The following is a 57,671-nucleotide window of genomic DNA, read 5'->3' as shown; positions in this document are numbered from 1 at the left end:
GCTGGAACAGCAGATTCTGCAAACCAGCAGCCTGCTGCTGGAACAGGCGCGCCTGCTGCAGCAAGAGCAGGATCGCACGCGGGAAATCAGCGATTCGCTCGGCCAGCTGCCGCAGCAGCAGACCGACGCCCGCCGCGCGCTGACCGAAGTGCAGCGCCGTCTGCAGGCGCAGCCCGCCAACCCGACCACCCCGTACGCGCAGGCCGCCCTGGCCCTGCTGCAGACCGAAGCCGCGGCGCGCAAAGCCAAAGTAGACGAGCTGGAGCTGGCGCAGCTGTCGGCCAACAACCGTCAGGAGCTGGCGCGCATGCGCGCCGAGGTCTATAAAAAGCGCCACGAGAAAATAGACATTCAGCTGCAGGCGCTGCGCAACAACCTCAACGCCCAGCGCCAACGCGAAGCGGAACTGGCGCTGGAAAAAACCGAGCAGCTGGCCGAGCAGAACGGCGATTTGCCAAAAAGCCTCAGCCAACAGCTGCAGATCAACCGCGAACTGTCCGCCGCGCTGAACAGCCAGGCGCAGCGCATGGATCTGATTTCATCGCAGCAGCGGCAGGCGGCGGCGCAGACGCTGCAGGTGCGCCAGGCGCTGAGCACCATCATCGAACAGGCCCAGTGGCTCGGCTCGTCGTCGGCGTTAGGGGAAACCCTGCGCGCCCAGGTGGCAACGCTGCCGGAAATGCCCAAGCCGCAACAGCTGGACGGCGACATGGCCCAGCTGCGCGTGCAGCGCCTGCAGTTTGAAAATCAACTGGAAAAACTGTCGCAGCGCGAATTCAAACGCGACGACGGCAGCGCGCTGACCAACCAAGAGCAGCGCATCGTCGATGCTCAGCTGCGCACCCAGCGCGAACTGCTCAACTCGTTGCTGTCCGGTTGCGACACCCAAATCCTCGAGCTGACCAAGCTGAAGGTGGCCAACACCCAGCTGATCGAAGCGTTGAACGAGATCCGCGACGCCACCCACCGCTATCTGTTCTGGGTGCCGGACGTTAATCCGATCAACTTTTCCTACCCGCTCAACGTGGCGCACGATCTGACCCGCGTCCTGTCGCTGGACACGCTGTCGCAGCTCGGCGGCGCCTTCATGATGATGGTGACCAGCCGCGAAACGCTGATCCCGATCTTCGGCGCCCTGCTGCTGGTGATTTTCAGCATCAGTTCGCGCAAGCACTATCACGCCTTCCTCGAGCGCGCCAGCAGCCGCGTCGGCAAGGTGACGCAGGACGAATTCTTCCTGACGGTGCGCACCGTATTCTGGTCGATTCTGGTGGCGATGCCGCTGCCAGTGCTGTGGGCCGCGCTCGGTTACGGCCTGCAGAGCGCCTGGAACTACCCGGTGGCGGAAGCGATCGGCAAAGGGGTGACCGCCACGCTGCCGATCCTGTGGATCTGCATGATCTGCGCCGCCTTCGCCCACCCTCAGGGGCTGTTCATCGTGCACTTCCGCTGGCCGGCGAAGCAGGTTTCGCGCGCCATGCGCTACTACAAGATGTCGATCTGGCTGATCGTGCCGCTGATCATGGCGCTGATCACTTTCGATAGCCTGAAAGAACGCGAGTTCGCCAACACGCTGGGACGGCTGTGCTTCATCCTGCTGTGTCTGGCGCTGGCGCTGGTCACCCACAGCCTGAAGCGCGCCGGTATCCCGCTGTATCTGGATAAAAACGGCTCCGGCGACAACATGCTCAACAGCGCCTTCTGGGGGCTGCTGCTGTCGGCGCCGCTATTGGCAGCACTGGCCTCGACCGTCGGTTACCTCACCACCGCGCAGGCGCTGTTGGCGCGCCTGGAAACCTCGGTAGCGATCTGGTTCCTGCTGCTGGTCATCTACCACATCATCCGCCGCTGGATGCTGATCCAACGGCGGCGCATCGCCTTCGATCGCGCCAAACAGCGCCGCGCCGACATCCTGGCCCAGCGCGCCCGCGGCGAAGACGAAACCTCGCACACCCCGAACAGCACTGAAGGCGCCATCGATCCGGACGATTCGGACTTCGATCTGGACACCATCAGCGCCCAGTCGCTGCGGCTGGTGCGCTCGATCCTGACGCTGATCGCGCTGGTGTCGGTGATCGTGCTGTGGTCGGAGATCCACTCCGCGTTCGCCTTCCTGGAAAACATCTCGCTGTGGGACGTGACCTCGACGGTGAACGGCGTGGAAACCGCCCATCCAATCACTCTCGGCGCGGTTCTGATCGCCATTCTGGTGTTGATCATCACCATGCAGCTGGTGCGCAACCTGCCGGCGCTGCTGGAGTTGGCAGTGCTGCAGCACCTGGATCTGACGCCGGGCACCGGCTACGCCATTACCACCATCACCAAGTACCTGTTGCTGGTGTTCGGCGCGGTGCTCAGCTTCGCCTGGATCGGCATCGAATGGTCGAAACTGCAGTGGGTGGTTACCGCGCTCAGTCTGGGGTTGGGCTTCGGCATGCAGGAGATCTTCTCCAACTTCATCTCCGGCCTGATCATCCTGTTCGAGAAACCGATCCGCATCGGCGACACCGTGACGATCCGCAACCTGACCGGTACCGTCACCAAGATCAACACCCGCGCCACCACCATCTCGGACTGGGACCGCAAAGAGATCATCGTGCCGAACAAAGCCTTCATCACCGAACAGTTCGTCAACTGGTCGCTGTCCGACACCCTGACCCGTGTGGTGCTGACCGTACCGGCGCCGGGCGAAGCCAACAGCGAAGAAGTGACCAAGATCCTGATGAACGCCGCCGAGCGCTGCTCGCTGGTGCTGGATAACCCGGCGCCGGAGGTTTACCTGGTCGATCTGCAACAGGGCATCCAGATCTTCGAGATGCGTATTTACGCCGCCGAGATGGGCCACCGTATGCCGCTGCGTCACGAGATCCACCAGTTGATCTTGGCGGGCTACCGCGAGCACGGCATCACGCTGCCGTACCCGCCGTTCCAGGTGCGCACCGAGACGCTGTCGCGGTTGACCAACAACGGCCGTACGCCGCCGTCCACGCCGGCGCCGAACACCAAGCGCGACGCCGGGGGGCTGTAAGCGTTTCTCGCGATAAAAAAAGGGCCGGCAAATGCCGGCCTTTTTTGCTTTTCTTACCGCCTGAAACTCAGGCGATCCCGACTGGGAAGGCTAAAACTTCGCTCAGGCTCTCGGCGCCCAGCGCCAGCATCACCAGGCGATCCACGCCCAGCGCCACGCCGGAGCATTCCGGCATGCCGTGCTGCAACGCCGCCAACAGGTTGTAGTCGATCGGCTGCTGCGGCAGGCCGCGCTCCGCACGTTTGCGGTTGTCCTGCTCGAAGCGCTGCTGTTGTTCACGGCCGTCGGTCAGCTCGCGGAAACCGTTCGCCAGCTCAATGCCCTTGAAATACACCTCGAAACGCTCCGCCACGCGGTGGTCTTCGGTGCTGATCTCCGCCAGCGCCGCCTGGCTGGCCGGGAAGTGGTACACGAACGCCGGTTTTTCACGGCCGATATGCGGCTCCACGCCCACGGTGAACAGCAGCTGCAACAACGTATCACGGTCTTCTTCGGTATCGGCGATGTTGCTCAGATCGAGTTTGGCTGCCGCTTCACGCAGCTGCGCCTTCTCCGCCGACAGCGGATCGATGTCCAGATGGCGCAGGAACGCCTGCTGATAGGACAGGGTCTCCGCGCTCTCGCAGTCCAGCACCTGTTGCAGCAGATCGTCCACCTCGTTCATCAGGCGGTACATGTCGTAGTGCGGACGGTACCACTCCAGCATGGTGAATTCCGGGTTGTGATGCCGCCCGGCTTCTTCATTGCGGAAGCTGCGCCCCATTTGGTAGATCGGGCCGCTGCCCGCCGCCAACAGGCGCTTCATGTGATATTCCGGGCTGGTCATCATGTATAGCGTCAGGCCCTCTGCCGCCCCCGGCCCGACGAAACGCGTCTCGAACGGGAACAGGTGAACGTCGGTGACCGTCGCCTGGCTCATGGTGGGCGTCTCAACTTCCAGCACGCCACGATCGGCGAAGAAACGCCGGATCTCAGCCAGAATCGCTGCGCGTTTCAACAAATTGGCGATGGGTGCACTAGGCTGCCAGCTTGCCGTTTCGCTCATGGTAATTAACTCCGAAATCAAACAGGGGATGCAGTCTACTCGCATCCTTGCAGCCAAACAAATTCTTCACGATGCACAACCGTCCATAACGCCAATTTCCGATAAATGGGCGGCAAAAGCGCGTTAAAAAGGGTAAAGCAGGCCAAACGCGCAAAAAAACAGGCAAGCCTGTTGGTCGAGCGTTAATCGACAAAACAATCGATCACATCAAATTTCGACTACTTAACTTTAGGTATAGTTAATTCCCCATTATTGGTGGGAGATATCTATCCTTAACCTTTAAGCAACATTAATCGGTTCAATTAGTTAGCACCCGAAGAGTTCGCTAAATTTTAAGCATAGATATTTAACTTGCCGTTCTTAACAAGAACATTGGAGGAATGCAGTGCAAACCTTTAACGCCGATCTTGCCATTATTGGGGCCGGGGGCGCTGGTTTACGTGCAGCAATAGCCGCAGCGGAAGCCAATCCCCAACTGAAAATCGCGCTGATCTCTAAGGTCTATCCGATGCGCAGCCACACGGTCGCCGCCGAGGGGGGCTCCGCCGCCGTCACCCAGGATCACGATACCTTCGACTACCACTTCAACGACACCGTCGCCGGCGGCGACTGGTTGTGCGAGCAGGACGTGGTCGATCACTTCGTGCATCAGTGCCCGCGCGAGATGACCCAGCTTGAGCAATGGGGCTGCCCGTGGAGCCGCAAACCGGACGGGTCGGTCAACGTGCGGCGCTTCGGCGGCATGAAGATCGAACGCACCTGGTTCGCCGCCGACAAGACCGGCTTCCACATGCTGCACACCCTGTTCCAAACCTCGCTGAAATACCCGCAGATCCAACGCTTCGACGAGCACTTCGTGCTGGATATCCTGGTGGATGACGGCCAGGCGCGCGGCCTGGTGGCGCTCAACATGATGGAAGGCACCCGCGTGCAGATCCGCGCCAACGCGGTGGTGATGGCCACCGGCGGCGCCGGGCGCGTTTATCGCTACAACACCAACGGGGGCATCGTTACCGGCGACGGCATGGGCATGGCGTTCCACCACGGCGTACCGCTGCGCGACATGGAGTTCGTGCAGTATCATCCGACCGGCCTGCCCGGTTCCGGCATCCTGATGACCGAGGGCTGTCGCGGCGAAGGTGGCATCCTGGTGAACAAAGACGGCTACCGTTACCTGCAAGACTACGGCATGGGCCCGGAAACCCCGCTGGGCGAGCCGAAGAACAAATACATGGAGCTGGGCCCGCGCGATAAAGTGTCCCAGGCCTTCTGGCATGAATGGCGCGCCGGCCGCACCATCGCCACCCCACGCGGCGACGTGGTCTACCTCGATCTGCGCCACCTGGGCGAGAAAAAGCTGCTGGAGCGGCTGCCGTTCATCTGCGAACTGGCCAAGGCCTACGTCGGCGTCGATCCGGTGAAAGATCCGATCCCGGTGCGCCCTACCGCGCACTACACTATGGGCGGCATTGAAACCGACCAGAACTGTGAAACCCGCATCAAGGGGCTGTTCGCGGTCGGCGAGTGCTCCTCCGTCGGCCTGCACGGCGCCAACCGCCTCGGCTCCAACTCGCTGGCGGAACTGGTAGTGTTCGGCCGCGTCGCCGGTGAACACGCCGCGCGCCGCGCGCTCGAGACCGCGCCGGCCAACGGCAGCGCGCTGGATGCGCAAACCCGCGACGTCGAAACCCGCCTGAGCAACCTGATGAAGCAGGAAGGCAACGAAAACTGGGCGAAGATCCGCGACGAAATGGGGCTGTCGATGGAAGAAGGCTGCGGCATCTACCGCACGCCGGAGCTGATGCAAAAAACCATCGATAAGCTGGCCGAGCTGAAAGAGCGTTTCAAGCGCGTCAACATCACCGACAACACCAGCGTCTTCAATACCGATCTGCTGTACACCATCGAGCTGGGCTATGGCCTGGACGTCGCCGAATGCATGGCGCACTCCGCGTTTAACCGCAAAGAGTCGCGCGGCGCCCACCAGCGCCTGGACGAAGGCTGCACCGAGCGTGACGACGTCAACTTCCTCAAGCATACGCTGGCGTTCCATAACCCGCAGGGCGCGCCGCGTCTCGAATACAGCGACGTGAAAATTACCAAGCTGCCGCCGGCCAAACGCGTCTACGGCGCAGAAGCCGAAGCGCAGGAGAAAAAGAATAAGGAGCAGGCAAATGGCTGAGATGCAAACCCTGAAGATCGACGTCATGCGCTATAACCCGGAAAGCGACGCCGAGCCGCATTTCGTCACTTACGCCGTGCCTTACGACGAACAGACCTCGTTGCTCGATGCGCTGGGCTACATCAAGGATAACCTGGCGCCGGACCTCTCCTACCGCTGGTCTTGCCGCATGGCGATCTGCGGCTCCTGCGGCATGATGGTCAACCGCGTGCCGAAGTTGGCGTGCAAAACCTTCCTGCGCGACTACGTCGGCGGCATGAAGGTTGAAGCGCTGGGCAACTTCCCGATCGAGCGCGATCTGGTGGTCGACATGACCCACTTCATCGAAAGCCTGGAGGCGATCAAACCGTACATCATCGGCAACGATCGCAAACCGGAGGATGGCCCAAACGTGCAGACTCCGGCGCAGATGGCCAAATACCACCAGTTCTCCGGCTGCATCAACTGCGGCCTGTGCTACGCGGCATGCCCGCAGTTCGGCCTCAACCCCGAGTTTATCGGCCCGGCGGCGATCACGCTGGCGCACCGCTATAACCTGGACAACCGCGACCACGGCAAGAAACAGCGCATGCCGCAGCTCAACGGCCAAAACGGCGTCTGGAGCTGCACCTTCGTCGGCTATTGCTCCGAAGTCTGTCCGAAACACGTCGATCCCGCCGCCGCCATCCAGCAGGGCAAGGTGGAGAGCGCCAAAGACTTCATGATCGCCATGTTGAAGCCGCAATAAGGGAGAAAATTGCCATGACAACTCAACGTAAGCCCTATGTGCGCACCATGACGCCCACCTGGTGGCAAAAGCTCGGCTTCTACCGTTTCTACATGCTGCGCGAAGGCACCTCGGTGCTGGCGGTCTGGTTCAGCATCGTGCTGCTCTACGGCGTGTTCGCGCTGAAGGGCGGCGCCGAGAGCTGGGCCGGCTTCGTCGGTTTCTTGCAGAATCCGCTGGTGCTGTTAATCAACGTCGTCGCATTGCTGGCGGCGGCGCTGCACACCAAAACCTGGTTCGATCTGGCGCCGAAGGCCGCCAATATCGTGGTCAACAGCGAGAAAATGGGACCGGGCCCCATCGTGAAAGGGCTGTGGGCCGTCACGATCGTCGTCAGCGTGGTCATCCTGGCCGTGGCCCTGTTCTAATCCGGAGGAAACATGATAAATCAAGCACCTAAACGCTCCGATGAGCCGGTTTTCTGGGGATTGTTCGGCGCTGGCGGCATGTGGGGCGCGATCGTCGCGCCGGCTATCGTGCTGCTGGTCGGCATTCTGCTGCCGCTGGGGCTGTTCCCCGGTGAAGCGCTGGGTTACGAGCGCGTGCTGGCGTTCTGCCAGAGCCTGATCGGCCGCCTGTTCCTGCTGCTGATGATCATTCTGCCGCTGTGGTGCGGCCTGCACCGCATCCACCATGCGATGCACGATCTGAAGATCCACGTGCCGGCCGGCAAGTGGGTGTTCTACGGTCTGGCGGCAATCCTCAGCGTCGTCACCGTCATCGGCGTCGTCACTCTGTAAACCGCTCGGGTGGCCAACGCCCGTTGGCCGCCCTTTTCTCATCGGCTACACTGTTTACTCGCCCCCGGTAAACAGGAGTCACCGATGCGTTTATGGTCAAAGCTTAGCGTCATGCTTTCCGCCCTGCTCTCCGTCGCCTGCAGCGTCTCCCCGCCTAAAGACATCAAGGTCGTGACCCCCTTTGACAGCCAGCGCTATCTCGGTACCTGGTATGAGATCGCTCGTCTGGATCATCGTTTTGAACGCGGTTTGCAGCAGGTGACCGCCCATTACAGCCCGCGCGCCGACGGCGGGCTGAACGTCATCAATCGCGGCTTCAATGCGCAAAAACAGCAATGGCAAGAAAGCGAAGGCAAAGCCTACTTTATCGGTTCACCACAAGTCGCGGCGCTGAAAGTGTCGTTCTTCGGCCCTTTCTATGGCGGCTACAACGTGATTGCCCTGGATCCGGCGTATCGCTACGCGCTGGTTTGCGGCCCGAACCGCGACTATCTGTGGATCCTGTCGCGCACGCCGACGCTTGACGCCGCCGTGCGCGATCGTTTATTGCAGACAGCCAAAGGCTACGGTTTCGCCACCGACAAGCTGATCTGGGTGCAGCAGTCCGCCGATCAGTGACTGCTGAACTTCAGCCCGAGTATGCCGACCACGATCAGGCACAGGCTGATGATGCGCGCGATATTGGTCGATTCGCCCAACAGCACCATGCCCATGATGGCCGCGCCCACCGCGCCGATGCCGGTCCACACCGCGTAGGCGGTGCCGGCGGGCAGCGTTTTCATGGCGTTGGCCAACAGCAACATGCTGACCACCATCGCGGCGATGGTGATGATGCTCGGCGTCAGCCGGGTAAAACCGTGGGTGTATTTCAGACCGATAGCCCAAACCACTTCGAGCAAACCGGCGATAAGCAGAATAATCCAGGCCATGAGACGGCCTCCCTACCACTGGGGTCGTCCCCGATAAAATGACGCGTAAACGGGTCGTCCCGTTTAGCGAGGTGATGCATGACGGGTAACCTCACCCGCACTGCGGCAGGATAGCAGCAGCGTTAACGCTCAGGCAAGGGATAGAAATGTGGCGGCTCTCCGCAGCCGGAACGCCGCCGGGTGGAATGCGGATTATTCCGCGCTGCGCTGAATAGCCTTGCCGCCGGCCTGAATGTCTTCACCCACACCGCGGGTGGTATTGCAGGCGGTCAGCGAGCTCAAAATCATCAAAGAGAAGATCGCGATAATACTTTTCTTCAGCATAAGAAAGTCCTTATTTGTCGTTGATGAAAAAGTACGGCTTTCTAAGCGTAGTCAAAATTGACGGAGGGTGTGGGATCGTGACCGGCTTTGTGGCGCAAATACATCGGGTTAAAGACGGGGATCAGCTGGCCGTGCGGGAGATGGCGCCGCCGAGATGCTGAACGTCTTCGCCGAAGCCGCGAAACGTATTGCAACTGCTGAGGGAGAAAAGGAACAACAGGGAGAGCACGGCCAACAACGTTTTCTTGAACATGCGGATTTTCTGCCAACGAACGGGGATGGGATAAAACAGAGGAACCGCGGGGGTTCCTCTGTTTTGAAACTTATTTAACGCGAGAGACGTATTCGCCAGAGCGAGTGTCAACCTTGATCACTTCGCCGATCTGGACGAACAACGGCACTTTCACCACGGCGCCGGTGCTCAGGGTTGCCGGCTTGCCGCCAGTCCCTGCGGTATCGCCTTTCAGGCCAGGATCGGTATCGGTGATTTCCGCTTCGATGAAGTTCGGCGGCTGAACGGCGATTGGACGGCCATCCCACAGGGTGATGATGCACTCTGCGTTATCCTGCAGCCATTTGGCCGCGTCGCCGACGGTTTTGCCGTCAACCTGATGCTGTTCGAAAGACTCAGGGTGCATGAAGTGGTAGAACTCACCGTCGCTGTACAGGTAGTTCATGTTGGTGTCCATCACGTCTGCGCCTTCGCAAGAATCGGTAGACTTGAAGGTTTTTTCCACGCGGGTGCCGGTCAGCAGACGGCGCATTTTCACGCGCGCAAACGCCTGGCCTTTGCCCGGCTTAACGAACTCACTGGCTTCGACGGCGTAAGGTTCGCCCTCGAACATGATTTTAAGACCCGGACGGAAATCGTTGCTAGAATAAGTCGCCATGATGGCCCTCTGAATATTTGAACTGGTAGCTTAGCCAAAAAAATGGCACACATTATAACCCAAAGTACGGCACATAGAGAAGATTGGTTGCATCAACTCGCCGATGTTATTACCGATCCCGATGAATTACTGCAGCTTTTGTCACTGAATACGCACCCGGAACTGCCGCAGGGGCGCGATGCCCGCCGGCTGTTTGCCCTGCGCGTGCCGCGCGCCTTCGCTGCGCGCATGCGCCCCGGCGATGCCAACGACCCGCTGCTGCGCCAGGTGCTGACCGCCAGAGAGGAGTTCATCAACGCCCCAGGGTTCACCACCGATCCGCTGGATGAACAGCGCAGCGTGGTGCCGGGCCTGCTGCACAAATACCGCAATCGCGCGCTGCTGCTGGTCAAAGGCGGCTGTGCGGTCAACTGCCGTTACTGTTTCCGCCGTCACTTCCCCTATCAGGATAATCAGGGCAACAAGAACAACTGGCGGCAGGCGCTGGATTATATCCGCCAACACCCGGAACTGGACGAGATCATTTTTTCCGGCGGCGATCCGCTGATGGCCAAAGACAGCGAGCTGGAGTGGCTGGTCGGCGAGCTGGAGGCCATTTCGCACCTGAAACGCCTGCGCATTCACACCCGTCTGCCGGTGGTGATCCCGGCGCGCATTACGCCGGCGCTGTGCCGCCTGCTGTCGGCCTCGCGCCTGCAGGTGCTGATGGTCACGCACATCAACCACGCCAACGAAATCGACCGCGAGCTGCAGAGCGCCATGGCCCAGCTGCGCCTCGCCGGCGTCACGCTGCTCAACCAGAGCGTGCTGCTGCGCGACGTCAACGACCATGCCGATACGCTGGCGGCACTCAGCAACGCGCTGTTCGACGCCGGCATCCTGCCCTATTACATCCACGTGCTGGACAAGGTGCAGGGCGCGGCGCACTTCATGGTCAGCGACGATGAAGCGCGCGCCATCATGCAGGCGCTGCTGAGCAAGGTGTCCGGTTATCTGGTACCGCGCCTGACGCGTGAAGTGGGCGGCGAACCGAGCAAAACGCCGATCGACCTGCGCCTGATGCAGGAGTGACGCGCGCCACATGGCCCGATGGAACGAAAAGAGGAATGCCGTGGCATTCCTCTTTTTTATCTCTTTGCGGCTGCGGCCTCAGCGCCTTACGGGCACTTGTAAACCTGGCCGACCATTTTGCTGTCCAGCGGCGCGAAGCTGGAGAGCAGGTTCTGGCTTGGGCTGTTGGCGCCGTAAATGACGTTGCCGCCCATGGCCGCTGCCTTGTTGCGCAGATCGTTGGCCGCACCGCGCATGGAGCTGCCTTCACCGCCGTTGCCGGACAGCCAGTTGCTCTGGGTGCCGGTCACTTCCCCCAGCAGCTGGCATTCCGCCGCCGGCTTGCTGTCGGTGAACTTGATCTGCTGACCCGCAGCGGTCAGTTCATGAGTGGTGCTGCAACCCGCCAGCAGCATCGCTGCCGAAAGACCCAGTAAGGCTTTAATCCGCATCTTGTTCCCCATTCGATGTTGAGAATTACGCAAAATCTTCTACCCGTCGCCTTTCAAGCTGTAGCGTTGTTGACTGCGCTCGCTCACCCCAGTTACTTACTCAAGTAAGCGCCTGGGGACTCACGAGCTGGCCGCCTAGCTACAACTTGAAATTCATAGGGTATATCAGAAAGCGATGCCATCTCTTAAGCATCCGTTGCCGCGCGAGCGGGCCAACGTCTTGAGCGACAGCTGATGACTTACCAGTTTACCAGCTAAATCGCCCCGGGCGGCAAAAATATCATCAAATACAGTGCGGCGGCGTTATACCCAACCGGCAACGGCCGCCGATGCCTGCGCCTCCACGTCGCCCTGGCGCGGTTCCCCCTCCGCCAGTTTGAATACCGCCACCGCCTGCGCCAGCAGGGCCGCCTGTTCCTCCACGCCGACGGCGGTGGTCGCCACCTCCTCCACCAGCGCGGCGTTCTGCTGGGTCACCTGATCCATCTGGGTCACCGCCACCCCGACCTGCTCGACGCCTTTGCTTTGCTCTTCCGACGCATAGGAGATGTTATCCATCAGCGACGTCACCTGGTTCACCGAGCCGACGATGGCATTCATCGTCTCGCCCGCCTGTTCCACCAGCCGCACGCCGGCGGCGATATCGCCGGTTACGCCGTCGACCAGACCGCTGATCTCCTTGGCCGACGTCGCGCAGCGCTGCGCCAGATTGCGCACTTCGCCGGCTACCACCGCAAAACCCCGCCCCTGCTCCCCGGCACGTGCGGCCTCGACGGCGGCGTTCAGCGCCAGAATGTTGGTCTGGAAGGCGATGCCGTCGATCACGCTGGTAATATCCCCCACCTGACGCGCGCTGTCGTTGATCGCCCGCATCTTGTCGATCGCGCTGGCCATCAGCGTTTCGCCGTTGCGGGCAATGCCGGCGGTCTGATTGACCATGCCGGCGGCCTGAGTGGCGTTATCGGCGTTTTGCCGCACCGTGGCGGTAATCTGCTCCATGCTGGCGGCGGTTTCCGTCAGCGCGCTGGCTTGTTCTTCGGTGCGGCTGGAGAGATCGGCGTTGCCGACGGCGATCTCGTGCGTACCGTGGTTGATCGACTCCACACCGTCACGCACCTGCTGCACGGTCGCACTCAGCTCCTGCTGCATCGTCCGTAGGCTGGCGAACAGCATGCCGATCTCATTGTTGTTGCGTACCGCGATCTCGCTGCGTAGATCGCCGCGCCCAACCTTTTGCAAGTGTTCGGCGATCTGGCGCAGCGGCAGAATCAAGCGCCGGCGGAAATCACGCTGCACGGCGACCAGCAGCAGCAGGATCGCCGCCAGGGTGCCGCTCAGCAGGCGGGCGAAGACTTTTTGGGTCTGCTCCGCCTCTTCCACTGCCAGACGGTGGGCGGCCACCGTGGCCCGCATGTAGTCGGCAAACTGGTTATCCAGCCGCTGGCGCACCTGGCGCTTCTCTGTCGCCATGGCGTGCAGCCGCTCGATCAGCGCCGTCTGTGGCGTGTCGGCCAACAGCGTCAGTTCTTGCTTCAGCACCGCCTGCTGCGCCAGGTAAACCTTTTTCATCGCCTCGCCCAGATCCGGGCGCGATACCGTCAGGCCCGGCGTCTCCCAAAACAGGTTGAACGCGACGTCGGCGCTGCGCAGCTCACCGCGCGCCTCATCGATTCCCTGCTGAATATCGGCTCTGCTGGTCTGCGCCCAGCGCTCGAACGCCATGTTGTCGATCAGCGTCTGCGTTTGCAGCAAAGCACGCCAACTGCGGTTAAGCGCCGCTTCCTCGTCGGAGAACGTGCTCATCCTGCCGATGCTGTTGCCGTTTTGCTGCATGAAATAGAAGGCGATGGCGCCGGTTCCCATGGGCATCAAGCCCAGCAGCAACAGCATCATCATCAGCCAGGTGGCTATTTTCATATTTTTCAGCATAAGTCGTCTCCGTTGACAGTCACACCGGCGAGGGGAAATTCCCCGCTCGGTAAGGGCTATATCGGTACGAAACGACAACGGTTTAGGGTAAAAACAAAATAATGCAATTATTCATTCAGTGAACTAATAACAAGCTAAATAAACATTCTTTTTATTGATTTTTAAGCTAAAAAAAACCCCGGTCAGTTGACCGGGGTTCTCAGCACACAAGCGTGTGGGGGATGATTACATCATGCCGCCCATACCGCCCATGCCACCCATACCGCCTGCTGCGCCCAGATCCGGTGCGTCAGCCTTCGGCAGGTCGGTGACCATGCATTCGGTGGTGATCATCAGGCCAGCCACGGAAGCCGCGTACTGCAGAGCAGAACGGGTCACTTTGGTCGGATCCAGGATACCCATCGCGATCATGTCGCCGTATTCTTCAGAGTAAGCGTTGTAGCCGTAGCTGCCTTCGCCCGCTTTCACCTGGTTGGCGATAACGGAAGCTTCTTCACCGGCGTTGACCACGATCTGACGCAGAGGGGCTTCCATTGCGCGCAGCGCAACTTTGATACCCACGTTCTGGTCTTCGTTGTCGCCTTTCAGCGCGGCGATTTTGCCTGCAACGCGGATCAGCGCGACGCCGCCGCCGGCAACCACGCCTTCTTCCACTGCGGCGCGGGTTGCGTGCAGGGCGTCTTCAACGCGGGCTTTCTTCTCTTTCATTTCAACTTCAGTGGCTGCGCCAACCTTGATAACGGCAACGCCGCCGGCCAGTTTCGCTACGCGCTCCTGCAGTTTTTCACGATCGTAGTCAGAGGTCGCTTCTTCGATCTGCTGACGAATTTGAGCAACGCGGCCCTGGATGGTCGCTTCGTCGCCCACGCCATCGATGATGATGGTGGTGTCTTTGTTGATGACAACGCGTTTCGCCTGACCCAGATCTTCCAGGGTGGCTTTTTCCAGTTCCAGACCGATCTCTTCAGAGATAACGGTACCGGCAGTCAGGGTAGCGATGTCCTGCAGCATGGCTTTACGACGGTCGCCGAAGCCAGGCGCCTTAACGGCAGCCACTTTCACGATGCCGCGCATGGTGTTGACCACCAGGGTCGCCAGCGCTTCGCCTTCTACGTCTTCAGCGATGATCAGCAGCGGTTTGCCTGCTTTGGCAACGGCTTCCAGCACCGGCAGCATTTCGCGGATGTTGGAGATCTTCTTGTCGGCCAGCAGGATGAACGGGCTTTCCAGCTCAACAGAACCGGTTTCCGGCTTGTTGATGAAGTATGGAGACAGGTAACCGCGGTCGAACTGCATACCTTCAACCACGTCCAGCTCGTCTTGCAGGCCGGTGCCTTCTTCAACGGTGATAACGCCTTCTTTGCCCACTTTCTCCATCGCTTCCGCGATCAGTTTACCCACGGTTTCGTCGGAGTTGGCGGAGATGGTGCCGACCTGAGCGATAGCTTTGGAATCGGAGCAAGGTACGGACAGTTTTTTCAGTTCTTCAACCGCAGCGACAACCGCTTTGTCGATGCCGCGCTTCAGATCCATCGGGTTCATGCCTGCAGCAACCGCTTTCAGGCCTTCGGTGATGATGGATTGAGCCAGTACGGTTGCAGTGGTGGTGCCGTCGCCCGCCGCGTCGTTCGCTTTGGAGGCCACTTCTTTCACCATCTGTGCGCCCATGTTCTCGAACTTGTCTTCCAGTTCGATTTCACGCGCAACGGAAACGCCGTCTTTGGTGATGGTCGGTGCGCCGAAAGATTTATCCAGCACTACGTTGCGGCCTTTCGGGCCCAGGGTCACTTTTACTGCATCAGCGAGAACATTCACGCCGCGGAGCATTTTCACGCGAGCGTCATTGCCGAATTTTACGTCTTTAGCTGCCATTGGTATTTCCCTTCAACTCGTTCAGTTCAGAAGATAAAGCGCAATTACGCTTCAACAATTGCCAGAATGTCGCTTTCGGACATGATCAACACTTCTTCATTGTCGATCTTCTCTGCTTTCACGCCGTAGCCGTCGTTGAAAATCACGATATCGCCAACTTTCACATCCAGCGGTTGGATGTTGCCGTTTTCCAGCACACGCCCTTTACCCACTGCAACCACTTCACCGCGAGTGGATTTACCCGCAGCAGAGCCAGTCAGGACGATGCCGCCAGCAGATTTTGATTCAACTTCTTTGCGCTTGACGATAACGCGGTCATGCAATGGACGAATACTCATTGAACGCTCTCCTGTAAGAAGGTCTCTATCAGATTTAGGGTTGTACACCGGATGGTTGTTATTACCGGCCTCGTGGCATTTGAGATGGGGGCGTTCCAGCCCCCTTCAAGGGGGCGAACAAAAAAAATTTCGCATTTTTGGTCCGACGAGTGCCGCAGAGATGAAAAACGCGGCCTGAGCCGCGTTTGCTTAACGATCGTGAGGTTTGCGATCCTCGTCCGGGCGGTGTTCCAGCACCGGGCGATCGTCGTCCTTGCGCTGGAATTCGCCGTCGAAGGTATTGCCGTTGGCGGCGTCGCCTCCGGTCCAACCGCCGGGGCGATACACCGACAGGTGCGGCATCAGCTTCAGCGTCAGCGATTTTTGCACCGGCGGCAGCAGCAGCAACAGGCCGAGGAAGTCGGTGAAGAAGCCCGGTATCAGCAGCAGGAAGCCCGCCAGCACCAGCGAAACGCTTTTCACCATTTCCGCCGCCGGGCTTTCGCCGGCCGCCAGTTTTTGCTGCATCTGCACGAAGGTTTTCATGCCCTGATTGCGCACCAGCGAAATGCCGACGCAGGAGCTGAACACCACCAGCAGCAGGGTGACAGCCACGCCGAGCACGGCGGCGACTTTGATAAAGATGGATATTTCTATGTAAGCCAGCAGAAATATCAGCAGTAGCGGTAACCAGCGCACCTGGTTCTCCTATCGGTAGGTAAGGCACGGCCGCCACGGGGCGACGGCGCGAAAAAAGAGGCCGTAAACGGCCGACACCATTACAATGAGGGCATCCCCCCACCATTTCAACCGAGAGCCGGTTTTTATTGCTAAAGTTCACAAACGTGAAAGAAGTCACAGAACCGGAAAAGGGCATATCCTTAAACACCATAAGGTGATCTGGATTCAGTCATTTCTTATCAACCAGCATATGATCTGGGCAGCAACGGGCGATTTGGTTAATCGTTTCACGCCCCAAGCCTTCGGCAACATTAATTTAGGCTGTGCCCTTACTAGCCTTGACCTGACAAATTATTAATTCGGCAGCAACACATAGAGAAGGTTCTCATGTCAAACAACATTCGTATCGAAGAAGACCTGTTAGGAACACGTGAAGTCCCCGCAGACGCTTACTACGGAGTTCACACTCTGCGTGCGATTGAAAACTTCTACATCAGCAACAGCAAAATCAGCGATGTCCCCGAGTTCGTTCGCGGCATGGTGATGGTGAAAAAGGCCGCGGCGATGGCCAACAAAGAACTCAAAACCATCCCACGCAAAATCGCCGACGTGATCATCCAGGCCTGCGACGAGGTGCTGGATAAAGGCAAGTGCATGGATCAGTTCCCGGTGGACGTGTTCCAGGGCGGCGCAGGCACCTCGCTGAACATGAACACCAACGAAGTGCTGGCGAACATCGGCCTGGAGCTGATGGGCCATCAAAAAGGCGAATACCAGTACCTGAACCCGAACGATCACCTCAATAAGTGCCAGTCCACCAACGACGCCTACCCGACCGGGTTCCGCATCGCGGTGTACGCCTCCAACCAGAAACTGATCGACGCCATCAACCAGCTGCGTGAAGGCTTCGATCGCAAGGCGAAAGAGTTCGAAACCATCCTGAAAATGGGCCGCACCCAGCTGCAGGACGCGGTGCCGATGACCCTCGGCCAGGAATTCCACGCCTTCAGCGTGCTGCTGAACGAAGAGACCCGCAACCTGCACCGCACCGCGGAGCTGCTGCTGGAAGTTAACCTGGGCGCCACCGCCATCGGCACCGCGCTCAACACCCCGGAAGGCTATCAGCCGCTGGCGGTGCAAAAACTGGCGGAAGTCAGCGGCCTGCCGGTGGTGCCGGCGGAAGACCTGATCGAAGCCACCTCCGACTGCGGCGCCTACGTGATGGTGCACAGCGCACTCAAACGCCTGGCGGTGAAACTGTCCAAAATCTGTAACGATCTGCGCCTGCTCTCCTCCGGCCCGCGCGCCGGCCTGAACGAAATCAACCTGCCGGAGCTGCAGGCGGGGTCGTCCATCATGCCGGCCAAAGTGAACCCGGTGGTGCCGGAAGTGGTCAATCAGGTGTGTTTCAAGGTGATTGGCAACGACACTTGCGTTACCATGGCGGCCGAAGCGGGCCAGCTGCAGCTGAACGTGATGGAGCCGGTGATCGGCCAGGCGATGTTCGAGTCGATCCACATCCTGACCAACGCCTGCTACAACCTGCTGGAAAAATGCATTAACGGCATCACCGCGAATAAAGAAGTCTGCGAACACTACGTCTTCAACTCGATCGGTATCGTCACCTATCTGAACCCGTTCATCGGCCACCACAACGGTGACATCGTCGGGAAGATCTGCGCCGAAACCGGCAAGAGCGTGCGCGAAGTGGTGCTGGAACGCGGCCTGCTGACCGAAGCCGAGCTGGATGACATCTTCTCCGTGGAGAACCTGATGCACCCGGCCTATAAAGCCAAACGCTATACGGATGAAAATGAACAATAACAGACCTACCCGGTAGCCCTGAAAGGCACGCTAAATCCTCTGGATAGCGTGCCTTTTTACTTTCCGGCGCCCACAAAATTTTAACGTTTGATTTTCAATTTCTCTCATTTTAAGGAGTAAATACTATGCTAGCCGTAGAATTGGTTATCGTTCTGCTGGCCATCTTTTTAGGGGCCAGGTTGGGCGGTATCGGTATCGGGTTCGCGGGGGGGTTGGGCGTTCTGGTCCTGGCGCTGATCGGCGTCAAGCCGGGCAGCATTCCCTTCGACGTGATTTCCATCATCATGGCGGTGATCGCGGCGATCTCCGCGATGCAGGTCGCCGGAGGGATGGATTACCTGGTGCAGCAGACCGAAAAGCTGCTGCGCAAGAACCCCAAGCACATCACCATTCTCGCCCCTATCGTCACCTACTTCCTGACCATCTTCGCCGGCACCGGCAACATCTCGCTCTCGGCGCTGCCGGTGATCGCCGAAGTGGCGAAAGAACAGGGCATCAAGCCTTGCCGCCCGCTGTCGACCGCCGTGGTGTCCGCCCAGATCGCCATCACCGCCTCGCCGATCTCCGCCGCGGTGGTGTACATGTCTTCGGTGATGGAAGGCCACGGCGTCAGCTACCTGCACCTGCTGATGGTGGTGATCCCGTCCACCTTCTGCGCCGTGCTGGTGATGTCGCTGCTGGTGACCTGGCTGTTCGACTCCAAGCTGTCTAACGACCCGGTGTACCTGAAACGCCTGGAAGAGGGTCTGATCACCCTGCGCGGCAACAACGCGCTGGCGATCAAACCGCGCGCCAAAACCTCGGTGCTGCTGTTCCTGCTGGGCGTGCTGTGCGTAGTGGCTTACGCCATCATCAACAGCCCGGGCCTGGGCCTGGTGGCCAAGCCGCTAATGAACACTACCAACGCCATCCTGATCATCATGCTGAGCGTCGCCACGCTGACCACCCTGCTGTGCCGCGTCGACACCGACATGGTGCTGAACTCCAGCACCTTCAAGGCCGGCATGAGCGCCTGTATCTGTATCCTCGGCGTCGCCTGGCTGGGCGATACCTTCGTGCAGGCCAACATCGACTGGATCAAAGAGACGGCCGGCAGCGTCATTCAGGCGCACCCGTGGCTACTGGCGGTGATCTTCTTCTTCTGCTCGGCGCTGCTGTACTCGCAGGCCGCCACCGCCAAGGCGCTGATGCCGATGGCGCTGGCGCTGAACGTGTCGCCGCTGACCGCCGTCGCCTCCTTCGCCGCCGTTTCCGGCCTGTTCATCCTGCCGACCTACCCGACGCTGGTCGCCGCGGTGCAGATGGACGACACCGGCACCACGCGCATCGGCCGCTTCGTGTTCAACCATCCGTTCTTCATTCCCGGCACCATGGGCGTGATCTTCGCGGTGGTATTCGGCTTCCTGCTCGGCAGCGTCATGCTGTAAGGCTTCGACCGGGGCTGCGGCCCCGGTTTTCCTTTTGGCGATAAACTCGCCTTCTAGCCAATCCGCCTTCAGGGTATAGTGCCCATTCGAATCGATGAGAGGGCTGAAGATGTCTGATTGCGAAGCTGTCGTCATACTCTGTACCGCACCCGATGAAGCCAGCGCCCAGGAACTGGCGGCGCGGGTCTTGGGCGATAAGCTGGCGGCCTGCGCCACACTGCTGCCCGGCGCCACCTCGCTGTATTACTGGGAAGGGAAACTGGAACAGGAATACGAAGTGCAGATGCTGTTCAAAAGCGATCGCCGCCGTCAGCAGGCCCTGCTCGACACCCTGAAACAACATCACCCCTACCAGACGCCCGAGTTGCTGGTGCTGCCGGTGATGGCCGGAGATAAAGACTACCTGTTATGGATCAACGCTTCCTTAAACTGATTTTGCTGCTGTGCAGCCTGTTCTTCCTGCCACAGGCGGCGCAGGCTTCGCTGTTCGCGCCGAAAGGCGGCAGCCAGTTCGTGCCTGTCGATCAGGCCTTCGCCTTCGATTTCAAACAGCAGGGCAGCCAGGTAACGCTGAACTGGCAGATCCGCCCCGGCTACTACCTGTATCGCCAGCAGATCAAACTGGTGCCGCAGCAGGCGACGCTCGGCGCGTTTACCCTGCCCGAAGGGGTGAGCCACAAGGACGAGTTCTTCGGCGAAGTGGCGATTTTCAAACAGCAGCTGAATCTGCAGGTGCCGCTGCAACAGGCGGCGGCCAACGCCAGCCTCAGTGTCACCTATCAGGGCTGTGCCGAGGCCGGCTTCTGCTATCCGCCGGAAACCCGAACCATCCCGCTGGATGCGGTCAGCGCCACCGCAGCCGCGCCGCTCTCGGCCGCTGCACCAGTTGAGGCCCCCGCCACACCGGCCAACCTGCCGTTCTCGCCGCTGTGGGCATTGCTGATCGGCATCGGTATCGCCTTCACCCCGTGCGTACTGCCGATGTACCCGCTGATCTCCGGCATCATCCTCGGCCGCGACCGGCCGCAAAGCAGCGGCCGCATTCTGGCGCTGGCGGTGGTTTACGTGCAGGGCATGGCGCTCACCTACACCCTGCTGGGCTTGGTGGTGGCCGCCGCCGGATTGCAGTTCCAGGCGGCGCTGCAGCATCCTTACGTTCTGATTGGCCTGTCGGCGCTGTTCATCGCGCTGGCGCTGTCGATGTTCGGCCTCTATTCCCTGCAGTTGCCCTCGGCGCTGCAAACCCGGCTGGCAAACTGGAGCAACACCCAGCGCGGCGGCTCACTGACCGGCGTGTTCCTGATGGGCGCCCTGGCCGGGCTGATCTGTTCCCCCTGCACCACCGCGCCACTCAGCGCCATCCTGCTGTATATCGCCCAGAGCGGTAATCTGTGGGCCGGCGGCGGCACGCTGTACCTGTACGCGCTGGGAATGGGCATTCCGCTGGTGATCGTCACCCTGTTCGGCAACCGCCTGCTGCCGCGCAGCGGCCCGTGGATGCAGTACGTGAAAGAGGCCTTCGGCTTCGTCATTCTGGCGCTACCGGTGTTCCTGCTGGAGCGGGTGATCGGCGACCTGTGGGGCATGCGCCTATGGAGCCTGCTCGGCCTGGCGTTCTTCAGCTGGGCCTTCGCCCTGAGCCTAAGAAGCGCACGCGGCTGGGCGCGTGCCCTGCAATTGCTGTTGCTGGCGGTGGCGGTGATCGCCGCGCGGCCGCTGCAGGACTGGGCTTTCGGCACCGACCAGGCGCAGCAGGCGGCTCAACCGCATCTGGCCTTTACCCGCATCAACAACGTCGAACAGCTCGATCTCGCGCTGCAACAGGCGCGGGGCAAACCGGTGATGCTGGATCTGTACGCCGACTGGTGCGTAGCTTGCAAAGAGTTCGAGAAATACACCTTCAGCGACGCCGCGGTGCAGGCGAGCCTGGCCAACGCGGTGCTGCTGCAGGCGGACGTCACCGCTAACAGTGCGGAACAGGCGGCGCTGCTGAAGCATCTGCAGGTGCTGGGGCTGCCGACGATCCTGTTCTTCGATCCGGCGGGCCAGGAACTGACAGTACAGCGGGTCACCGGTTTTATGAAGGCGGCAGCCTTCAACGCGCATTTGCAGAAAGTGATGTGATAAATAACACTGAGGTTCTGAACCGAAGAGGAGGAAGCACAAGTGCAACGTGAACACGTCCTTGATACCGCGCTGGGCCTGTTGGAACAACAGGGCCTGGCGACCGCCACATTAGAGATGCTGGCGGAAAAACTCGACGTTCAGCCCGGCGATCTCAAGCGGTTCTGGCCAGATCGCGAAGCGCTGCTGTACGACTGCCTGCGCTACCACGGCCAACAGATCGACACCTGGCGCCGCCAGCTGCTGCTGGACGAGAGCCTGAGCCCGCAGCAAAAGCTGCTGGCGCGCTATGACGTGCTGGCGGAATACGTGCAGCAAGACCGCTACCCCGGCTGCCTGTTTATCGCCGCCTGCAGCTTCTTCCCGGAAACGGATCATCCGATCCACCAACTGGCGGAGCAGCAAAAGCTGACCTCACTGGAGCTGACCCGCGAACTGCTGCGCGACATGGACGCCGACGACGCCGACATGGTGGCACAGCAAATGGAGCTGATTCAGGAAGGCTGCCTGAGCAAACTGCTGGTAAAACGCCAGCTCCAGGACGTATCGGTCGCCAAACGGCTGGCGGAAGACATCTTGCAGGTGGCGCAGTGCCGCCGCAACGGGGCGTTGAGCTGAATCGGCAGGGTTGGCGGCACAGCCAACCCAAGGTGATAGCCAGAACAGGCGCATTTTTTGCGCCCTTTGCCTGAAAAGCCAGCAACCGGAGGTATTTTAACGTCTTTAACGCATAAAGCCGTTGACGGCTTTCGGCCAATACGGTTTAATGCTGCGCGTTGCCCGGATAGCTCAGTCGGTAGAGCAGGGGATTGAAAATCCCCGTGTCCTTGGTTCGATTCCGAGTCCGGGCACCATATTCAGAAGAACCCGCCTATGGCGGGTTTTTCGCTTTCTGGGGTACGGACTCTCCATCGAACTGCGTTCGATTATTCGGCCAAAGGCCTCACCCTACGGGCCAGCGCCGGTTGTCCGAGTCCGGTCGCCCTATTCAGAAGAACCCGCTTATGGCGGTTTTTCGCTTTCTGGGGGTACGGACTCTCCATCGAACTGCGTTCGATTATTCGGCCAAGGGCCTCACCCTGCGGGCCAGCGCTAAAGCGCTATTCAACACGGCACCAGCGCCGGTTGTCCGAGTCCGGTCGCCCTATTTAGAAGAACCCGCCTATGTCGGGTTTTTCGCTTTCTGGGGTACGGACTCTCCATCGAACTGCGTTCGATTATTCGGCCAAAGGAGCTTACACTGCGGGCCAGCGGCATAGGCGAATGCTCCCTTCTCTACTTGCATCCCCCAAAAACGTTGGCGCCAAGGGTAAGCGAATTGCCGCATTCTCGGCATTAGGTGTGAAAGTGGCGACGCTAGACGAGCAATGCCCAATTTCGTTGAGGCGGATACTTACTCTCTGGTAAAAAACGCTACGTCATGCAATGCGTAGCAGCGTCAATGATGACGTCGCAATGCCAACCAACGGGAAGAATGGCCAAGTTCTTGAATAGATAACTGCCTTTTCTTCATCCGCTGCGCATGTTTATAGAATGAATAGATGCTTAAACAGAACAAGAATATCGCGAAATAAAACAAATCCACTTCACCTTTCCCTTGGTGTAGATAATACCCAACGTAAATTACGTACAGCTACCATCACTGCCAACGATAATAATTCACCTAACTTATGATCTGATTCGGAACAACAGGATATTTAATCAACAGTCACAAAAAAAGCAGGGAGGATAACCCTGCTTGTCATTCAAAAATAAATATTACTGGCATAGCGGCGAGTATTTTTTCATAAACGGCGATTCACATATCGCATTCATGACTTCGCCTTTATCTTTTTCTTTAGGCTTGGCGCCTGTGTTGGTGTTGCCCGCACATTGCCCGCCATTTTTCCCTTGACCATTGATGCATTGGCCAAAATCGCTATTGCCGGCGCCGCTGGCGTTGCCATTATTGCCCTGCACGTTCTGATTGCCGTTAAAACCGGCATGTGCATAAGATGCCATCATGATGCAAGCGCCAATAAGTAAAGCCGCTGTCTTTTTCATAATTTTCCCTTTTTGTTATTTAATAAATGAATAAATCGAGAATTAACATTTCCCTGATGGATTTTAATCAGAATCAACTATCCTTTAGCGTTCTAAAGATAACAGACGAGAATAATTATAATTATTCCCCATCACGGTTAGGAATACTCTGCCTCTGGAGATAGTAACCAATACATAAAATCATGGCTGCGGTTTAACATTAGCTTACCCATTACCGAACGCTTATGGCTGTGCACCGTTTTAACGCTCACCCCCATTATTCTGGCGGTTTGCGATTGATCCAACCCGCGCCGCATATAGCCGATAACCTGCCGCTCACGAGGGGTCAGCACCAGTCCGGAAAAATGGCATGCCGGGCCGGGATTGGCCAGGGCATCGGTCAATAGCGTAAACAGCCGTTGTTGATCGTCGGTTCGATAAAGCACTCGCTTCGCTCGCCTAGCAACAAGGGTCTGTCTTTCTTCAATGGTGACGACGTGTGCCCTTGAATAGGCAGTCCAACGCCGGGCGTGCCGGAGCTGCGAGGTCAACACGATGTCGGGCCGCTCATCGCTGCCTGGCCGCAGGAAATGCGCGACTTTATTATACTGCTGCGCATATTTCGCAATGCTTAACCGCAAGCCGGTAGCGAAATAGCGATTTTCGTCATCAATCACAATATTGATCGGTTTCATTCCCTGAGCCTCCTGTAGGCATAGTATTAATTCGTACCGGCGATAACCTTCCGCCGCCCCTTTGTCTCTCGCTTTTACAGTGTATGACTGAAAATAGCGGGTCGTTCAGGCTCACTCCATGACATCGCCAGGTAAGAGAATGCGTATATCACATATGTTCTTTTCGCATTTACCAAATAAGCAGCGACACGGCAATAATCTCATTCACTTGCTCATTGACTAATGACTTATTTAATACACGCGATAGCACATTACTTTATGCCACCTCTACGATGAGCACCACCGAGGCAGAAAACGGGCCCGTATGTGAGGTATTATTATTTTTAAGATCGCCATCGATAAATATCTCTTGCGTACCGGCCCGCACGTTAACAAAACTTTCCAAACTGTTCGCACCCGGGGTTGAATTCCTCACTTTCAGGCTGGCCGTCAGCTTTCCATCCTGGCTGAGTGACATATTCGTCACATTGGAGGCAAACTTGACCCGCACGCTGCTGTCACCGGAGCAGTCAATTTTAAATGAACCACTGGCCTGCCGGCTTACCACGTCGTTGCCGAACGTTCCAAAATTGACCAGGGCATCAGTATCCAGAATATCGCAGCTTGTCGTCAGAGGGATAAGTGGGCTGCAATCGAATCGCCCCGAAGACCCATTCCCAACCGCTGAAGAATTAGAAAAATACAAACATGATCTGAAACCCTCAAGTTCAAAATAGGGACGAATCAGTTCCGTCTTGGCTATGCCAAAGCCGCCACGGTACTTCATCAATGGCACCAGTTCCCCAATAGTTTTGGCTGTTGCTATATTTGTCTTGCAAGTACTGGTCGAACACTGGTTAGGGGGGCGTCGGTCAACCAAGTCAGTGATCAACCTGGCAGTAGCCACAGATCCGTTCGAGGCAATTGGGTAGATAGCGAAAGTGTAACCACATGGGTACGCAGTACTAGTTATCGTGCCATTGCATATATTACTATCGGGTATCGGCCCAATGTCATTTAGCGTGGTGGTGACAAGGAAAGACCCCGGGATCTCCCCTTTTCGTATGATGGTGGTGGCGTTGTGGTATGCGGCATTCGCCGTGCTGACGCTGCAAAAAAACACGATTAAAAATAAAAGAGCACTTTTCATCGAATGACCTTTCATATTATCTCAACAATAGCCACCACAGGCACAGAAAACGGGCCGGTATGCGAGGTATTGTTATTCCTGAGATCACCATCGATAAAGATTTCTCTATTGCCGCCTGGCACTTTGACATAATTCTCGCCCACGCCAGCGATCAGGTCCCTAAACTTCAGGCTGGCGGTCATTCGCCCGTCCTGGCTTAACGGCATATTGGTGACATTGGAATTAAACTTAACGCGTAAGTAAGCCTCGCTGGCACAATTTATCTTGATGGTTCCCGTGGCCTGCCGGGCCGTAAAGTCGCTGCTGAATGAACCAAAGTCAACGATGGCGTTAGTGTCAAGAATATCGCAACTGTTCGTCTTGGGTATTTCGGGGCCACAGCCGAAAGCGCCACTCCATCTACCGTTAATTGCCACACCGAAGCAGAGTCGAAGAGGCCAGCTGCCAACCTGGTTTATATCTCTCGTCGAGTTCGTCCCATTGCGCCCTAAATACCTGACTAACGGCGCGAGCTCCCCCATGGTTTTGGCCGTGCTCGTGCTGGTCTTGCAATCCGCCGTGTTACAGCTGCTGTTGGCCTCAGCCAACGCCACAGAGGCACGTGGTGAGCTCGATAAGGTCATCACCACAGATAACATGCAGTCTCTTTGTCCATAACATGGGTTGGGTTCCTGCGACTCCGGTAAAATACGGAGAAACGTAAAAGAGAGAAAAGCATAGGATCCACTGGTAGGCTCTATACGAGGAATGGCCTCAAAATTAGCGGCGCGGGCCGCATTCATGCCGCCGAAAAATACGATTAGCAATAATAAAAAAATCTTTTTCATCTGGTTACCCTGCCGGAAAAATAGCTTATCCGACCATCGCCAATGGCGAAAATATTCCGCCGGTTAAGTGCCGTCGGTGCGCCTCTTTCCACCGCGTTTATAACGCGGCGGCTTTAATTGCTGCCGCAGCCCGGCACCGGAGCAGTGCAGCTTCGGTGCCGGTCTAACGTTTTACTCATATATGGCGGTCATGGTTGCCGACGCGTTGAAACTCGCCGTAGGTAAACCCGAGTTCGGCTTGCCGATCGGCACGGCGTAAAACTTAGGCGGGTTATTCACATCGGTAACCGCCACCTTGCTCTTAGGCACATAGGTTTTATCCCCGTCCCCCTCGATGATACGCAACCCGAGATTATTAAATGCCGGGATGGGTAGGGCCTGGATCGCGTTGTAGTCGCCCCATGGGACGGTCGTATATTCCAACATCACCTTAAGCTGGCCGCTGCCTGGTGAACCGCCCTCACATCTGATGCCGTAGGGGATCGGCATTTTCTTATAGTCTTTACCATCAATCTTGTTGATCACCACTTCCGCAAAATTAACGCTGACATCGTTACCCTCGTTGAGGGTGCAGTCTGGCGCCGCCACCAGCGTACCGGTAAAGTTCACCTTTATCGCCTGCGCCGCGCCGCTGGCCAGCAATCCCATGCAGGCCAAGGCGGCCAGCCCTGGAATATATTTCATCTTCATCTCCTTATTGAACCTCGACTAATAATGTGGCGGAACTGGAAAAGTTCCCGCCACTCAACTTGGCGCCGCCGCGCTTGACCGGTACGGCATAGAGCAGTGGATAATTGGGATAAAAAAAGTTATGCCACTCGTTCAGCTTTAGCTGCTGGCCATTTTCGAACAGCAGCTTGATCGCCAAATCGTCCTTCTCGCGGGTGCGCAGCAAACCGACGCCAAAATTCGGGCTATCGCCCTGCAATGACACTTTCATATTTCCGTTCGAGCCGGAGGTATCGCCGCTGCAGCTCACGCTATAGGGGATCTTTTTCTTGCCGTAGTCGACGCCGTCAATGTCTGCGATATTCAGTTCGCCGAAGGGCACATCGATATCATTGCCGCCGTTGATTTCACACTTTGGTTTCGCGAGCACTTCACCTTTCACCGTGACATTCACCGTGGCGGCCTGCGCCAGCTGGCCAAAACTCAGCACCGCCAGCAGGGTGAGCGCCGAAGCGGCAGCGGTGCTGGCCGCCAGCGCACGGCCCAGAAGGAGATATTCGCCGCCGATGGCCAGCGTGCGTCGCCCTGTATCGCCCATACCGTCCACCTCAGTCATAGTTCAGCCGGAAATCGATCGCCGCGCGGTAGGCGCCCGCCAACAGCGGCGCACGCGTGCGCTCCGCCATCACATAAAACTGCAGCCCGTTATCGCCCAGCGCCAGCAGCTGCGGCCGGCTGCGGCTGCCCAGCCGCACATCGCGGTTATCCGCATCCAACAGCCGCAGCCCCAGGCCTTCGGCGCCCTGCACCTGCACCAGCTGCGGGTTATCCACATCGGCCGGGGCGGTGAAGCTCACCGTTACTGCCGGCTGGTAGGCATCCCACAACCGGTAACCCAGGCGAGTGTCTCTGATGGCCGCCCCCATGCGCGTGCAGTCACGCAAGCGCAGTTGGAAGGCCACCGGCTGCGTGCGGTTGCCGGGCACTGCCAGGCTGCTCGTGGTGGTTTCACCCAGCCAGATATCCTGGTAGGCCGAAGACATCTCCAGCCGGCAGGCGCCTTCGGTCAGCGCGCCATGCACAAACAGCATGCCGTGGTTACCTGACTCTGCCCGATTCGTCAGCAAAACCAGCGCCAATAACGCCGCCTGGCCTGCCCGTCGCGTTAAAGCGCCTCTCTCCTGGCTGTTGCAGCCGCTATCGATTATTTGCATTAGTTTCCCTGCCGCTTCAACTGATGGAGCGCCGCTGCCGGCGCCGATTATCCTTGCTTCTCAGGCACCACCTGACAATCACCGGTGCCACACTTGAAGGTCAGATCCGGGCGGCCGCCATAGTCATTGACATAAGTCAGCACCGGTGCATTGCCCAGGCCAGTGGCGCCTAACGCCACGCTGCCTTTCGGCGGCACCATCAGCGGTTCAAAACCGGCGGCGGTTTTACCGCTCTTGCTGCTGCGGGCATCGACCAGCGTGATGTAATACGGGGTCGGGTTATTGGCCCTAAAGCCCGCGCCCTGGCGGGTCAGCGTCAACTGCTCTTGCCACGGGCTGTACGCGGCATTTTTGTTCGGCACGATCGCCGCCGGGCGGTAGAACAGCTTGATGCGGGTCTGCAGCGCGATCTGCAGCGTGTTGGCCTTGTTGCTCTTCGGCGGGATCTCGCGCAGGTTGAAGTAGAACAGGCTCTCGCGATCCTGCGGCAGCGCCTTGGCGGCCGGCAGCGCCTGTACCTTGACCTGGCTTTGCGCGCCCGGCTCCACCCGCTGCACCGGCGGCAACACGATCAGCGGGCTGTTGATTTTTTCACCCTGCTCATTCTCCAGCCAGCCCTGAGCCAGATAAGGCAGTTGGGTGTTTTTATTGGTGATGCTCATGCTGGCCGAGTTATCGCCGCCGTTTAAAATCACGCGAGTGCGATCCAGCGCGATAGCGGCCTGCGCCTGGCCGCTCAGCAAGGTGGTGGTTAGCAGGCCGGCTACCGACAGCGTTTTTACAGTGTTGTTTCGCATAATAAGCTTCCATTTGGTCAAAAATTGCATTTACGGGTTTTCCGGGGCATCTGCCTGGCCTTCACTGCCTGCGGCCACGCGCCGGCACGGCAGCAGCAGATCGCTCAGAGCAACATCCGTGCGCAACGCCGGCAGATCGATTTCGCATTGCGCCTTCCCTTCCCAATGCACCGTCATTTGTTCACCGGCTCGGATACCGCTGAGGTAAACGCTGCCGCCGTCATTCACAATCCCGGTCTGCTGCCTGCGGCGGTTGAACACCTCGGCGCCAAACGGCGGCGTGCTGCCGTCCGCCAGGCGGATCACCGCCATCGCTTTCTGGCCGGAAATCACGTTGAAGCGCCGGTAGCCAATGGCCCCTTCGGTGAGCGTCGCCTGCACCACCGACTGCGTCGCTTCAGCCTCGTCCGATAAGTTGGTCAGATCGATGCTCGCCCGGCTGCGGTAAAAGTTGCCGACGTCCGTCACCACCGCTTTGCCAAACATGTTGGTGCGGCTCGTGGCGCCATAGCCACGTACCGGCACCCCGGCCACGCCATCGGTGTCCAGCATCAGGCGGGTACCACCGAAGCTTCCGCTACGGTGCAGCGCCGCCCCCTGGGCGGTAAGCGTGGCCCCGCCCAGCAGGCTCATGCCGAACGCGGAGTACTGGCCCCCCTGATAACTCGCGTTGGCGTCGATACGCGCCGCGTCGCCGTCGTGACTGTAAAACGCGCTGGCGGAGCCGCCGTTGCGCGAGCTGCCGGCGGTCAGCTGATAGTTGTTGTGTTCATCCAACCGTTGGTAGTAGCCCACCCGCTGGTTGTTATTGTTACGGTTCCACGAACTGCTGTAGCTGAGGTTGGTATCTTCTCCCCACGGCACCGTCAGGCTCAGATACATGCCGTCGTCGTTGGTCCCTCTGGACTTGTTGCGATAAGCCGAGAGTGAGGCGCTCAGGTTTTTCCACGATCCCAGGTTGAAATAGCGCGACAGCGCCAGGCTGTAGCGTTCGTCGGTCGGCTTATCCCAGTAAGTCTGGTGGTCGTAGTTGAGATAGGTACTGACCCCCAGATCGCGGAACTGCTTGTTAAAGGTGATGGTGTACATTTCTCGGCTTTTGCCGTTCCGCAAGCCGTGATAACGCGCGTCCAGGTATTCGCTCATGGTCATAAAATTTTCTTCCGAGAAGCGATAACCGGCGAAGGTGATCTGACTGTCGTATTCATCAAAGCTTTTCGAATAGCTCAAACGGTACGAGCCGCCTTTTTTGGTGCCGTCGTCAATCGGCAATCTGGCCCGCGAATATGTGGTATCAAACGACAGCGCGCCGAGCACCAGCAGATCGCGCCCCAGCCCCAGCGACAGCGCGTTATAATCGCCACCGGCGATAGCCCCGCCGTACAGCGACCAACCGTTGCTGACCCCCCAGGAGAATTCACCGGTGGCAAAGGTTGGCCCCTGCACCTGGTGCTCCCAGTTCGACGGCCGACCACCGGCGAACTTGAAGCGCACCATGCCAGGGCGCGTCAGATAAGGAATGCTGGCTGTGTCCACCTGAAACTGCTGCACGCTGCCGTCTTGTTCCTCAACCTTGACGTCCAGCTTGCCCATCACCGAATCGCTCAGATCCTGGATGCGGAACGGCCCGGCGGCGACCTGCGCCTCATACAGCACGCGCCCCTGCTGGCTGATGGTGACTTTGGCGTTGGTTTTGGCGATGCCGGTCACCTCCGGCGCATAGCCGCGCAGGTTGGGCGGCAGCATGTTGTCGTCCGACATCAGGCTGAAGCCGGTAAAGCGGAAGCTGTCGAAGAGGTTGCTCTGCAGCGAATCCTCTCCCAACGCCAGGCGCGCGCCCCACTGCGGCAACGCGCGGAAAGCGTAATAGCGGCTCCAGTCAAACGTTCTCTGGCTCGATTCCCCCGAGCCGGTCTGGTGATTGAGACTGGTCTGCCAATCGGCCCGCAGCCGCCAGGCGCCCAGGTTGGCGCCCACCGCACCATTACCGCCCAGGCGCTGCGTCTGGCCGCCGCCGTTGCTATTCTGCTGCACCTGGCCGTTCAGGTTGTAGTCCAGCAGCAGGCCGGGAATGCCGTTATCCCAGCGCGCCGGCGGATCCCAATCCGGCGAGGAGTACTCTAAATAGGCCTGGGGAATGTTCAGATACAGCGCCGACACCGCCAGATCGCCCCTGGCCTCGATGCCCTTGAGGCTGCTCAGATCCAGGCACTGCTCGTTATGCCACCAGCGCAGCTGCTTGAGAAACTCGGTTTTAAGGCCCAGTTTTTCAACCAGCTCCGGCGAGACGCAGGCCGCACTGCCATCGGGATCGTTTTCCGGCGGATAGAAAACCACCGGCTGCTCATCCAATGGCTGCTTGTTCACCACTACCGTCATGCTGTACTTGCCCGGCATAATAAAGGCGCCTTTGGCAAAGCGGCCGAGATCGATATTTTTACGATCGTTGATATCCAGGATGTCAGTGTTGAACTGAATTGCATCATCCGCCCGTCCCGGCAACGCCAGGCCGCAGAGAGCCAGAGAAATACATATCCCTAATAAACTTAACGGGAGCGCCCCCGATTTAAATTTTCTCGCATCCATGATCCCGCCAACCTTTAACTTATTTATAATCAGTAGTAATCCAATTTAAAACGAATGGCGGAGCGGTAATCCCCTGCGCGCAATACCTGGCTGTTAGCCACCAGCTGCATTGAATAATTCAATCGATAATCTTTTGTTAGGGTATTTTCTATTGACATCGGCACCCCAGGGTAAATATCTGTGCCGATGCTATCGACAATGCGTAACGCCACGCCACGGGCATCGCCGATGACGCCGAAGTTTTTTCCTTCCGCATTACCGTCAAATATCATGCGGAAATGCTGGCGCCCGGTATTGGTACTGTTTTCCCCTGCCAGCCCGCAGTTCACCAGCTTCAGCGTAAAGGGGCGGGTCAGCCCGTGCCCATCACGGGTAATTTGTTCCACCGGCAAAATTTTCATATCGATGGTTTGATCACGGCTGGCCGCTTCAAGGGCGCAGGCCGCGTTGACAATAGCGCCTTCCATATTGACTCTTCCCCAGCCAATAACCGAAGCCGTTGCCGGCATCGTCTGGGCCGTAAAAATCGCGACCAATAGGGAAGGCGCCACTACATTTTTGCCAATAAGGGCCATAGAGATTATCCCTTGCAAACAGGAATCCATTCGGGGAAAAAGCATACGGGCTAGTCCCGCATGCTATAATTATTCAACCTGTCGTAAATCGATTAGTTATAATTTACAATGAAGTTAGCAGTACTGAAGAAGGTACCGGCTTGAATTGGTTTATTTTTATCGTCTCCATTACCACGCAGGTGAGAGGTGAAATTCAGAGTATATTCAGTATCTGCGCCCGCTTTCAGTACACCAATGTTAATTGGCGTACCCAGCTTAACAGTGTCCGCGCCATGAGAGATAACGACACCGGCGTTTTTAGCGGTGCTCATTGGACCGAATTGCAGCATATCGTCTTTAACACCTTTAAGACCGTTGAAAGTGATCGTCATCGCCGTCTCAGTAGGAGCGTCAGGCAAAATACAGTCTCTCAGCACAATATCGAACGGAGTCTTAACAGCGGAATCACGGCCATTCAGCAGGCTGGAGTCGCCGATTTGGCCCATTTTTACAGTTTGCTCAACGCTCTTCTGATCCATTGAACATGCAGCTTTCGCAATAGAACCTTCAAAGTGAACCTTACCGGTGTTAGCTGCCTGGGCCATCAAAGAAGAAGCGCCGAAGGCCAATACCGCTGCAATCATAATTTTGTTCAGTTTCATAGAGATTCCTTACATTCCTTAGTAAGTAGTGGAGAAGAATTAAATCCTTAAAGTCACGCATGCAATGCAGCAGCTTTATTCCTGAGATTCCTGCGCATTGTCTCCGTGGCTAATACGCTGCGTTTCCGCGCCCCGTATCAGTGGAAACAAATTTACACTTAGCGCCTTCCATTTGAAACGTTATGTCGCAAAAATACAAAAACACAGGATTATTATCGATAAAATAATAATTAAATAGATTAAAATAACGATAAATAGGATTTAATTATCAATATTTATATTAAAAAACTTGTAAGCAGATAAACATTTCATTTCAATTACACGAATAAAGAGAAAAATCCTATTGCCCTGCAACTCAAGGGATTGAAAAAAGTACACAGAGGTCTCAGAATAATCTCTCGACAGGAAAGTTGACGGGTAAATAAAATGATTTTCATTATAAATGAGAGCATCCTCTATAACGAGGAGGAAGGCACATTGATGCATGTCGATAATGCCAGCAATAAAATAGCTTTACTGAAGCCGACCAGCAGACTGCTTTCGTTGTTCATCAAGAATAATAACAAGCTGTTGTTGAGAGAGAGGTTGCTTAATGATGTTTGGGTCGATTATGGGCTGAAAGCCTCCAACAATAACTTAAACAATTACGTTTCCGGGTTACGTAAATCACTGGCGCAGTTTGGCGCCGAGGAGATTATCGTCACCTATCCACGTCAGGGGTTTAAATTTATTGCTCGAAACATTCATGAAGCGAATGAAAATAAGGTGGAAATATATAGAGAAGAAAAGCACCGTGAAACGGAAATAGCGTCTACGCCGCCCCCCGGGACTTCTCCCCCCGGCATCCGACGAGCATTACAACGCTTAATAATGATTGCCGCTGCCTGTCTGGTGCCTTTTGCCATCATTGTGCTGTATCAAAACAGCACGCGTATCAGCGTTTATCCACTTGGGAATTACCAAAGCTGCCAGGTGTACAGTATGACTTTAGGTGGAGGAAGCCTGGAGAACATCAAGCAGGTGATACAACAGGCGGGCTTCAATTGCCGTACGCGGGCCGATGTCTATTATTACGCTAACATTCTTAATGAGAGCACTAACCAGGATGAACAGCAGGTCACCTACTGCCCGCGTACCGGTAACAGCCCTTGCATCAATAATTATATAACCGGCAATCAACCTTAATCTTTTCGCTCTTGACACCCAGGGTCAGAGACAACATCGGCCCCCCGGTAATTCTGGGGGGGACCGTTATGCGCCAGTCACGCAGACAAAAAGCGGCGAATGGTTATCAGTAAACAGATAGTGATGCCGATCGATACGCTCGATGCGCAAATGCAGCTGCTGCCCGGCGATAGGCAACCGGCGATTCATATCCTCGCGAACGACAGAGTCCTGCGGCTTGCGGGTATTTTTCGTTACCCACATGGTGTAGTTGCTGCCGCGACGCTGGTAACTCATTTCCACGGAGCGATCGACCACATAACGTGTATCACCATCAAAAAAACTGCCGCTCATCAACATAGTGAGCTGTCGCGCGCCCTCAGGCACGATGCTCACCAGCAGCACACGCTCCATCGCCGCATCTTTATCCTGATTATGCACCCGCATCGACGCCCGGCATTCCGGCACCTGCGGCATAGCGAACAGCACATAAGCGGCGGCGCAACAGCAGGCCAGCGCCGCAAAGACTAACAGCGCGTAACGGTAATGCCATATCCGGTTATTTTTCCAGACTTTCATAGTAGTTCTCGCATTGCGCTTTGCCCGCCGCCATCGCCGTCTGCGGACAATAAAAGAAGTAAGAAGATCGCACGCGTTCTGCGCTGCCTGGTACCACCGACTGGCTGTCGTAATAAAGCAGCGTCGCCGGTTCACTACAGTGAATATGATTTCGTTTATCCAGCAACGTTTGCAAGTGCGCCAAATCCGCCTTGCCGGAACCGGTCTTATGATAAGAAGCGATGAACTTCACCTCACAGCTGCCGATGTTGCCTACGCTTACCGTGCTGATCGGCGCATAGCCGGCGTCCTGCCAGGCCCACAGACCGCTCCCCGCCGCCAACAGCAGCAACGCGGCCAACCCGAGGCGCTTAAATCGCTGCGCTCGCAGCGGCTTGGTCGGCAAGGCGCTTTCTGCAGCCGCCGGGATCGGCGGCTCCGACGAACTCTCCGCCAGGCTGTCCGTCGTCTTCAACGAAGTGGCGGTAAACATAAATCCCTGGCGCGGCAGCGTGACGATAATCTCGTCCTCGCCCAGGGCGGCGAACATCTTGCGCAGGATGGAAATGGTGTTATTGAGGTTATTGCCGGAGGCCACCTGGCCGTGCGCTTCCCATACCTGCGTCAGCAGGGTATCGCGGGAGAGCACCAGGTTATTGTTTCTGACCAATGTGGACAGCAGGCGGTTCAGGGTGGCGGTGAGCGGTTGAGGCGGTAGCTCAGCATTGATATCCACCAACTCTGATCTATCTTCATGATATTTAATCTTATTATTAATTATGTATCTCATTATTCCCCGCTCAAAAAACTAATTAATAATAATTAGCCCTTGTTAAACATGAGAATAGTAGCACACGGCGTGAGTTAAGAAAATTCCTAGAAAAACGCATAAAAAGCTAAATAATCATAAATATAAGAAATAACATTGTGCTGTATCACAGGGTGCCAAACATTTAACTGATGATTATCTATTTCTTATCATGTCGACATTAAAATGCCGCCCGGAAAATACTGGGCGGCACGAGAAGTCGCTATTTTCACTAGGCTTAACGCAACAAGGCTTACTCTTTTAAACGCCGCAGTTGCCTACCCTGCCAGCCACCGAACAGCCACTGGCCGGCTATCGCGCCGAGCAACGCGCAGAACATATCGGACTGCGTGTCCCACGGGTCGCCCTGGGTGCCGAGAAACTCGTCGGCGCCCTGGCCCAGCGCCAGTGCCGCCCACCACTCGATCAACTCATACACCGCGCTGATCGCCAGCGCGATGCAGCACACCACGAAGCCCAGCATCTTGCGGCCCTGCACATAACCGCCGCGCAGCAGGATCTCGCGCGCCGCCAGCGCCGGCACCAATCCCTGGAAGAAATGCCCCAGTTTGTCGTACGGGTTGCGGCCAAGATCCAGCCACTGCTGCACCTCAAAGCCCAGCGGCACGCGAGCATAGCTGTACATGCCGCCGAAAATCAGGATCAGCGCATGGAAGAAAATCAGCGTGTAGAGCAGCGGCGTCAGCGGATAACGGCGATGGGTCAGCCACAGCAACGGCAAAACAATCAATACCGGCGCCACCTCCATCAACCAGGTGGTGCGATCGTAGGGGCTGATGCCGCTGTGGATCAGCGCGGCCAGCAGCAGCAGGGTGATAACGGACAACAACAGCGGTGTGCGTGAAGCAGGCATAACCCACGTTCCTTCGGATCAATAAGGCAATCCACACTTTATACCGCAGATCGCACGGCGAAAAAAAACAGGCTGAGCGTCGCCGCTTCGCCTGTTCGAGGGGGTTTACCCTGCGCGGGATTATTTCAGCGCTACGCGGATCACGTCGTCCGGCGCGGTCGCTTCTTTCTCGCGGCTGGAAGCCTGCTTGACGCTAACGTACAGCGTCTGGCCGTCCGGCGACAGCGCCAGGCTGTTCGGGTGGGTCGGCGTCTTGATGGTGTTCAGCACCTTGTAGCTCTTGGCGTCGATCACGCTCACTTCACCCGCCTGGCGATGGGTCACGTAAACTTCATTGCGCGCCGGGTTGAACAGCACCGCCAGCGATTCCGGCACGTCGATCTTGCTCAGGATGTTGCCGCTGCGGGTATCCACCACCAGCACCTGTGGCTGCTTGGAATCGGTGATGAACGCGCGATGGGTGGCGGTATCCAGGCTGATGTTCAGGAAGAAGTGCTCTTTAGCCTCATCCAGCTTCTTGCGCGACAGCACCTTGTTGCTCTGGGTATCGATGGTCACCAGCTCGCCGTCGGCGTTGGTGACGTACAGGCGCTTGGCGGCGGCGTCCAGCGCCAGGCCGGTGCCGTATTTGCCGGTGTCGGTCACGGTGGCACGCAGGGTCAGATCCTTGCCATCCACCACCCACACCACGCTGGATTCACCCAGCCCGGTAATGTACAGGGTATCGCTGTCGGCATCCGCCACCAGCTCGCGCGGCGCCAGCGGCTTGACGGTCTCAGAGCGCTGGCGCGCGTCCAGCACCAGGCGGCCTTTCACTTCGCCGGTCTTGGCGTCGATGGCGGTCACCGAGTTATTGACGGTGTTACCGAAGAACAGCGTGCCGGTTTTAGCGTTGACGGCGGCGCCAAACGGCTTGATGTCGTTATGAATAATCTGGGTCACGTCCAGCGTGGTCGGATCCAGGCGGTAAACGATACCGCCCTTGTCCAGCTTGCGGCTCTGCGACGTCGCCAGGTAGAGCGCGTTCTCGCTCGGGCTGTAGGCCATTTCATAGGCGCCCTTGCCAACCGGCTTGCGCAGCACTTCCGGCGCAGTCTGCGCCAGCAACGAGTTGGAGAACAGCAGCGTGGACAGCAGCATCAGCGGGAATGCCGCGCGTTTTCCCTTGGTGATCAAAGCATTCATCGAAATCTCCTTATAGAGCCAACGGGGCAGCCGAGCGGCCGCCCTCTCATCGTTATTAAAATCAGGCTTTCTCTTCGGAAAGCAGCGCCCACCAGCTGTCGATGGTCGGGTTGCGCGCCAGCGCGATAAAGTCGATGTCGCCGCGGATCTTGCGCCAGCGGGTCGCCAGCTCCATGATGCGCACCGAATCCAGGCCATAATCGATCAGGTTTTCATCGTTGCCCATGTCTTCGCTGTCTTCGTCCAGCAGCGGCAGGATCTGCTGACGCAGCGCATCGATGCTGGCAATGCCTGCCGCCGGTAACAGCGACGCGGTGGTCACCACCCGGCCGCAGCGGCCGGCGGTATAGCGCAGCGCCATCAGGTGTTCGTCGCGCGAGAAGTCCGCCAGGCCGTCGGCCACCATGAACGGCTGGATGTTGCGCATGAAGGCGTCAATGGCGGTGGTCAGGCAGCCGATGTGCGCATACACGCCGCAGATGATCAGCTGATCGCGGCCGGACTCCTGCAGGATCTCCTGCAGCGGCGAGCGGTGGAAGGCGCTGTAGCGCCATTTCACCAGCACCGTGTCGTCTTCGTCCGGCGCCAGCGCGGCGGTCACCGCCTGCTGCTCAGGGTGCTTGTTCAGGCCCGGCCCCCACATGTCGTTCAACAGCGCGCGGTCTTCATCGCTCTGCTGGTTCGGCTGCGCGGTATAGAACACCGGAATGCCCTGCTGTTTGCAGTAGCGGCGCAGGTTGGCGATGTTCTCCACCACCTGTTTGATCAGCGCGCTGTCTTCGCCCCAGAAATTGAGGAAATACTGCTGCATATCGTGGATCAGCAGCGCGGCGCGCTGCGGTTCTACCTGCCAGGTGACTTTATTTTGCGGCAGTTCGTCCGCCGTCGGCAGCGCGTAGTCATTAAGTTTTGGAATGGCCATCGATTAATCTCCCTGAGCCTGAGTCTGTAGTTGCGCGTCGAGCTGCTGGCGCAGCCGTTTTTTGTCCACTTTGCCGACCGGGGTCAGCGGCAGGCTGTCCACCTGAATAAAGCGATCCGGCAGTTTGAAGTCCGCCACGCCCTGCTCCCGCAGGTGGCGGCGCAGCACCACCGGCTTCAGCGGCGCGTTGGCGATGATATAGGCACAGCTCTTCTCCCCCATCAGCGCGTCCGGCATCGACACCAACGCGGCGTTGATCACGTCCGGGTGACGCAGCAGCAGGTTCTCGATCTCCTCGGCGGCGATCTTCTCCCCGCCGCGATTGATCTGGTCTTTTTGCCGCCCCTGCACGGTGATGTAACCGTCTTCGCTGATGCTGATCAGATCGCCGGAGCAGTAGAAACCGTCAGCGTCGAAGGCGTCGGCGTTGTGCGCCGGGCTCTGGTAGTAACCGCGGAAGGTATAAGGCCCGCGCGTCATCAACCGGCCGACCTCGCCCGCCGGCAACGGATTGCCGTCGTCATCCGCCACCCATACTTCGTCGTCCGGCGACATCGGCCGCCCTTGCGTCGTCAGAATGTGGCGTTCGTCGTCGTCCAGCCGGGTGTAGTTCACCAGCCCTTCCGCCATGCCGAACACCTGCTGCAGTTGGCAGCCGATTTCGTTCTGAATGCGCGCCGCCAGCGTTTCGCCTAGCTTGGCGCCCCCCACCTGCAGCAGTTTCAGGCTGGCAAGTTGGGCATTGCCGCCCCACTCTTCGATCGCCTGCAGCCACAGCGTGACCGCCGGCGGCACCAGCGCCGTCACGTTGATTTGGTGCTGTTCGATCAGGCGGAAGCACTGCGCGGCGTCCGGATCGGCGGCGAACACCACCAGCCCGGCGCCATAAAACACACCCAACACGCCCGGCGAGCTCATCGGGTAGTTGTGCGCCACCGGCAGCGCGCACAGATAGCGGGTCTGCGCGTCGAAACGGCAGATCTCCACGCTGCGGCGAATGCTGTAGTAGTAGTCATTGTGGGTACGCGGGATCAGCTTCGGCGTACCGGTGCTGCCGCCGGAAAGCTGGAAGAACGCCACCTGATCGGCCGCAGAAGGCTGCGCGACGAAACCGTCGCTGGCTTCGTCCAGCCAGGCGGCCAGCGCCAGCTCACCCTCAGGCTGGCTGCGCAGCGCCACAACCCGCAGCGAAGGATGCGCATCGCGGAAGGTATTCAGGAATTGATCGTCGGCATACAGCCCGTGCTGGCGATCGGCGATCAGCAGCGCCGGTTTGATCTGCTCGGCATAGGCATTCAGTTCGCTGCGCTGATGGCTGAACAGCGCGTTGACCGGCGCCACGCCAATCTTCAGCAGCGCGAAGAACACGATATAAAACTCCGCCACGTTGCCCAGCTGGACCAACGCGGTATCGCCGGATTTCACGCCGCGGCGCAGTAAAGCAGCCGCCAGGCGATCGGAGCGCTGCTGCAGCTCGCGGTAGGTCAGGCTGCCCTGGGCATCGATAATCGCCGGGGCGTCGTTGTTGGCCTGGCGGTCGAGGATTTCGGTCAGCGGCTTGTCAGTCCAGTAGCCGCGCTCGCGATAGCGGCTGGCGAACTCCGCCGGCCAGGGGGTAAAGGCAATGCTCATCTTGTCGTTATCCTTGATTCATACCAAAGGCACGCAGAATGGTGCTGAGTTTGGTGCCTGTTTCATGCCATTCAGATTCGGGTGAAGAGTCTTCCACGATGCCGGCGCCGGCGAACAGCCGTACCCGATTGCCGTCAACGGTGCCGCAGCGGATAGTCACAACCCACTCGCCGTTGCCTTCGTCGTCGCACCAACCGACGATGCCGCCGAACAGGCCGCGATCGAACGGCTCCAGCTTGCCGATCAGGGCGTGCGCCTCGGCCGTCGGCATGCCGCACAGCGCCGGCGTCGGGTGCAGCAGGCAGGCCAGCGACAGGGCATTTTCGTCAGGAGACGCCGCCTCGCCGTCGATCGGCGTGGAGAGATGCCACAGCGTCGTGGTGGTCAGCAGTTCAGGGGTGTGCGGCACGTTCAGGTAGCGGCAGCGGCCGGCCAGCACGTCACGCATGCTTTCGGTGACGATGCGATGCTCGTGGCGATCTTTCGCCGAGGCCATCAGCCGCTCCCCCACTTCGCGATCGCGCTGCGGGTCGGCCTCGCGCCGGGCGGAACCGGCCAGCGGGTTGGAATAGAAACGGCCGCCGTCCTGGCGCAGCAGCAGCTCTGGGCTGGCGCCCAACAGCGCGCCCTGCTCCAGCGGCACATGGAAATGGAAACCGTGCGGGTTCTGGGCGAGCACGCGCGCCATTAGCGCATGGCGATCCACCGGCTGGCGCGTTTCGATCTCCAGCAGGCGCGACAAGACCACTTTATCCAGCTCACCGGCCTTCATCGCGTCGACGGCATCGCTGACCATCTTCATAAACGGCTGCTGCGGCGGCAGCTCCGTCACGCCGGCCAGTTCAGGACCGTTCGCCGGCGGCCGAACGCCAGCCATAAAAGCGGCGCGATCGAACCAGCGGCTCTGCTGGGGAATAAACAGCGCCGAAGGCTGCCGGGTATCGAACGGGATGGCGCCGCACAGCAGCGGTTTTTTGATGCCGGCCTGACGGGCTTCGGCAAACGCCTGCCGTACGCTGCGCTGGAACTCGCCGTTCAGATCGGCGCCGTCCGCGGCCGGCAGGCGAATGCGGCTGAAACAACCGGTGGTGGTCAAGCTGCGGAAAGGGGAGGTAAAGAAGAAGCCCGACGCCGGAGAAAAATCAGCGGCGAACCGGTGTTCTTCGCGCTCCTGCATTTCCTTTCGATTGATGTCGTTCACGGCAGTATCCATCGCTTCGCCCTCATCTTTTGAAGTGATAACCAATATAATAATGATTATCATTTGAGTTAATTCCGCGCTAAATTACTCGCCGATATTTGCTATGTCAATAAACGTAAGCACTTCTTTCATTTCGAAATCATGACATAAACGCTGTGGGTTTTACGCATGCCGATGATAAGCATTGCCATTATGTCCCCACAGCGTCGCATTAACGCATCGAGTTACTTTTCACTGGTCGGCTGAGGCTCGTTCTGCGGCTCCGGTTTGTGCAGCGTCACCTGGCGCAAACCGGTCATGGCGAACAGCAACAGGATGCCGAGCACCGCCGCGCCGAAGCCGAAACCGCTGGCGCTCATCGCCGGCAGCATGAAGGCGCCCATCGCCCCCAGCAGCAGTGCGCCCAGCGCATCGCCCACCACGTTCTGCGCCGTCCACAGGCCGTTGATGCGGCCGAGGAAGTTGTCCGGCGTCAGGCTCTGGATCAGGCCGTATTGCAGCAGCGAGTTCAGCGCGCTCAGATAGCCGAACGCCACCAGGCACAGCAACGCCAGGCTGTACCACGGCATCAGGCCGAACAGGCCAATGGCGGCGAATGCCGCGATCGCCGTCAGCAGCATCACCCAGCCGGGGCGCGCCACGTGCGCCACGCGCCCGCTGGTAAACGCGCCGATGGCCGCGCCGAGCGGCACGGCGGCGTACATATAACCGAGGTGGGCAGCGTCGATGTGCCAGCTTTCCGCCATCGCCGGGTACAGTACGCGCACCGCGCTGGCCATGGTCAGCAGCGCGCCGATCAGCGCCACCATGCCGATCACCTTGTTCTGGAACAGGAAGGAGAAGCCGCCCGCCAGCGCGCGCAGCGGGTGTTCACGCGGCTGCGGTGGCGGCATCAGCTGCGGCAGGCTCAGCAACGGCAGCAGCGTCAGCAGGGTGCCGAACGCCGCCAGGCCATAGTTCCAGGCAATGCCCATATGGGCGATCACCAGGCCGCCAATCGCCGGGGAAAGAATCGAGCCGAAGCGCACCGTCAGCATGCTGATGGCGCCCGCCTGCACGATGTTTTCGCGGCCCACCAGCGCCGGCGTGGCCGCCAGCAGCGCCGTCACCCCCACCGCACCGAAGAAACCGTCCCACACCGCCAACAGATAAATGGCCGCCAGCGAAGGCGATGGCAACAGGGCATTGAGACACAGGCCGACGAAGCCGATGCCGCAGGTGGAGCGCGCGAACAGGATCAGCCGGCGCCGCTCATAGCGATCGGCCAATACGCCCCCCATCAGCAGCCCGGCGAACATGCCGCCGCCAGCCAGCGTCACCGCCAGCCCGACCTGCAGGGTGGAACCAGTCAGCGCCTGGATCTGCACCGGGATGGCGATCGCCATCAGCCCCAGCGCCACAATGGAGATAAAGCGCGCGCAGAATACCGCGCGGAAAGCCCGGTTGGTTTTCAGCAGGCTAAAATCAAGCAGGATGGAGGGTTTGCTACTCATCGGTTGTTCACCACATCTTTAAACGGGGATTCTGCAGTTGCGGAGCGCTATGCTAGCACAGATGACGAAATCAATAATGATAATAAAAATCATTGATATTCAATTGTGAGCAACCGCAAGAAACGCCGCCACACGCGGGGTAATCCCCGAGCCTGGCGGCGAGATGACGAGCGCGATTACAGCGTGCGCAAGATCCGGTTCAGCAGCGGCCCCAGCACTTTGAACGACGCCGGCGAAACGATATCGACATGCGCGCAGTCCAGCTCGTGCGCCTGCAGCGCATCGACGTACTGCGACCAGGTCTGCTGCACATCCATCCCTTCCTGCAGCGTACGTTTGGCGACGAACAGCGTCGCCTGGCCATGGAAACGGGCGGTACGCGTGTGCGACAGCAACCGCACCGAATCGGCGTAGTTGGCTTCGATGTTGTCGAACATCGCCGTGCGCGTCTCGCCCAGCGCCGGATCGAGCGTATCCTGCGACACCGCCAGAAACTGCTCGCGCTCGCGCTGCACTTCCTTCAACACGTTGTCGTCCAGCATCACGTCCCAGTTTTGGGTCTCCGGCGGATAAGTATCCAGCAGGCCGAGGAACGCCACCTCTTCGCCGCGCGCCTGCAGCCGGGCGGCGATGCCCTGGGCCAGCGTGCCGCCCAGCGAGTAGCCGATGAAGTGGTACGGCCCGTGCGGCTGGACCTGCAACACCGTCTGCAGGTGGGCATCCACCACCTGATCCATATCTTCGCTCAGCGCCAGCGGGCCATCCGGCCGCGGTGACTGGATACCGACCAGCGACCAGTGCTGATCGAGATAGCGCGGCAATACGCTGAACTGCCAGGAGAAGCCGGACGCCGGGTGCAGACAGAACAGCGTCGGCCCCTCGGTGACGCGCAGCGGCAATACGCTGTCGAAGCCGCTGCGATCGGCCTCTTCCTGCGTGCGATCTTCCGCCAGCAAGACAGCCAGTTGCTCAACGCGCGACGCCACCATCACCTGGCCGACGGACACCGCCTTGCCCAGATCGCGGCGCAGCTCCGCCGCCAGCCGCATCGCCAGCAGCGAATGGCCGCCGAGCGCGAAGAAATCGTCGTCGGCGAACACCTGCTCGCGCTGCAGCAAACGGGCGAACACCGCCGCGATCTCGCTTTCCAGCCCGGCCTGCGGCGGCCGTCCTGCCTTGCGCTCACCGCCCTGCGGCTGCGGCAAGGCCTTGCGATCCAGCTTGCCGTTGGCGCTCAGCGGCAAATCACTCATTTCCACCAGCGCCACCGGTACCATATGCGGCGGCAGACGGTCGGCCAGGGCCGCGCGCAGGGCTTGCGCATCCCAGCTCGCGCCAGGCTGCATCACCAGATAGCCCACCAGCTGGCGCGCATCGCCGCCGGCATCCACCGGCGTGCCCTGCAGCACCAGCGCGTGCGTCACCGCCTGGCGCACGCCCGGCAGCGACAGCAAGGCGTGGTCGATTTCGCTCAGCTCGATACGCTGCCCGCGGATCTTCAGCTGGTCGTCGCTGCGGCCCAAATATTCCACCGTGCCGTCCGGCAGCCAGCGCGCCACGTCGCCGGTGCGGTACATGCGCCCGCCCTCGCCGAACGGATCGGCGACAAAGCGGCTGGCGGTCAGATCCGGCCGGCCCAGGTAGCCGTGCGCCAGCTGCACGCCGGTCAGATACAGATCGCCCGCCACGCCCGGCGGTACCGGCCGCAGGCGCGCGTCCAGAATGCGCAGCCCGGTGTTCCACACCGGCAGACCGATCGGCACGTTGGCGCCGGTCACTTTCGCCAGCGCGTCACCGTAGGCCGGATGCCAGGTCACGTCCACCGCCGCTTCGGTCGGGCCGTAGAGGTTGTGCAACGGCACCGCCGTGCGGCTTTGCCACAGGCGGCACAGCTCCGCCGGCAGCGCTTCGCCGCTGCAGAACACCTGGCGCAGCGCGGCGCAGTTCGCCACCGCCGCGTCGTCGTCCAGTGCGGCCACGAAAGCCGCCAGCATCGACGGCACGAAGTGCATCGTGGTAATGCGGTGTTGTGCGATCAGCTGTTGCAGCTGCTGCGGATCGCGATGCGCCTCCGGCGGCGCCATCACCAGCCGGGCGCCGACCATCAGCGGCCAGAAGAATTCCCACACCGAGACGTCGAAACTGCACGGCGTTTTCTGCAGCACCGCGTCGTCCGCCCCCAGCGGATACTGGTGTTGCATCCACAGTAGGCGGTTGACGATCGCCTGATGGCCGACCAGCACGCCTTTCGGGCGCCCGGTGGAGCCGGAGGTAAAGATGATATAGGCCGCATGGTCCGGCGTCGGGCCCGCGATCGCCACCCCGGCGGCGTGATCGGCCGCCAGCGGCGCGTCATACAGCAAGATTTCGCCCTTGTCGGCGAAACGCGCCTGCTGCGCCGGGTTAGTGATGACCAGCCGGGGCGCGGCGTCTTCCAGCATCATCGCCAGCCGCTCGTCCGGATAACCGGTGTCCAGCGGCAGATAGGCGGCGCCCGCTTCCACGATCGCCATCAACGCCAGCGACAGGAACACCGAACGCGGCAGCGCCACCGCCACGATGTCGCCCGGCCGCACGCCCTGCGCCACCAGCTCGCGCGCCAGCGCCGTAACCTGCTCGCGCGTTTCGCGGTAGGTGAAATTGAAATGCGCATCCGCCAGCGCCGGTGCGTCCGGCGTGGTTTGCGCCTGCTGCGCCAGCAACTGGCTCAGCGTGGTCGCCGGCACCGGGTGCGCCGTGTCGTTGACCCGCGCCAGCAGCGCGTGATCGTCGGCGGTCAGCATATCGGCTTCGCCGATCGGCAACGTTGCCTGCGCGGCGAACTGCGCCAGCAGCAGCGGCAACCGCTGCAGGTGCGCCTGCAGTTCCTGGCGGCTGTAACGCTCGGCGTTGGCCAGCAGCTCCACCTTCAGCTGATGGTGTTCGTCGATAAACAGCGCAATCTCCAGATCGCGCACCGGCCCGGAGGCCAGATCGTGGGTAATGCCTTCGATACCGGCGAAATCCAGCTGGTAATCGAACATTTTGAAGTTGAAGACCGTGCCGTACAGCGGTTCGCCGTCGCCGATGCGGCCCAGATCGCGCTGCACCTGTTCGGCGTCGTAGCGCTGATGGCGGCGCACCGTTTTCAGCTCGCGGCTGATGCGGGTGGCAGCCTCATACAGCGTGGCCTGCGGCTCGAGGTGCATCTCCATCGGCAACACGTTGATCACCGGGCCGGCAGCGCACAGGGCGGCCGATCCGGTGCGGCGCATAAAGATAAAACCGGCGCTGAAGCTCGGTTGGCCGCTCAGGCGCGATACCCACAGCGCCACCAGCGCCACCGCCATATCGGCGGCGTTCAACTTCTGCTGCGCGCCACACTGCACCAGTTCGGCGAAGGCCTGCGGATCGCAGCGCTGTTCCAATCGATGGATGCGCGGCGTGGGCGTTTGCCCAGCCAGCGGCTGCGGGCAGAGCGTGGCCGGCGGCGGCAACTGCCGCGCTTTTTCGAGCCAGAAATCGGCGTCGCGTTGCCAGGCCGGCGCCTGCCGGTAAGCCTGGTATTCCGCAACCACGTCGCTGAACGCCGTAAATGGCGTCGGCTCCAGCGCGTCGCCGCGGCAAAGGTGGGTATAAATCGCCGCCACACGGCGAGCGATGGCGGTGAAGCTGAAACCGTCCACCAGCAGATGGTGATAGCGCTGATACCAGAACCAGCGATCGTCCGCCAGGCGCATCACCACATGGCGATACAGCGGTGCGCCGCTGCCGGCGCGCAGATCGCTCGCCAGATCGATGTCCATCAGCGCACGCGCGGCGGCTTCAGGGTCCGGCGACGTCGTCAGATCGACAAGTTCCGGCTCGTGCACCGCCAGCGCGTCGTCCAGCCATTGCACCGGCACGCCATCGCGTTCCGCAAAACGCAGGCGCAGCATGTCCACCTCGCTCAGGCCCTGGATGATGGCCTGCAGCAGAGGCTCTACGGTGACAGGGCCGTTGAGTTCGATGGCATGTGCGACCGCGTAGGCATTGCGATGCGGTGAGATTTGATCGGCGACCCAGATGCCGGGTTGCGCCGCGACCAACGGCCATTCGCCCGCAAGCGCCGGGCCGCTGAGAGAGTTAGGGGTGTGTGACACTGCTTATTGCTCCCGTGATTACCTGGCGCCGGTCACGCCTCGCGTGCTGCGACCGGCAGAATGTCTTGCCAATGCTGTTCCAGCCATTCGGCGCACGCGGTGTGCGCCGCCGGGCCAAAGACGATCGTCCACTCGGACGGAATGGCGCGGAAATCCGGCCACAAACTGTATTGTTGTTGTACGTTGCGCAGCACCAGGCTGCGCTGCTGTTGATCATCGAACGGATTCAGGCTTTCCATCATGTGTTCCTCGTGCCGTCGCCGATGCCGGGTAAGCGGTGGCGAAAGCGGAAGCCCAGACCGCCTGCAGCCCATCGGTCAGGCCGCTGCGCCAACACAGCGCGTCGTGCCCGCCTTCCACCACCCGGTAGTGCACCCGATGGCCGGCGTCACTCAGGCGCACCGCCATTTCGCCGCTGACCCGGTGCACCAGCTTTTCCTGCGAACCGGCTTCCATAAATACCTTCAGCGCGCCGTGGTTGCCCAAACCGTGCCGTTCCACCTGCTGCATCAGCCAGCAGGCATCGTCGGGAATGCTCGGCAGCTGCAGCATGTCGCGCCGCGGCCACCAGTAGGAACCGGACTGGGTGATCACCGCGCCGAAGCGCTGCGGCCAGCGCAGCCCGGCATACAGGGAAGCCAGGCCGCCAAAGCTTTGCCCCGCCACCACCGTGTCGGCCGGTTTGTCGCTGTGCGGCGCCCAGTCGGCCAGCTGCGGCATCAATTCTTCCTGCACCGCCAGCCAGAAATCGTCCTTGCAGGTTAATTCTCGCGCCCGGTGCGGCAGATCAATGATGTCGATCAGCACATACACCGCTTCCGGCAACGCCCCCTCGCGGGTCAGCTGCATCAGCGGCTCCCAAACCGGCATCTGCTTCGCCCAGAACTGGCCGTCGAGCAGGATCGCGAGCGGGCGCTCGGCCGGCTTACTGTCGCCGGTCGTGTAGATCCAGACATCGCGGCTGTTGCCCAGGCGCTCACTGCACCAGGTATGGCGCTGCAAACGCGCCGGCAGCGGCGGCGTGCAGCGCCCGCTGGCGATCTCATACTCGTCGAACGAGCGCCATACCGGCTGCGGCGGCGCATCCGGCATGTGCAGGCCGGAGACGCTGTGGCCGCTGGCGCTTTGCCAGGAGCGATAAGGGTTGAGCAGATCGGGGGTGGCGCTGGCGAACACCTGATGCCACCAGTGGCGCAGGTTGTGCATGTTGGCGTGCGCATCGTCGCCGCTGAACGCCGGCGGCCGCTCGTCAAAACAGGGGATAAAGCAGTAGCTGCCGCGCCAGGCGCCGCTCAGCTCGGTCTGCCAGTACCACACGTCGGTACCGGCCAAACGCTGCAGGCTTTGCGGCGGATTCGGCTGGTGATGGTCGGTCAGGCAGTTAATGTTAATCCACACGCGACGGTAGGCGGAGGTCAATTCGCATCCCTGAGGATCGCGCCAGAAAAAGGTGGTTCGCCAGCGGCCGTTACCCGCCGGTTCTACCCATGGCGTACCGCGCCGTGCCACCGTCAACCACCACCCTGGACTGCCCGCATTGCTGCTGGCCAATAATCTGCTGCTTTCTGACTGTAGTTCTGTATTCACAACGCCTACCCATTTTGTAGTTGGCGGCACCGGGAACGTCGACTTTTCCCTATCGCCGGCCACCGCCCGAACGCACTGTACGCCAAATACTATTGATAATAATTTGCATTTGCAATAGTGTGTAAGGCTTGGAGATCGTGCTGGTATTGCGCGCAACGGACAGGGATCGGGGATACATCAATGGCATCCCTTGCCGCAGCCGATTTTCTATTTCCGACTACACAAAAACTACAACCGCCCTTCCCCCCGTTCGGCGAGGGATGGCAGCAAGGTAGGACACTCAAATGAAAAGCAAGCTATCACGTTATTCTTTAGCCACTCTTATCGGCTTGGGATTGGGCGCGTCCGCGTTCGCCAACGCCGCGCAGCAGACCGACACCCCCACCACGGAAGAAAACAGCGGCACAGCGGATAAAAAGCCGCGCGGCGAAGACACCATCGTCGTGACCGCCGCCCGGCAGAACCTGCAGGCGCCGGGGGTGTCCACCATCACCGCCGAAGAGATCAAAAAACGCCCGCCGGCGCGCGACATCAGCGAACTGATCCGCACCATGCCCGGGGTTAACCTGACCGGCAACTCCACCAGCGGCCAGCGCGGCAACAATCGCCAGATCGATATCCGCGGCATGGGCCCGGAAAACACCCTGATTCTGATCGACGGCAAACCGGCCTCCAGCCGCAACTCGGTGCGTCAGGGCTGGCGCGGCGAGCGCGACTCGCGCGGCGATACCGCCTGGGTGCCGCCAGAAATGATCGAGCGCATCGAAGTACTGCGCGGCCCTGCCGCAGCGCGCTACGGCAACGGCGCCGCGGGCGGCGTGGTCAACATCATCACCAAGAAGGCCGGTGATGCGCTGCACGGCTCGCTGAACGGCTACTTCAACGTGCCGCAGCACAAGCAGGAAGGCGCCACCAAGCGCACCGACTTCAGCCTGTCCGGCCCGCTGAGCGACTCCCTGAGCTTCCGCCTGTTCGGCGGCTACAGCAAAACGCAGGCCGACGCCTGGGACATTAACGAATCACACAAGTCCGAACGCGTAGGCGCCTACGCCAACAGCCTGCCCGCCGGGCGTGAAGGGGTGGTCGATAAAAACATCGACGCCTTGCTGCACTGGGACTTCGCCCATCTGCAGTCGTTGGAGTTCGAGTACGCCTACGGCCGCCAGGGCAACCTGTATTCTGGCGATACCCAGAACACCAACACCAATGCCCTGGTGCAGAGCAACTACGGCAAAGAGACCAACCGCATCTACCGTGAAACCTTCGGCCTGACCCACCGCGGCGCCTGGGACAACGGCGTGAGCACCAACAACTACGTGCAGTTCGAGCGCACCCGCAACACCCGCCTGAACGAGGGCTTGGCCGGCGGTACCGAAGGCATCTTCGACACCAAAAATACCGGTTTCGGCACCACCAAGCTGGACGACTTCCTGGCGCACAGCGAAGTCAGCGTGCCGTTTGAGCTGGGCGTTTCACAGACCGCCACGCTGGGTACCGAGTGGACCCAACAGCGGATGAAAGACGGCACGTCCACCAGCCAAACGCTGATGGGCGGCACTATTCCCGGCATGGGCAACGGCACGCGCAGCCCTTACGCTTCCGCGCATATCTTCTCGCTGTTCGCCGAAGACAACATCGAGCTGACCGACACCACCATGCTGACGCCGGGTCTGCGTTACGATCTGCATTCAGAATCCGGCAACAACTGGAGCCCGGCGCTGAACCTGTCGCAGGAACTGGGCGACTACTTCACGCTGAAAATGGGCATCGCCCGTTCTTACAAGGCGCCGACCCTGTACCAGACCAACGGCAACTACCTGCTGTACAGCAAAGGCCAAGGGTGTGCGGGCAGCGATGTCAGAAACGGCTGCTACCTGCTCGGTAACGACGATCTGAAGGCGGAAACCAGCGTCAACAAAGAGATCGGGCTGGAGTTCCATAACGAAGGCTGGCTGGCCGGCGTGACCTACTTCCGCAACGATTACCACAACAAGATTGAAGCGGGTAACTCGCGCATCGCCACCAGCAGCACCGGTACGGCGGTCTATCAGTGGGAGAACGTACCGAAAGCGGTCGTACAAGGGCTGGAAGGCTCGTTGAACGTGCCGGTCAGTGAGACCGTCACCTGGAGCAACAACGCCACCTACATGATCGAGAACAAGAACAAGACCACCGGCGATTACCTGTCGGTGATCCCGAAGTTCACCGTCAACTCGACCCTCAGCTGGCAGGCTACGCAGGATCTGTCGATGCAGTCCACCCTGACCTGGTACGGCCGTCAGAAGCCGAAGAAGTACAACTACCAGGGTAAACCGGCCACCGGCGGCGAAACCCGCGAGGTTAGCCCTTACGCCGTCGTCGGCGCCAGTGCGACCTATGACCTGACCAAAAACGTCAGCGTCACTGCCGGCATCGACAACCTGTTCGACAAACGCCAGTTCCGCGCCGGTAACGCGCAGAACGTGGGCGACCCGATTACCGGCGCGATCAACATCGCCGGCGCGGGCGCGGCCACCTACAACGAACCGGGCCGTACCTACTACATGAGCATCAACACCCACTTCTGATGACATGACCCAACGAAAAAGGGGCGCCGCGGCGCCCCTTTTTACTTTCGCTCTCTCGTTACCTGGTGTGCAGCTGAATGCGCACCACGCTTTCCGGCTTGCCGGCCTTGGTGGAAGCGCCGTCGTTTTTCACCGTCACAAACAGCGCGTCACCTTTCGGATCCAACGCCAGGCTGTTAGGGTGCGGCGGCAGGTCTACGGTTTGCAGGCGCTTGAGCGTCTTGGCGTCGAACACCGTCAGCGTCCCGGCGCCATGATCCACGCGTACCCCTTTGCGGTTGGCGACATACAGCCGCTGGCTGCGTTCGTCGAGCAGCAGGCCGATCGGCACCTCATCCGTCAGCTCGCTGGCCAGCACCTTGCCGCTGTCCGCATCCAGCGCAAACACCCGGTGGCCGCTGCTGCGCTTCACGTAGTCGTGCCCCAGATGATGGTTGCGGTAGTCGTCGCGATCGATACCCTGATCGACGCCCAGCAGGCGATTGCTCGCCGGGTCATACACCAGGTTCAGCAGCTGATCGGCCTGCACTTCGTGCGTGGCGGTGATCGCCAGCGTGTCGGCGTTCAGGGTGATCACCTGCCCCTGCATGTTGGAGACGAATACCCGACGGCCCTTCTCATCCAGCGTGATGCCCACCGCGTTGTAGCCGAAGCCCGGGATCACTTTCTCCAGCTTGCCGGCTTTGGTATCGACCACGTACAGCACGCTGTCGACGCCAAAGCCCAGGCCCGGCAGGAACAGACGGCCGCTTTGCGCGTCATACTTGAGCTCGCGGAGGCGGTACAGGTAGTCCTCGGTGATTTTGAATTTCTTCAGCTCCGCCAACAGGAAGTCCAGGCGCTTGCCGCTGATGCCCGCCTGCTTGTAAGCCTGCTCCAGCACCGCTTTGTCCAGCAGCTTGATGCTGCCCAGCGCGTGGTTGGTAGTGGTGTCCACCACCCCGACTTCGCCGTTGAAGGCCTGCGTCAGGTACAGGCGATTGCCCGCGTCGTTCAGCGCCACGCCGAAGCCTTTCACCTGCAGTGGGATCTCTGCCTTGATCGCCAGGGTGTTGGGATCCAGCCGCAGCACGCGGGAGCGCGCCTCTTCCTTCCAGTCCGGCGCGCTGACGAACAGCGCCTGTTGCGAGGTGCTGTAGGCCATCTCCACCACCGTCGACGATAGCGCCTCGCGCTTGATGTCCTGCGGTTTGATGCCGACATCGTCCGCCTGCGCGGCGCCGGCGACCACCAGAGAGGCCGCCACCAGCAGCGACAGTAGCGCGCGCGGGGTTGCTAGGGTTCCAGACATCCTTTTATCTCCTTGAAAATCATGCTTTCGGTTAGAGTGAAACAACGTCATGCCTGCGGCCCGGGCGGCAGCGCCGCCAGAGCGATATCGCCAGCGATGTGCTGCGCAAACTGGGTAAAGACGTGCTGAACGCCATCGGCGATCAGATTGGCCTGCTCCCGGCTGTAGTGGTCCTGACGGTAGGTCATCATCACCCGCAGGGATTTCTTCCCAGCCAGATCGTCTTCCATCACCTCAAACTGCAGGCCGAGCAACGATTCGGCTTTCTCCGGCTCCACCTGACGGTAGGCGATCGTGCTGCCGTCCTGCAGCCGGAACTCGCCGTTCAGCTTGATGCGGCTGTGGATCTGGATGAACACTTCGAACATGTGGTTCTTGCGGTCGGCGTCCACGCCGAACAGCCCTTCTTCCACCAGATCGATCGGAATGTCGGTGTACGGCAGCGAGCCATTGATGGTGTTTTTCACCTGGCTGACCAACCCGGCCACCGTCAGCCCTTCGTCAAAGCGCACGCGGTGCACCACCACGGTGGTGAAATAGCCGACGGTATCGAAGAACTCGGCGTCGTTACGGCCGGAAGTCGAGGTGCCCACCAGCAGATCCGCCGGGCCGCCCAGCAGACGCAGCGCCGAGGTAATCCCGGCATACACCACGTTGAACAGCGACGCGTTGTTGCGGCGGGCGAGCTGATACAGGCCTTCCGCCACGGCAGGATCGACCTCGAACTCCAGCCAGCCGCCGTTGACGTCCGCCGGTGCCGGCACCGCCGGATGGGTGGATGCTTCTTGCCGGAAGATCGGCTGGCCGACCGGCGCGCCGCGCAGCGCATCGAGCCAGTAGTCCAGATGTTGCTGCTGCACCCCGGAGGCCCGCTGCTGCCGGGCGAAAGTGTGGAACTGCGGCGGCTGCCCGCTCCACTGCGGCGCCTGGCCGACGACGCGATGGCGATAGGCGACGCCCAGCTCATCCATCATCAGATTGAGCGACCATTCATCCAGCACCACATGGTGGAACAGCAACGACAGCAGCTGTTGGCCGTTGTCCGCATCGCGCAGCAGCGTGGCGCGCAGCGGCAGCTCGGCGGCCAGATCGAACCGGTGCTGGCCGGCGTCGGCCAACAGGGCGGCGGCATTACCCGCCGGCGTCTCGTGAGAGAAGCGGAACCACTGATAATCCGGCAGTTCTGCGGCCGGCACCACCACCTGCACCACCTCCCCCTGCTGCTCGACGAAGCGTGAACGCAGCACGGTATGGCGAGTCATGACGTCGATAAACGCCTGGTGCAGCGCCGTTTCGTCCACCGCATCGAAGAAGCGCAGAGAGAACGGCAGGTTGAAAATCTCGTCATGGCCGAAGGCTTCATACACCTTCCACAGCGATTCCTGCGCCAGCGACAGCGGCGCCTGCGCCCCCTCATGATCGTCGGCGATGGCTAGCGCGGCATTCGGCTGCGCAACGTTCAGGCGTTTGGCGTAGCCCGCCAGCCCACGCGCCGTCGGATGGCTGAACAGATCGTTAATGTTGATTTCGATCTGATGCAGGCTCAGCAAACGGCCGATCACCCGAGTAGCGACCAGCGAATGGCCGCCGCGATCGAAGAAGTCTTCATCCAGGGTCATTTCCGGCGCCACCAGCGCCTCACGGAACTCCTGCAAAATCAGCGGCGCAACGCTTTCGTCGGCGTCGCCGTTCGCCACCGGCGCGGCCATCGCCGGGGAAACGGCCTCAGCCACCGGCAATGCGACGGCAATTCGCTGCCCGGCCAGGAACGCGCTGAACTGCTCCAGCAGGAAAGGCGCCGCGTGCGGAGACAGGCGCGGGTCGGTGACCAGCTCCAGCGTTAACGCTTCCGCTTCGGGCAAGCCCAATAGCAGCGCCAGTTCAAACGGCGTATGCAGCGGCGGCAGCAACAGGCATTCGGCGTGAACGCCTTCCAGCCGCCACTCTGCGGCCAGATCGTCACGCCAGGCCACCAGCAACTGCGCCCGCTGCGGATCCGGCTGTTCAGCCACGGCCTGCGCCAGCAGCCGCTGCCCGACGTCGCCCTCGCCATGCTGCACGGTCAGGCGCATCAGCGGCGCCGCCGTCAGGCCCAGATCCAGGCCGACGAACTCTGCCGTTTCTGCGGCCGGCACGCACAGCTGCACCGCTTGGCCGCCGGCCTGCGCGGCGACGAACTCGGCAAACCGTGTCGCCACCGCCGCCAGCAAGGCCCGCGGCGTGTCGTTGGCGGGCAACAGCGAGCGATCAATGCGTGTGACCACGCGCGCGCCCACCGGCGGCAACGCTTCAGTACGCTGCGCCGGGCTGCGGTAATCCTGCAGCGAGACCGCCTGGCGCGCCCAGGGCAGCTGTGGCGCCGGGATTTCCGGCAGCTCGACCGGCGCCGCCGCGAAAGGCAGAGGCATCGCATCTCCGTTATAGCGGGCGGACAGCATCGCCGGCAGATGGCGCCACGGCAGCGCTTCCGCCAGGATGTCATGCAATACCACGCCCAAAATCACGTCATCGGCAGGCGTGAGCAACAGCAGGCAGCGCAGCGGCGCTTCGCTTTCCAGTTCAAATGGCGCCGCCTGCACTTGCAGCAGACGACAAATGGCGTGTTGTTCATCCGCCACCTGACGCAGGCTCACCGGCAACGGCGCCGAATCGGCAGCGCGTTTAACCAAACCGTTTTCGTCATCAAAAACGTAACGCACGTTCACGCCCGGCGTTTCCCGCACCAGCGCTTGCAGCGCCGCCGTCAGTTGGGCGATATCCACCTCTCCCGTCAGGCGCCAGGCCAGCGCCCGCTGCCCGCGTGCGTCACCCTGCTGCAGATGGGCAAACCATGCCCGTTCTTCGGCTTCGCTTACCGGCCGCTCGCCGTTCGCCGACGGCGCGCCCAGCGCCTGAAACGCGCTCTCCAGCCGCTGGGCCTCTTCATCGCTCAGAATGCTGTCAAAATCACCGATCACTGCGTTATCTCCTTTGCCCGGCCGTGCCGGGATAGCGCATAAAACGGGGGACATTCGTCCCCCATCATCGCGATAGCGTTAGAAATTCAGCTCAACCGCCGCGCCGACCAGGCGGCCTCGCTGGAGAGTCGCCGTGTAAATGTCATTGCTTCTGACCATCTCACGACGGTCGGAATCAAACAGGTTTTTCGCATACAGCGTGGCGCGACCGTAGTCGAAGGTGTAAGCCAGCTGGGCGTTAGCCGTCCAATAGGAGCCGATGCGCCCGCGCGAGTCGTTGTCGTATTGCGAATAGTAGGAGTCGGTAAACGCCACGTTGCTGCTCAGCTCCCATCCTTTCAGGAACTGATATTTGGCCCCCATGTTGGCGGTGTAAGCCGGTGCGCGCGCCAGCTCATGCCCTTCCACGCCGCTGCCCGAGAACTTCTTGATGTCGGTTTTCAGCAGGCCGAGGTTGCCGAACAGCTCGAAATCCCAGCGCGGCTGCCAGGTGGCGCCGATTTCCGCACCGTAGGTTTCCACCTTGTCGGCGTTGCGGATCACGCTGGAGTTCTCACCCAGCGAGTACGGCAGCTGCATATCTTTGTAATCGTTGTAGAAGATGTTACCTGTCAGCACCACGTTGGCGTCTTTCAGGTGATGGCGGGTGTACAACTCGTAGTTCCAGACATACTCGGAACCGTAGGTGTAGCTGACCACCGGCGTGCCGATCGTGATGCCGCCGCCGCCGGCGTTATAGCCGCGGGCGATCTTGGCACCGTAGGTTTGGGTATCCGTCGGTTTCCAGGCCACGTCCAGCTTCGGCAGGAACACGGTGTAGGTTTCGTCGAAATCGATGCGCACCGCCTGGCTGCCGCCGTCGCGGCGACGGTGTTCGCGTTCCAGGCGGCTGGCGGCAGTCACGTCCACCTGCGGCGTCAGCGCATAGGTCAGCTCGGCGAACGCCGAATGGGTATCGGTTTTATCTTTGAAGGTCGATCCGCCGAAGATGTTGACGAACTCATCCTGCGTGCCGTGGAAGTAACGCAGCCCCGCTAGCCCGTGCAGGCGGCTGTCCGCACCGCCGAAGCGCACCACCGGCTCCACGTGAACTTCCTGGCCGTCGATCTCGGCGTATTGGATGTTGTAAGCGGTCGGACGGTTGATGTTGAAATCGGTATAGATAACGCGGTTTTCAAACGTCAGCGCATCAGAGGCCTCCCAGGCCAGATCCCAGATGGTGCTGTTCATGTTGCTTTTGAACACGGCGCGGCGCGGATCGTGGCGCGGGTTGGTCGGATGCGGCTGCGGGTTGAGGCTTTCGTTCTGTGGCGCGGTGCTGCCGAAGTGGTTAAAGGTCAGCTTGGTGGTCAGATCGCGCAGGCCGGCCGGATTGAACAACAGCTTGGCACGGGCGGTGGTGGCTTCCACTTCGCGTGGATCGCCCACCGGCGCATAGGCCGGCAGATCGGCTTCGCTGCGGCGGCGCTGGCGATCGACGCTGACGCGGAACGCCAGCTGATCTTCCACCAGCGGGCCGGACGCCATGGCGGCCAGCTGTGAAGAGTGCTGGTTGCCGGCCCCGCCCTTGAAGGCGCTTTCCCATTCGAAGGTCGGATCTTTACTGGCCATGACGATGGCGCCGGCGATGGCGTTGCGCCCCTGAATGTAGCTTTGCGGGCCGAGGAACACTTCGACGCGATCCAGATCCCACAGCGACTGTGGGCCGAAAGCCTGTTCGTTATAGGTCAGCGAACGGCCATCCAACGACAGATTGAGGCGCGGACGGGTGCCGCTGAGGAAGGCATTGGCGCCAACGTTCGGGCCGGAACCGTCGATGCCGCGCACGGTCGGCAGTTCGTTGCCGATGCCTAGATCCACCACGTTGGGGGTCATGCGCAGCAGATCGGGGATCTGCACTGCGTCAGGCATCGAGGCGATGCGGTTGCTGTCGAACACCTGCACGCTGGAGCCGGTGTCGAAAATGGAACGTTTGATCTTCTCACCGGTGACCAGCAGCGTTTCCGCGTCCTGGTAGGTTTCGTTGCTCTTGGTTTCCGCCGCGTTGACGTTACCGATCGCCAGTGAACAAACCCCTAAAAATACGGAGGAAAACGCCCCAATGGCTTTCAACCCCGCCTTTTCCCCGTTTCCTACGCTTTCATGCCGTTGAGCCGCAAAATGCTTGCCCATAGATGTCTTCTCCTTTCATCCCAGAGGTGCACAAAATTTGATTTTTTTTTACACAACCTACATCGACACTCACACAGACCATGACGCTGCGGCCTTCCCGGCCTTGCTGTTGCTTATCCCTGCGGCAAACCCATGCCTTTCGCGGCCGGACGGGCGCGGCCCCGTCCACGGCTAAGCCGCCGGCGGAGCGGCCGGCAGCTTGTATAAAAACGTAAAATAATGTTAAGAATGATAATATTTTGCATTTTCTAATGCAAATCATTATCAACAAAGGTGTGAGGCCTGACAAGATAACTGCCAGAAACCCTTATACTTTCGCAGGAAAAACGAGCGCTGCAATAACAAGCAATCATTTCAATGCTAAGAATAATATAGATAAATTATTCACACCCAATGCCCTCACT

Annotated in this window: 50 protein-coding genes and 1 tRNA gene (1 of these 51 running past the window's edge); 16 read left to right on the top strand and 35 right to left on the bottom strand. The window is 59.7% G+C overall.

Annotated elements, in window-relative coordinates:
- Positions 1-3,028 carry the 3' portion of a miniconductance mechanosensitive channel MscM gene (gene mscM / locus ACSJLU_RS01840; protein WP_089181562.1) on the top strand. The gene continues 320 nt to the left of window position 1, outside the view, so only the last 3,028 of its 3,348 coding nucleotides appear in the window; its start codon lies beyond the left edge, outside the window; the stop codon is at positions 3,026-3,028.
- 67 nt (positions 3,029-3,095) lie between these two features.
- Here the strand turns inward: mscM and epmA are convergent, their stop codons facing one another.
- Positions 3,096-4,073, bottom strand: a complete 978-nt coding sequence (gene epmA, locus ACSJLU_RS01835; RefSeq protein WP_025305012.1) for an elongation factor P--(R)-beta-lysine ligase — start codon at positions 4,071-4,073, stop codon at positions 3,096-3,098.
- A 385-nt stretch (positions 4,074-4,458) separates the two neighbouring features.
- On the opposite strand from epmA, the gene frdA reads away from it, so the two are divergent.
- From frdA to blc, 5 genes are all read left to right on the top strand, one after another.
- Entirely contained in the window at positions 4,459-6,255 is a 1,797-nt protein-coding gene (gene frdA / locus ACSJLU_RS01830; protein WP_049209616.1) for a fumarate reductase (quinol) flavoprotein subunit, read from the top strand.
- Positions 6,248-6,982, top strand: a complete 735-nt coding sequence (locus tag ACSJLU_RS01825; RefSeq protein WP_004929676.1) for a succinate dehydrogenase/fumarate reductase iron-sulfur subunit — start codon at positions 6,248-6,250, stop codon at positions 6,980-6,982. Before frdA ends, ACSJLU_RS01825 begins: the two co-directional genes overlap by 8 nt.
- A 14-nt stretch (positions 6,983-6,996) precedes the next feature.
- Complete coding sequence (gene frdC, locus ACSJLU_RS01820; protein WP_025305010.1) at positions 6,997-7,389, top strand: fumarate reductase subunit FrdC; 393 nt, start codon at positions 6,997-6,999, stop codon at positions 7,387-7,389.
- 12 nt (positions 7,390-7,401) lie between these two features.
- Positions 7,402-7,761: a fumarate reductase subunit FrdD gene (frdD, locus tag ACSJLU_RS01815; RefSeq protein ID WP_004929672.1), complete on the top strand. Its 360-nt coding sequence runs from the start codon at positions 7,402-7,404 to the stop codon at positions 7,759-7,761.
- 84 nt (positions 7,762-7,845) lie between these two features.
- The gene (blc, locus tag ACSJLU_RS01810; RefSeq protein ID WP_281041705.1) at positions 7,846-8,379 is read left to right on the top strand and encodes an outer membrane lipoprotein Blc; all 534 of its coding nucleotides are present in this window, start codon (positions 7,846-7,848) and stop codon (positions 8,377-8,379) included.
- On the opposite strand, the gene sugE is transcribed toward blc, so the two are convergent.
- From sugE to efp, 4 genes are all read right to left on the bottom strand, one after another.
- Positions 8,373-8,690 (bottom strand): quaternary ammonium compound efflux SMR transporter SugE, encoded by a 318-nt coding sequence (sugE, locus tag ACSJLU_RS01805; RefSeq protein ID WP_004929669.1) that lies wholly within the window; start codon positions 8,688-8,690, stop codon positions 8,373-8,375. The genes blc and sugE overlap by 7 nt on opposite strands.
- 192 nt (positions 8,691-8,882) lie before the next feature.
- Entirely contained in the window at positions 8,883-9,014 is a 132-nt protein-coding gene (locus ACSJLU_RS01800) for an entericidin A/B family lipoprotein (protein ID WP_004929668.1), read from the bottom strand.
- A 121-nt stretch (positions 9,015-9,135) separates the two neighbouring features.
- Entirely contained in the window at positions 9,136-9,267 is a 132-nt protein-coding gene (locus tag ACSJLU_RS01795; RefSeq protein ID WP_004929667.1) for an entericidin A/B family lipoprotein, read from the bottom strand.
- A 70-nt stretch (positions 9,268-9,337) separates the two neighbouring features.
- Entirely contained in the window at positions 9,338-9,904 is a 567-nt protein-coding gene (efp, locus tag ACSJLU_RS01790; RefSeq protein WP_004929666.1) for an elongation factor P, read from the bottom strand.
- Between the two features lie 42 nt (positions 9,905-9,946).
- On the opposite strand from efp, the gene epmB reads away from it, so the two are divergent.
- Positions 9,947-10,975 carry an EF-P beta-lysylation protein EpmB gene (epmB, locus tag ACSJLU_RS01785; protein WP_380828103.1) on the top strand — a complete coding sequence of 343 codons (1,029 nt, stop codon included), beginning with the start codon at positions 9,947-9,949 and terminating at the stop codon, positions 10,973-10,975.
- A gap of 86 nt (positions 10,976-11,061) precedes the next feature.
- Here the strand turns inward: epmB and ACSJLU_RS01780 are convergent, their stop codons facing one another.
- The 5 genes from ACSJLU_RS01780 to ACSJLU_RS01760 all read right to left on the bottom strand — a co-directional run bounded on the left by ACSJLU_RS01780 (position 11,062) and on the right by ACSJLU_RS01760 (position 16,223).
- Positions 11,062-11,406: a DUF4156 domain-containing protein gene (locus tag ACSJLU_RS01780; RefSeq protein WP_025305007.1), complete on the bottom strand. Its 345-nt coding sequence runs from the start codon at positions 11,404-11,406 to the stop codon at positions 11,062-11,064.
- Between the two features lie 303 nt (positions 11,407-11,709).
- The gene (locus ACSJLU_RS01775) at positions 11,710-13,335 is read right to left on the bottom strand and encodes a methyl-accepting chemotaxis protein (protein WP_380828106.1); all 1,626 of its coding nucleotides are present in this window, start codon (positions 13,333-13,335) and stop codon (positions 11,710-11,712) included.
- Positions 13,336-13,560: 225 nt separating this feature from the next.
- A complete protein-coding gene (gene groL / locus ACSJLU_RS01770) occupies positions 13,561-15,207 on the bottom strand; it encodes a chaperonin GroEL (RefSeq protein ID WP_004929662.1) in 1,647 nt (548 codons plus the stop codon).
- Between the two features lie 44 nt (positions 15,208-15,251).
- Positions 15,252-15,545, bottom strand: coding sequence for a co-chaperone GroES (locus ACSJLU_RS01765; protein ID WP_004929661.1), 294 nt, complete (start codon positions 15,543-15,545; stop codon positions 15,252-15,254).
- Positions 15,546-15,734: 189 nt separating this feature from the next.
- Entirely contained in the window at positions 15,735-16,223 is a 489-nt protein-coding gene (locus ACSJLU_RS01760) for an FxsA family protein (protein WP_073531328.1), read from the bottom strand.
- A 369-nt stretch (positions 16,224-16,592) separates the two neighbouring features.
- Between ACSJLU_RS01760 and aspA the strand changes: the two genes are divergently transcribed.
- The 6 genes from aspA (at position 16,593) to ACSJLU_RS01730 (ending at position 22,434) form a co-directional block, all read left to right on the top strand.
- Positions 16,593-18,029: an aspartate ammonia-lyase gene (gene aspA / locus ACSJLU_RS01755; protein WP_004929659.1), complete on the top strand. Its 1,437-nt coding sequence runs from the start codon at positions 16,593-16,595 to the stop codon at positions 18,027-18,029.
- 125 nt (positions 18,030-18,154) lie between these two features.
- Complete coding sequence (locus ACSJLU_RS01750; RefSeq protein ID WP_016929379.1) at positions 18,155-19,456, top strand: anaerobic C4-dicarboxylate transporter; 1,302 nt, start codon at positions 18,155-18,157, stop codon at positions 19,454-19,456.
- Positions 19,457-19,565: 109 nt separating this feature from the next.
- Positions 19,566-19,889, top strand: a complete 324-nt coding sequence (cutA, locus tag ACSJLU_RS01745) for a divalent cation tolerance protein CutA (protein ID WP_004929657.1) — start codon at positions 19,566-19,568, stop codon at positions 19,887-19,889.
- Positions 19,865-21,580 (top strand): protein-disulfide reductase DsbD, encoded by a 1,716-nt coding sequence (locus ACSJLU_RS01740; RefSeq protein WP_380828111.1) that lies wholly within the window; start codon positions 19,865-19,867, stop codon positions 21,578-21,580. The genes cutA and ACSJLU_RS01740 overlap by 25 nt, the downstream gene beginning before the upstream one ends.
- Positions 21,581-21,622: 42 nt before the next feature.
- Positions 21,623-22,198, top strand: coding sequence for a division control transcriptional repressor DicD (dicD, locus tag ACSJLU_RS01735; protein WP_004929655.1), 576 nt, complete (start codon positions 21,623-21,625; stop codon positions 22,196-22,198).
- A 160-nt stretch (positions 22,199-22,358) separates the two neighbouring features.
- A tRNA-Phe gene (locus ACSJLU_RS01730) sits at positions 22,359-22,434 on the top strand.
- Between the two features lie 904 nt (positions 22,435-23,338).
- Here ACSJLU_RS01730 and ACSJLU_RS01725 read toward each other — a convergent pair.
- From ACSJLU_RS01725 to ACSJLU_RS01715, 3 genes are all read right to left on the bottom strand, one after another.
- Entirely contained in the window at positions 23,339-23,623 is a 285-nt protein-coding gene (locus ACSJLU_RS01725; protein ID WP_154219765.1) for a hypothetical protein, read from the bottom strand.
- A gap of 137 nt (positions 23,624-23,760) precedes the next feature.
- Positions 23,761-24,297: a helix-turn-helix transcriptional regulator gene (locus ACSJLU_RS01720; protein WP_167324738.1), complete on the bottom strand. Its 537-nt coding sequence runs from the start codon at positions 24,295-24,297 to the stop codon at positions 23,761-23,763.
- Between the two features lie 256 nt (positions 24,298-24,553).
- Positions 24,554-25,063 carry an MrpH family fimbial adhesin gene (locus tag ACSJLU_RS01715; protein ID WP_167324737.1) on the bottom strand — a complete coding sequence of 170 codons (510 nt, stop codon included), beginning with the start codon at positions 25,061-25,063 and terminating at the stop codon, positions 24,554-24,556.
- A 223-nt stretch (positions 25,064-25,286) separates the two neighbouring features.
- Between ACSJLU_RS01715 and ACSJLU_RS01710 the strand changes: the two genes are divergently transcribed.
- Positions 25,287-25,433 carry a hypothetical protein gene (locus tag ACSJLU_RS01710; protein WP_167324736.1) on the top strand — a complete coding sequence of 49 codons (147 nt, stop codon included), beginning with the start codon at positions 25,287-25,289 and terminating at the stop codon, positions 25,431-25,433.
- 4 nt (positions 25,434-25,437) lie between these two features.
- Here ACSJLU_RS01710 and ACSJLU_RS01705 read toward each other — a convergent pair whose 3' ends face one another.
- From ACSJLU_RS01705 to ACSJLU_RS01670, 8 genes are all read right to left on the bottom strand, one after another.
- Positions 25,438-26,253: a hypothetical protein gene (locus ACSJLU_RS01705; RefSeq protein WP_380828064.1), complete on the bottom strand. Its 816-nt coding sequence runs from the start codon at positions 26,251-26,253 to the stop codon at positions 25,438-25,440.
- 171 nt (positions 26,254-26,424) lie between these two features.
- Positions 26,425-26,937 (bottom strand): fimbrial protein, encoded by a 513-nt coding sequence (locus ACSJLU_RS01700; RefSeq protein ID WP_342101155.1) that lies wholly within the window; start codon positions 26,935-26,937, stop codon positions 26,425-26,427.
- 10 nt (positions 26,938-26,947) lie between these two features.
- Positions 26,948-27,520, bottom strand: a complete 573-nt coding sequence (locus ACSJLU_RS01695; RefSeq protein WP_380828062.1) for a fimbrial protein — start codon at positions 27,518-27,520, stop codon at positions 26,948-26,950.
- Between the two features lie 10 nt (positions 27,521-27,530).
- On the bottom strand, positions 27,531-28,136 hold the full coding sequence (locus ACSJLU_RS01690; RefSeq protein ID WP_197837297.1) for a type 1 fimbrial protein: 606 nt from the start codon (positions 28,134-28,136) through the stop codon (positions 27,531-27,533).
- A gap of 47 nt (positions 28,137-28,183) precedes the next feature.
- Positions 28,184-28,933: a fimbria/pilus periplasmic chaperone gene (locus ACSJLU_RS01685; RefSeq protein WP_025304979.1), complete on the bottom strand. Its 750-nt coding sequence runs from the start codon at positions 28,931-28,933 to the stop codon at positions 28,184-28,186.
- Between the two features lie 30 nt (positions 28,934-28,963).
- A complete protein-coding gene (locus ACSJLU_RS01680) occupies positions 28,964-31,519 on the bottom strand; it encodes an outer membrane usher protein (protein ID WP_025304978.1) in 2,556 nt (851 codons plus the stop codon).
- A 29-nt stretch (positions 31,520-31,548) separates the two neighbouring features.
- Positions 31,549-32,094, bottom strand: coding sequence for a fimbrial protein (locus ACSJLU_RS01675; protein ID WP_025304977.1), 546 nt, complete (start codon positions 32,092-32,094; stop codon positions 31,549-31,551).
- A 92-nt stretch (positions 32,095-32,186) separates the two neighbouring features.
- A complete protein-coding gene (locus ACSJLU_RS01670) occupies positions 32,187-32,735 on the bottom strand; it encodes a fimbrial protein (protein WP_380828056.1) in 549 nt (182 codons plus the stop codon).
- A gap of 426 nt (positions 32,736-33,161) precedes the next feature.
- Here ACSJLU_RS01670 and ACSJLU_RS01665 point away from each other — a divergent pair, with 426 nt between their 5' ends.
- Positions 33,162-33,920, top strand: a complete 759-nt coding sequence (locus ACSJLU_RS01665) for a winged helix-turn-helix domain-containing protein (RefSeq protein ID WP_167324734.1) — start codon at positions 33,162-33,164, stop codon at positions 33,918-33,920.
- 66 nt (positions 33,921-33,986) lie between these two features.
- On the opposite strand, the gene ACSJLU_RS01660 is transcribed toward ACSJLU_RS01665, so the two are convergent.
- The 11 genes from ACSJLU_RS01660 to fes form a co-directional block, all read right to left on the bottom strand.
- Positions 33,987-34,478 carry a hypothetical protein gene (locus ACSJLU_RS01660; protein WP_167324733.1) on the bottom strand — a complete coding sequence of 164 codons (492 nt, stop codon included), beginning with the start codon at positions 34,476-34,478 and terminating at the stop codon, positions 33,987-33,989.
- Positions 34,459-35,193: a winged helix-turn-helix domain-containing protein gene (locus tag ACSJLU_RS01655; RefSeq protein ID WP_239665983.1), complete on the bottom strand. Its 735-nt coding sequence runs from the start codon at positions 35,191-35,193 to the stop codon at positions 34,459-34,461. Before ACSJLU_RS01655 ends, ACSJLU_RS01660 begins: the two co-directional genes overlap by 20 nt.
- 325 nt (positions 35,194-35,518) lie before the next feature.
- Complete coding sequence (locus ACSJLU_RS01650; protein WP_049204134.1) at positions 35,519-36,139, bottom strand: DUF2238 domain-containing protein; 621 nt, start codon at positions 36,137-36,139, stop codon at positions 35,519-35,521.
- A 120-nt stretch (positions 36,140-36,259) separates the two neighbouring features.
- Entirely contained in the window at positions 36,260-37,324 is a 1,065-nt protein-coding gene (locus ACSJLU_RS01645; protein ID WP_043142387.1) for a YncE family protein, read from the bottom strand.
- A 61-nt stretch (positions 37,325-37,385) separates the two neighbouring features.
- Complete coding sequence (locus ACSJLU_RS01640) at positions 37,386-38,246, bottom strand: isochorismatase (protein WP_004930014.1); 861 nt, start codon at positions 38,244-38,246, stop codon at positions 37,386-37,388.
- 3 nt (positions 38,247-38,249) lie between these two features.
- Positions 38,250-39,878: a (2,3-dihydroxybenzoyl)adenylate synthase gene (locus ACSJLU_RS01635; protein WP_089196423.1), complete on the bottom strand. Its 1,629-nt coding sequence runs from the start codon at positions 39,876-39,878 to the stop codon at positions 38,250-38,252.
- Positions 39,879-39,885: 7 nt separating this feature from the next.
- Entirely contained in the window at positions 39,886-41,091 is a 1,206-nt protein-coding gene (locus ACSJLU_RS01630; protein ID WP_089196566.1) for an isochorismate synthase, read from the bottom strand.
- Between the two features lie 212 nt (positions 41,092-41,303).
- The gene (gene entS / locus ACSJLU_RS01625) at positions 41,304-42,572 is read right to left on the bottom strand and encodes an enterobactin transporter EntS (protein ID WP_089196422.1); all 1,269 of its coding nucleotides are present in this window, start codon (positions 42,570-42,572) and stop codon (positions 41,304-41,306) included.
- 176 nt (positions 42,573-42,748) lie between these two features.
- A complete protein-coding gene (locus ACSJLU_RS01620) occupies positions 42,749-46,693 on the bottom strand; it encodes an enterobactin synthase subunit F (RefSeq protein ID WP_167324730.1) in 3,945 nt (1,314 codons plus the stop codon).
- Between the two features lie 32 nt (positions 46,694-46,725).
- A complete protein-coding gene (locus ACSJLU_RS01615; protein ID WP_025304965.1) occupies positions 46,726-46,932 on the bottom strand; it encodes an MbtH family protein in 207 nt (68 codons plus the stop codon).
- The gene (gene fes, locus ACSJLU_RS01610; RefSeq protein WP_075201420.1) at positions 46,907-48,280 is read right to left on the bottom strand and encodes an enterochelin esterase; all 1,374 of its coding nucleotides are present in this window, start codon (positions 48,278-48,280) and stop codon (positions 46,907-46,909) included. The genes ACSJLU_RS01615 and fes overlap by 26 nt, the downstream gene beginning before the upstream one ends.
- 284 nt (positions 48,281-48,564) lie before the next feature.
- Between fes and ACSJLU_RS01605 the strand changes: the two genes are divergently transcribed.
- On the top strand, positions 48,565-50,847 hold the full coding sequence (locus ACSJLU_RS01605; protein WP_141971570.1) for a TonB-dependent siderophore receptor: 2,283 nt from the start codon (positions 48,565-48,567) through the stop codon (positions 50,845-50,847).
- 58 nt (positions 50,848-50,905) lie between these two features.
- On the opposite strand, the gene ACSJLU_RS01600 is transcribed toward ACSJLU_RS01605, so the two are convergent.
- From ACSJLU_RS01600 to ACSJLU_RS01590, 3 genes are all read right to left on the bottom strand, one after another.
- Entirely contained in the window at positions 50,906-52,138 is a 1,233-nt protein-coding gene (locus tag ACSJLU_RS01600; RefSeq protein ID WP_025304962.1) for a YncE family protein, read from the bottom strand.
- Positions 52,139-52,185: 47 nt separating this feature from the next.
- The gene (locus tag ACSJLU_RS01595) at positions 52,186-55,095 is read right to left on the bottom strand and encodes a condensation domain-containing protein (protein ID WP_380828046.1); all 2,910 of its coding nucleotides are present in this window, start codon (positions 55,093-55,095) and stop codon (positions 52,186-52,188) included.
- 78 nt (positions 55,096-55,173) lie between these two features.
- Positions 55,174-57,267: a TonB-dependent receptor gene (locus tag ACSJLU_RS01590; RefSeq protein WP_025304960.1), complete on the bottom strand. Its 2,094-nt coding sequence runs from the start codon at positions 57,265-57,267 to the stop codon at positions 55,174-55,176.
- Positions 57,268-57,671: the final 404 nt, after the last annotated feature.

It is taken from the genome of Serratia bockelmannii (assembly GCF_051803255.1).
GTDB lineage: Bacteria > Pseudomonadota > Gammaproteobacteria > Enterobacterales > Enterobacteriaceae > Serratia > Serratia bockelmannii.
Note: the sequence above shows the minus strand (reverse complement) of the source record. Positions and strands in the feature narration are given on the sequence as shown.

Bases quoted from the DNA above. Each gene is read 5' to 3' on its own strand.
- ACSJLU_RS01605 (WP_141971570.1), top strand. From the start codon at position 48,565: ATGAAAAGCAAGCTATCACGTTATTCTTTAGCCACTCTTATCGGCTTG.
- ACSJLU_RS01780 (WP_025305007.1), bottom strand. From the start codon at position 11,406: ATGCGGATTAAAGCCTTACTGGGTCTTTCGGCAGCGATGCTGCTGGCG.
- ACSJLU_RS01660 (WP_167324733.1), bottom strand. From the start codon at position 34,478: ATGAAAGTCTGGAAAAATAACCGGATATGGCATTACCGTTACGCGCTG.
- ACSJLU_RS01775 (WP_380828106.1), bottom strand. From the start codon at position 13,335: ATGCTGAAAAATATGAAAATAGCCACCTGGCTGATGATGATGCTGTTG.
- ACSJLU_RS01700 (WP_342101155.1), bottom strand. From the start codon at position 26,937: ATGAAATATATTCCAGGGCTGGCCGCCTTGGCCTGCATGGGATTGCTG.
- frdD (WP_004929672.1), top strand. From the start codon at position 7,402: ATGATAAATCAAGCACCTAAACGCTCCGATGAGCCGGTTTTCTGGGGA.
- ACSJLU_RS01675 (WP_025304977.1), bottom strand. From the start codon at position 32,094: ATGGCCCTTATTGGCAAAAATGTAGTGGCGCCTTCCCTATTGGTCGCG.
- ACSJLU_RS01695 (WP_380828062.1), bottom strand. From the start codon at position 27,520: ATGGGCGATACAGGGCGACGCACGCTGGCCATCGGCGGCGAATATCTC.
- ACSJLU_RS01795 (WP_004929667.1), bottom strand. From the start codon at position 9,267: ATGTTCAAGAAAACGTTGTTGGCCGTGCTCTCCCTGTTGTTCCTTTTC.
- epmA (WP_025305012.1), bottom strand. From the start codon at position 4,073: ATGAGCGAAACGGCAAGCTGGCAGCCTAGTGCACCCATCGCCAATTTG.
- ACSJLU_RS01640 (WP_004930014.1), bottom strand. From the start codon at position 38,246: ATGGCCATTCCAAAACTTAATGACTACGCGCTGCCGACGGCGGACGAA.
- ACSJLU_RS01685 (WP_025304979.1), bottom strand. From the start codon at position 28,933: ATGCGAAACAACACTGTAAAAACGCTGTCGGTAGCCGGCCTGCTAACC.
- frdC (WP_025305010.1), top strand. From the start codon at position 6,997: ATGACAACTCAACGTAAGCCCTATGTGCGCACCATGACGCCCACCTGG.
- ACSJLU_RS01645 (WP_043142387.1), bottom strand. From the start codon at position 37,324: ATGAATGCTTTGATCACCAAGGGAAAACGCGCGGCATTCCCGCTGATG.
- aspA (WP_004929659.1), top strand. From the start codon at position 16,593: ATGTCAAACAACATTCGTATCGAAGAAGACCTGTTAGGAACACGTGAA.
- ACSJLU_RS01720 (WP_167324738.1), bottom strand. From the start codon at position 24,297: ATGAAACCGATCAATATTGTGATTGATGACGAAAATCGCTATTTCGCT.
- ACSJLU_RS01725 (WP_154219765.1), bottom strand. From the start codon at position 23,623: ATGAAAAAGACAGCGGCTTTACTTATTGGCGCTTGCATCATGATGGCA.
- ACSJLU_RS01740 (WP_380828111.1), top strand. From the start codon at position 19,865: ATGGATCAACGCTTCCTTAAACTGATTTTGCTGCTGTGCAGCCTGTTC.
- sugE (WP_004929669.1), bottom strand. From the start codon at position 8,690: ATGGCCTGGATTATTCTGCTTATCGCCGGTTTGCTCGAAGTGGTTTGG.
- ACSJLU_RS01750 (WP_016929379.1), top strand. From the start codon at position 18,155: ATGCTAGCCGTAGAATTGGTTATCGTTCTGCTGGCCATCTTTTTAGGG.
- ACSJLU_RS01800 (WP_004929668.1), bottom strand. From the start codon at position 9,014: ATGCTGAAGAAAAGTATTATCGCGATCTTCTCTTTGATGATTTTGAGC.
- ACSJLU_RS01670 (WP_380828056.1), bottom strand. From the start codon at position 32,735: ATGAAACTGAACAAAATTATGATTGCAGCGGTATTGGCCTTCGGCGCT.
- ACSJLU_RS01715 (WP_167324737.1), bottom strand. From the start codon at position 25,063: ATGAAGTACCGTGGCGGCTTTGGCATAGCCAAGACGGAACTGATTCGT.
- groL (WP_004929662.1), bottom strand. From the start codon at position 15,207: ATGGCAGCTAAAGACGTAAAATTCGGCAATGACGCTCGCGTGAAAATG.
- ACSJLU_RS01710 (WP_167324736.1), top strand. From the start codon at position 25,287: ATGTCATTTAGCGTGGTGGTGACAAGGAAAGACCCCGGGATCTCCCCT.
- ACSJLU_RS01630 (WP_089196566.1), bottom strand. From the start codon at position 41,091: ATGGATACTGCCGTGAACGACATCAATCGAAAGGAAATGCAGGAGCGC.
- ACSJLU_RS01635 (WP_089196423.1), bottom strand. From the start codon at position 39,878: ATGAGCATTGCCTTTACCCCCTGGCCGGCGGAGTTCGCCAGCCGCTAT.
- ACSJLU_RS01690 (WP_197837297.1), bottom strand. From the start codon at position 28,136: ATGCAAATAATCGATAGCGGCTGCAACAGCCAGGAGAGAGGCGCTTTA.
- blc (WP_281041705.1), top strand. From the start codon at position 7,846: ATGCGTTTATGGTCAAAGCTTAGCGTCATGCTTTCCGCCCTGCTCTCC.
- efp (WP_004929666.1), bottom strand. From the start codon at position 9,904: ATGGCGACTTATTCTAGCAACGATTTCCGTCCGGGTCTTAAAATCATG.
- ACSJLU_RS01615 (WP_025304965.1), bottom strand. From the start codon at position 46,932: ATGGAAAGCCTGAATCCGTTCGATGATCAACAGCAGCGCAGCCTGGTG.
- entS (WP_089196422.1), bottom strand. From the start codon at position 42,572: ATGAGTAGCAAACCCTCCATCCTGCTTGATTTTAGCCTGCTGAAAACC.
- ACSJLU_RS01680 (WP_025304978.1), bottom strand. From the start codon at position 31,519: ATGGATGCGAGAAAATTTAAATCGGGGGCGCTCCCGTTAAGTTTATTA.
- ACSJLU_RS01665 (WP_167324734.1), top strand. From the start codon at position 33,162: ATGATTTTCATTATAAATGAGAGCATCCTCTATAACGAGGAGGAAGGC.
- ACSJLU_RS01650 (WP_049204134.1), bottom strand. From the start codon at position 36,139: ATGCCTGCTTCACGCACACCGCTGTTGTTGTCCGTTATCACCCTGCTG.
- ACSJLU_RS01705 (WP_380828064.1), bottom strand. From the start codon at position 26,253: ATGAAAAAGATTTTTTTATTATTGCTAATCGTATTTTTCGGCGGCATG.
- cutA (WP_004929657.1), top strand. From the start codon at position 19,566: ATGTCTGATTGCGAAGCTGTCGTCATACTCTGTACCGCACCCGATGAA.
- ACSJLU_RS01590 (WP_025304960.1), bottom strand. From the start codon at position 57,267: ATGGGCAAGCATTTTGCGGCTCAACGGCATGAAAGCGTAGGAAACGGG.
- ACSJLU_RS01765 (WP_004929661.1), bottom strand. From the start codon at position 15,545: ATGAGTATTCGTCCATTGCATGACCGCGTTATCGTCAAGCGCAAAGAA.
- epmB (WP_380828103.1), top strand. From the start codon at position 9,947: ATGGCACACATTATAACCCAAAGTACGGCACATAGAGAAGATTGGTTG.
- ACSJLU_RS01600 (WP_025304962.1), bottom strand. From the start codon at position 52,138: ATGTCTGGAACCCTAGCAACCCCGCGCGCGCTACTGTCGCTGCTGGTG.
- ACSJLU_RS01825 (WP_004929676.1), top strand. From the start codon at position 6,248: ATGGCTGAGATGCAAACCCTGAAGATCGACGTCATGCGCTATAACCCG.